Origin of the sequence: Arcicella sp. LKC2W (genome assembly GCF_034931005.1) — a bacterium.
In the GTDB taxonomy this organism is placed as follows: Bacteria; Bacteroidota; Bacteroidia; order Cytophagales; family Spirosomataceae; genus Arcicella.
In genome coordinates, this window is sequence record NZ_JAYGIN010000006.1 from 1 (window position 1) to 57,671 (window position 57,671).

The 57,671-nt window shown below is 35.0% G+C and carries 52 protein-coding genes (1 of these 52 running past the window's edge); 27 read left to right on the forward strand and 25 right to left on the reverse strand.

Annotated elements, in window-relative coordinates; genetic code table 11:
• Window positions 1-504: 504 nt before the first annotated feature.
• The 4 genes from VB796_RS06855 to VB796_RS06870 all read left to right on the forward strand — a co-directional run bounded on the left by VB796_RS06855 (window position 505) and on the right by VB796_RS06870 (window position 5,497).
• Complete coding sequence (locus VB796_RS06855) at window positions 505-2,883, forward strand: TonB-dependent receptor (RefSeq protein WP_323345777.1); 2,379 nt, start codon at window positions 505-507, stop codon at window positions 2,881-2,883.
• 102 nt (window positions 2,884-2,985) lie between these two features.
• The gene (locus VB796_RS06860) at window positions 2,986-3,951 is read left to right on the forward strand and encodes a DUF4249 domain-containing protein (RefSeq protein WP_323345778.1); all 966 of its coding nucleotides are present in this window, start codon (window positions 2,986-2,988) and stop codon (window positions 3,949-3,951) included.
• A gap of 248 nt (window positions 3,952-4,199) precedes the next feature.
• A complete protein-coding gene (locus VB796_RS06865) occupies window positions 4,200-4,736 on the forward strand; it encodes a hypothetical protein (RefSeq protein ID WP_323345779.1) in 537 nt (178 codons plus the stop codon).
• Window positions 4,737-4,900: 164 nt separating this feature from the next.
• Entirely contained in the window at window positions 4,901-5,497 is a 597-nt protein-coding gene (locus VB796_RS06870) for a Crp/Fnr family transcriptional regulator (RefSeq protein WP_323345780.1), read from the forward strand.
• 85 nt (window positions 5,498-5,582) lie between these two features.
• Here VB796_RS06870 and xerD read toward each other — a convergent pair whose 3' ends face one another.
• Window positions 5,583-6,494: a site-specific tyrosine recombinase XerD gene (xerD, locus tag VB796_RS06875; protein ID WP_323345781.1), complete on the reverse strand. Its 912-nt coding sequence runs from the start codon at window positions 6,492-6,494 to the stop codon at window positions 5,583-5,585.
• 176 nt (window positions 6,495-6,670) lie between these two features.
• On the opposite strand from xerD, the gene aroQ reads away from it, so the two are divergent.
• The 5 genes from aroQ (at window position 6,671) to VB796_RS06900 (ending at window position 10,502) form a co-directional block, all read left to right on the forward strand.
• Window positions 6,671-7,096, forward strand: coding sequence for a type II 3-dehydroquinate dehydratase (gene aroQ, locus VB796_RS06880; RefSeq protein ID WP_323345782.1), 426 nt, complete (start codon window positions 6,671-6,673; stop codon window positions 7,094-7,096).
• A gap of 227 nt (window positions 7,097-7,323) precedes the next feature.
• The gene (locus VB796_RS06885; RefSeq protein ID WP_323345783.1) at window positions 7,324-8,421 is read left to right on the forward strand and encodes an aminotransferase class V-fold PLP-dependent enzyme; all 1,098 of its coding nucleotides are present in this window, start codon (window positions 7,324-7,326) and stop codon (window positions 8,419-8,421) included.
• A gap of 61 nt (window positions 8,422-8,482) precedes the next feature.
• The gene (locus tag VB796_RS06890; protein WP_323345784.1) at window positions 8,483-9,061 is read left to right on the forward strand and encodes a MarC family protein; all 579 of its coding nucleotides are present in this window, start codon (window positions 8,483-8,485) and stop codon (window positions 9,059-9,061) included.
• A gap of 84 nt (window positions 9,062-9,145) precedes the next feature.
• On the forward strand, window positions 9,146-9,817 hold the full coding sequence (locus VB796_RS06895) for a hypothetical protein (RefSeq protein ID WP_323345785.1): 672 nt from the start codon (window positions 9,146-9,148) through the stop codon (window positions 9,815-9,817).
• A gap of 46 nt (window positions 9,818-9,863) precedes the next feature.
• Complete coding sequence (locus VB796_RS06900) at window positions 9,864-10,502, forward strand: ribonuclease H family protein (protein WP_323345786.1); 639 nt, start codon at window positions 9,864-9,866, stop codon at window positions 10,500-10,502.
• A 73-nt stretch (window positions 10,503-10,575) separates the two neighbouring features.
• On the opposite strand, the gene VB796_RS06905 is transcribed toward VB796_RS06900, so the two are convergent.
• Window positions 10,576-11,070: a GNAT family N-acetyltransferase gene (locus VB796_RS06905; RefSeq protein ID WP_323345787.1), complete on the reverse strand. Its 495-nt coding sequence runs from the start codon at window positions 11,068-11,070 to the stop codon at window positions 10,576-10,578.
• The gene (locus tag VB796_RS06910; RefSeq protein ID WP_323345788.1) at window positions 11,054-11,347 is read right to left on the reverse strand and encodes a DUF1778 domain-containing protein; all 294 of its coding nucleotides are present in this window, start codon (window positions 11,345-11,347) and stop codon (window positions 11,054-11,056) included. The genes VB796_RS06905 and VB796_RS06910 overlap by 17 nt, the downstream gene beginning before the upstream one ends.
• A 529-nt stretch (window positions 11,348-11,876) precedes the next feature.
• On the opposite strand from VB796_RS06910, the gene VB796_RS06915 reads away from it, so the two are divergent.
• From VB796_RS06915 to VB796_RS06950, 8 genes are all read left to right on the forward strand, one after another.
• The gene (locus VB796_RS06915; protein WP_416233516.1) at window positions 11,877-13,025 is read left to right on the forward strand and encodes a DNA polymerase III subunit gamma/tau; all 1,149 of its coding nucleotides are present in this window, start codon (window positions 11,877-11,879) and stop codon (window positions 13,023-13,025) included.
• A gap of 167 nt (window positions 13,026-13,192) precedes the next feature.
• Window positions 13,193-13,651: a hypothetical protein gene (locus VB796_RS06920; RefSeq protein WP_323345789.1), complete on the forward strand. Its 459-nt coding sequence runs from the start codon at window positions 13,193-13,195 to the stop codon at window positions 13,649-13,651.
• A gap of 19 nt (window positions 13,652-13,670) precedes the next feature.
• Window positions 13,671-14,591 carry a sugar phosphate isomerase/epimerase gene (locus tag VB796_RS06925; protein WP_323345790.1) on the forward strand — a complete coding sequence of 307 codons (921 nt, stop codon included), beginning with the start codon at window positions 13,671-13,673 and terminating at the stop codon, window positions 14,589-14,591.
• Between the two features lie 57 nt (window positions 14,592-14,648).
• Window positions 14,649-14,876, forward strand: coding sequence for a hypothetical protein (locus tag VB796_RS06930; RefSeq protein ID WP_323345791.1), 228 nt, complete (start codon window positions 14,649-14,651; stop codon window positions 14,874-14,876).
• The gene (locus VB796_RS06935; protein WP_323345792.1) at window positions 14,876-15,289 is read left to right on the forward strand and encodes a putative toxin-antitoxin system toxin component, PIN family; all 414 of its coding nucleotides are present in this window, start codon (window positions 14,876-14,878) and stop codon (window positions 15,287-15,289) included. The genes VB796_RS06930 and VB796_RS06935 overlap by 1 nt, the downstream gene beginning before the upstream one ends.
• Window positions 15,290-15,298: 9 nt before the next feature.
• Window positions 15,299-15,733 carry a tRNA (adenosine(37)-N6)-threonylcarbamoyltransferase complex ATPase subunit type 1 TsaE gene (tsaE, locus tag VB796_RS06940; protein WP_323345793.1) on the forward strand — a complete coding sequence of 145 codons (435 nt, stop codon included), beginning with the start codon at window positions 15,299-15,301 and terminating at the stop codon, window positions 15,731-15,733.
• Window positions 15,734-15,850: 117 nt separating this feature from the next.
• Window positions 15,851-17,071 carry an alanine dehydrogenase gene (locus VB796_RS06945; RefSeq protein ID WP_323345794.1) on the forward strand — a complete coding sequence of 407 codons (1,221 nt, stop codon included), beginning with the start codon at window positions 15,851-15,853 and terminating at the stop codon, window positions 17,069-17,071.
• A 227-nt stretch (window positions 17,072-17,298) separates the two neighbouring features.
• The gene (locus VB796_RS06950) at window positions 17,299-17,700 is read left to right on the forward strand and encodes a hypothetical protein (protein ID WP_323345795.1); all 402 of its coding nucleotides are present in this window, start codon (window positions 17,299-17,301) and stop codon (window positions 17,698-17,700) included.
• A 78-nt stretch (window positions 17,701-17,778) separates the two neighbouring features.
• Here VB796_RS06950 and VB796_RS06955 read toward each other — a convergent pair whose 3' ends face one another.
• A complete protein-coding gene (locus VB796_RS06955; RefSeq protein WP_323345796.1) occupies window positions 17,779-19,281 on the reverse strand; it encodes a hypothetical protein in 1,503 nt (500 codons plus the stop codon).
• A 35-nt stretch (window positions 19,282-19,316) separates the two neighbouring features.
• Window positions 19,317-20,513: a sensor histidine kinase gene (locus VB796_RS06960; protein WP_323345797.1), complete on the reverse strand. Its 1,197-nt coding sequence runs from the start codon at window positions 20,511-20,513 to the stop codon at window positions 19,317-19,319.
• 261 nt (window positions 20,514-20,774) lie between these two features.
• Between VB796_RS06960 and VB796_RS06965 the strand changes: the two genes are divergently transcribed.
• Complete coding sequence (locus VB796_RS06965) at window positions 20,775-21,290, forward strand: collagen-like protein (RefSeq protein ID WP_323345798.1); 516 nt, start codon at window positions 20,775-20,777, stop codon at window positions 21,288-21,290.
• A gap of 48 nt (window positions 21,291-21,338) precedes the next feature.
• Here VB796_RS06965 and VB796_RS06970 read toward each other — a convergent pair whose 3' ends face one another.
• Window positions 21,339-22,190 carry a type IX secretion system membrane protein PorP/SprF gene (locus VB796_RS06970; protein ID WP_323345799.1) on the reverse strand — a complete coding sequence of 284 codons (852 nt, stop codon included), beginning with the start codon at window positions 22,188-22,190 and terminating at the stop codon, window positions 21,339-21,341.
• A gap of 74 nt (window positions 22,191-22,264) precedes the next feature.
• Window positions 22,265-27,127 (reverse strand): C25 family cysteine peptidase, encoded by a 4,863-nt coding sequence (locus VB796_RS06975; RefSeq protein WP_323345800.1) that lies wholly within the window; start codon window positions 27,125-27,127, stop codon window positions 22,265-22,267.
• A gap of 199 nt (window positions 27,128-27,326) precedes the next feature.
• Between VB796_RS06975 and VB796_RS06980 the strand changes: the two genes are divergently transcribed.
• Both VB796_RS06980 and VB796_RS06985 read left to right on the forward strand, forming a co-directional pair.
• Entirely contained in the window at window positions 27,327-28,649 is a 1,323-nt protein-coding gene (locus VB796_RS06980; RefSeq protein ID WP_323345801.1) for an alpha-L-fucosidase, read from the forward strand.
• Window positions 28,650-28,723: 74 nt separating this feature from the next.
• Window positions 28,724-30,019 carry a DUF2851 family protein gene (locus tag VB796_RS06985; protein ID WP_323345802.1) on the forward strand — a complete coding sequence of 432 codons (1,296 nt, stop codon included), beginning with the start codon at window positions 28,724-28,726 and terminating at the stop codon, window positions 30,017-30,019.
• 75 nt (window positions 30,020-30,094) lie between these two features.
• On the opposite strand, the gene VB796_RS06990 is transcribed toward VB796_RS06985, so the two are convergent.
• The 3 genes from VB796_RS06990 to VB796_RS07000 form a co-directional block, all read right to left on the reverse strand.
• The gene (locus tag VB796_RS06990; protein WP_323345803.1) at window positions 30,095-30,844 is read right to left on the reverse strand and encodes an SGNH/GDSL hydrolase family protein; all 750 of its coding nucleotides are present in this window, start codon (window positions 30,842-30,844) and stop codon (window positions 30,095-30,097) included.
• Window positions 30,845-31,065: 221 nt separating this feature from the next.
• Window positions 31,066-32,241: an SAM-dependent methyltransferase gene (locus tag VB796_RS06995; RefSeq protein ID WP_323345804.1), complete on the reverse strand. Its 1,176-nt coding sequence runs from the start codon at window positions 32,239-32,241 to the stop codon at window positions 31,066-31,068.
• A 51-nt stretch (window positions 32,242-32,292) separates the two neighbouring features.
• Window positions 32,293-32,859 (reverse strand): hypothetical protein, encoded by a 567-nt coding sequence (locus tag VB796_RS07000; protein WP_323345805.1) that lies wholly within the window; start codon window positions 32,857-32,859, stop codon window positions 32,293-32,295.
• 146 nt (window positions 32,860-33,005) lie between these two features.
• Here VB796_RS07000 and VB796_RS07005 point away from each other — a divergent pair, with 146 nt between their 5' ends.
• Both VB796_RS07005 and VB796_RS07010 read left to right on the forward strand, forming a co-directional pair.
• On the forward strand, window positions 33,006-33,692 hold the full coding sequence (locus VB796_RS07005) for a fatty acid desaturase (protein WP_323345806.1): 687 nt from the start codon (window positions 33,006-33,008) through the stop codon (window positions 33,690-33,692).
• 351 nt (window positions 33,693-34,043) lie between these two features.
• Window positions 34,044-37,178, forward strand: coding sequence for an SdrD B-like domain-containing protein (locus tag VB796_RS07010; RefSeq protein WP_323345807.1), 3,135 nt, complete (start codon window positions 34,044-34,046; stop codon window positions 37,176-37,178).
• A gap of 134 nt (window positions 37,179-37,312) precedes the next feature.
• On the opposite strand, the gene VB796_RS07015 is transcribed toward VB796_RS07010, so the two are convergent.
• Complete coding sequence (locus VB796_RS07015; RefSeq protein WP_323345808.1) at window positions 37,313-38,287, reverse strand: polyprenyl synthetase family protein; 975 nt, start codon at window positions 38,285-38,287, stop codon at window positions 37,313-37,315.
• A gap of 291 nt (window positions 38,288-38,578) precedes the next feature.
• Between VB796_RS07015 and VB796_RS07020 the strand changes: the two genes are divergently transcribed.
• Window positions 38,579-39,520 (forward strand): patatin-like phospholipase family protein, encoded by a 942-nt coding sequence (locus VB796_RS07020; protein ID WP_323345809.1) that lies wholly within the window; start codon window positions 38,579-38,581, stop codon window positions 39,518-39,520.
• Window positions 39,521-39,635: 115 nt separating this feature from the next.
• On the opposite strand, the gene frr is transcribed toward VB796_RS07020, so the two are convergent.
• The 5 genes from frr to VB796_RS07045 all read right to left on the reverse strand — a co-directional run bounded on the left by frr (window position 39,636) and on the right by VB796_RS07045 (window position 43,441).
• A complete protein-coding gene (frr, locus tag VB796_RS07025) occupies window positions 39,636-40,196 on the reverse strand; it encodes a ribosome recycling factor (protein WP_323345810.1) in 561 nt (186 codons plus the stop codon).
• A gap of 150 nt (window positions 40,197-40,346) precedes the next feature.
• Window positions 40,347-41,057, reverse strand: coding sequence for a UMP kinase (gene pyrH / locus VB796_RS07030; RefSeq protein ID WP_323345811.1), 711 nt, complete (start codon window positions 41,055-41,057; stop codon window positions 40,347-40,349).
• Between the two features lie 280 nt (window positions 41,058-41,337).
• Window positions 41,338-41,835, reverse strand: coding sequence for a biotin/lipoyl-containing protein (locus tag VB796_RS07035; protein ID WP_323345812.1), 498 nt, complete (start codon window positions 41,833-41,835; stop codon window positions 41,338-41,340).
• 14 nt (window positions 41,836-41,849) lie between these two features.
• Window positions 41,850-42,755 (reverse strand): DMT family transporter, encoded by a 906-nt coding sequence (locus VB796_RS07040; protein WP_323345813.1) that lies wholly within the window; start codon window positions 42,753-42,755, stop codon window positions 41,850-41,852.
• A gap of 209 nt (window positions 42,756-42,964) precedes the next feature.
• Window positions 42,965-43,441, reverse strand: coding sequence for a hypothetical protein (locus tag VB796_RS07045; protein ID WP_323345814.1), 477 nt, complete (start codon window positions 43,439-43,441; stop codon window positions 42,965-42,967).
• 92 nt (window positions 43,442-43,533) lie between these two features.
• Here VB796_RS07045 and VB796_RS07050 point away from each other — a divergent pair, with 92 nt between their 5' ends.
• From VB796_RS07050 to VB796_RS07065, 4 genes are all read left to right on the forward strand, one after another.
• Entirely contained in the window at window positions 43,534-43,737 is a 204-nt protein-coding gene (locus VB796_RS07050; RefSeq protein WP_323345815.1) for a hypothetical protein, read from the forward strand.
• A gap of 48 nt (window positions 43,738-43,785) precedes the next feature.
• A complete protein-coding gene (locus VB796_RS07055; protein ID WP_323345816.1) occupies window positions 43,786-45,987 on the forward strand; it encodes a TonB-dependent receptor in 2,202 nt (733 codons plus the stop codon).
• Between the two features lie 114 nt (window positions 45,988-46,101).
• A complete protein-coding gene (locus tag VB796_RS07060; protein ID WP_323345817.1) occupies window positions 46,102-46,968 on the forward strand; it encodes an aldose 1-epimerase family protein in 867 nt (288 codons plus the stop codon).
• Window positions 46,969-47,246: 278 nt separating this feature from the next.
• Complete coding sequence (locus tag VB796_RS07065) at window positions 47,247-49,520, forward strand: NADP-dependent malic enzyme (protein WP_323345818.1); 2,274 nt, start codon at window positions 47,247-47,249, stop codon at window positions 49,518-49,520.
• 76 nt (window positions 49,521-49,596) lie between these two features.
• Here the strand turns inward: VB796_RS07065 and VB796_RS07070 are convergent, their stop codons facing one another.
• From VB796_RS07070 to VB796_RS07110, 9 genes are all read right to left on the reverse strand, one after another.
• Window positions 49,597-50,607 carry a glycosyltransferase family 2 protein gene (locus VB796_RS07070; RefSeq protein ID WP_323345819.1) on the reverse strand — a complete coding sequence of 337 codons (1,011 nt, stop codon included), beginning with the start codon at window positions 50,605-50,607 and terminating at the stop codon, window positions 49,597-49,599.
• Window positions 50,608-50,798: 191 nt separating this feature from the next.
• Entirely contained in the window at window positions 50,799-51,917 is a 1,119-nt protein-coding gene (locus VB796_RS07075) for a glycosyltransferase family 4 protein (protein ID WP_323345820.1), read from the reverse strand.
• 20 nt (window positions 51,918-51,937) lie between these two features.
• Window positions 51,938-53,275 carry an argininosuccinate lyase gene (argH, locus tag VB796_RS07080; RefSeq protein WP_323345821.1) on the reverse strand — a complete coding sequence of 446 codons (1,338 nt, stop codon included), beginning with the start codon at window positions 53,273-53,275 and terminating at the stop codon, window positions 51,938-51,940.
• Between the two features lie 75 nt (window positions 53,276-53,350).
• Window positions 53,351-54,481, reverse strand: coding sequence for an FAD-dependent monooxygenase (locus VB796_RS07085; RefSeq protein WP_323345822.1), 1,131 nt, complete (start codon window positions 54,479-54,481; stop codon window positions 53,351-53,353).
• Complete coding sequence (locus tag VB796_RS07090; protein ID WP_323345823.1) at window positions 54,478-55,557, reverse strand: M20 family metallo-hydrolase; 1,080 nt, start codon at window positions 55,555-55,557, stop codon at window positions 54,478-54,480. The genes VB796_RS07085 and VB796_RS07090 overlap by 4 nt, the downstream gene beginning before the upstream one ends.
• Before the next feature lie 84 nt (window positions 55,558-55,641).
• Complete coding sequence (locus VB796_RS07095) at window positions 55,642-56,559, reverse strand: ADP-ribosylglycohydrolase family protein (protein ID WP_323345824.1); 918 nt, start codon at window positions 56,557-56,559, stop codon at window positions 55,642-55,644.
• Window positions 56,560-56,576: 17 nt separating this feature from the next.
• Entirely contained in the window at window positions 56,577-57,032 is a 456-nt protein-coding gene (locus VB796_RS07100; RefSeq protein ID WP_323345825.1) for a PIN domain-containing protein, read from the reverse strand.
• Between the two features lies 1 nt (window position 57,033).
• Entirely contained in the window at window positions 57,034-57,204 is a 171-nt protein-coding gene (locus VB796_RS07105; RefSeq protein ID WP_323345826.1) for a hypothetical protein, read from the reverse strand.
• Window positions 57,205-57,314: 110 nt separating this feature from the next.
• Window positions 57,315-57,671, reverse strand: the 3' portion of a protein-coding gene (locus VB796_RS07110; protein ID WP_323345827.1) for a DMP19 family protein. Its footprint extends 84 nt past the window's final position; the window shows 357 of its 441 coding nt (coding positions 85-441); its start codon lies off the right edge, out of view; the stop codon is at window positions 57,315-57,317.

Sequence of the window (57,671 nt, forward strand, 5' to 3'; positions counted from 1 at the left end):
ACTTAACAGCCCTGCTCCGATGGAGAGGGGAGAAAAAAGCGGAAGAATGCTCCCCTCTCCATCGGAGAGGGGCTGGGGGTGAGGTTTTTAGGACTTGCATTAATAAGTATACAGTTCCGCAATCTTATATAAAGAGAATGTAAAATAAGTGATAACCAATAGGGGTAATAATAGAAGTGTTTGTCAGAGTTATGGTTTAATAACCGTTTATCAAATAATTGAGGTTTGGATTGAGGCTAAAAAGTAATTTTGTACTATTCAAATGTAGGTTTATTGTTCTTGAATTGTCATAATACATTGATTATAAAGTTGAAAAAAAATCGTATTTTTTTAAGTGCTTGTAAATCAGTAAGATGATTTTTTTGATTTGTCAGTAAATGAAAAAAAATAAGAAAATAATAACTAAATCTATTTGAAATACGTTTAATATTAAACTGAAATAAAAATAATAATTTTAACTATTCTAATATTCAAATGCTGAAATTTATTCAAAAACCTCTTTTAATGTTATTGTTTTTCCCTTTAGGTTTGTTTGCTCAAAATGAAAAACTTACCGTTAGTGGTTATGTAAAAGACAACAAAAATGGCGAAGGCTTAATTGGTGCTTCCGTTTTTGTGAAAGAATTGCTGACGGGTACTACCACAAATACCTACGGTTTTTATTCTCTTACTTTACCAAAAGGGAATTATACTTTGGTCATTACTTCAGTTGGCTATCGAAAAGCATACAGAGATATTAAACTGAATGACCAAAACCTTACGCTCAATTTAGAATTGCAAGAGGATGGTCAAGAATTGGAGGAAGTTGTGGTAAAGGGCAAACGTGACGATGATAATGTGAAAGAGATTGAAATGTCTGTCAATAAAGTTGAAATGAAAACCATCAAAAAGATTCCTGCTTTATTGGGTGAAGTTGACTTAGTTCGTGCCATTCAATTATTGCCAGGGGTTTCTACGGTGGGAGAGGGTGCTACGGGTTTCAATGTTCGTGGTGGTGCAGTTGACCAAAACTTGGTGCTTTTAGATGATGCTCCTGTGTATAATTCTTCTCACCTTTTTGGTTTTTTCTCCATCTTCAATCCAGATGCTGTAAAAGATGTAAAATTGATTAAAGGCGGAATTCCTGCTCAATATGGTGGACGTGCTTCTTCAATTTTAGATGTAAGAATGAAAGAAGGGAATGCTAAAAAATTAGAAGTAAATGGAGGTATTGGTTTTATTTTCAGTCGTTTATCTATTGAAGCACCAATCATAAAAGACAAAGCTTCGTTTATTGTGGCGGCTCGTCGTTCGTATGCGGATATTTTGGCAAAACCGTTCCTGACGGGTAATAATGCCAATACTCAATTTAATTTTTATGACCTTACGGCAAAAGTAAACTACAATATCAATCAGAATAATACGGTGTTTTTGTCGGGATATTTTGGACGTGATGTTTTTGGAAATCAGTTCGGTTTCAACTGGGGAAATAGCACTTTATCTGCTCGTTGGAATCACGTTTTCAGTTCTAAATTATTCCTGAACACAACGGCATTTTATAGTAATTATGATTATTTATTGGATTCTGACTTAGAAAATGTGCGTCCTAATAACCGTTTTCGTTGGACTTCAAATATTGAAAACCTGAGCTTTAAGCCTGACTTTACGTATTATATTTCTCCCAACAATACCCTTACTTTTGGCGGACAAGTCTTGACGTATAGTTTTACGCCAGGTTCAGCAACGGCGAGTTCTCAGAGTGATGTGCGTTCGTTCGGTTCACCTCCAAAAGATGGTATTGAATATTCTGCCTATATCGGAAATGAATGGAAAGTTTCGCCTAAATTATCACTTCAATATGGCGTTCGTTTTTCAAAGTACGATTATAAAAGTAGCGAAGACGTTTATTACGAAAGAAAATTTGTAGGATTTTCGGATACATACCCTTCTGGATATGACCTTGTGACGAAGGTAAATGATAAAAATAAAATCCTTCAATCATACAGTAATTTTGAACCACGCTTCAATCTGAAATTAGAAACAGGTGAAAATAGCTCATTGAAAGCCAGTTATAACAGAATGACGCAGTATATTCACTTGATGTCGAACACCGCAGCAGCAACTCCATTGGACGTTTGGACTTCAAGTACCAATAATATTAAGCCTCAATTAACAGACCAAGTGGCTTTAGGATATTTTAAGAATTTTGGAGAAAACGAGTACGAAACCTCTTTGGAAGTTTATTATAAGGATTTTCAAAATCAAATTGATTATGCCGACCGTGCCAATCTTTTCTTGAATCCTACTTTTGAAAAAGATTTGATGTTTGGGAAAGGTCGTGCGTATGGCGTTGAATTATTCATTAAGAAAAATAAAGGAAAATTGACTGGTTGGACAAGTTACACTTTAGCACGTACCGAACGCCAAGTGGAAGGTTTGAATCAAGGAAAGTGGTATCCAAATCGTTTTGACAGAACCCATACATTGAATGTTGTAGGGCAGTATGAATTGAACAAAAAATGGAGTTTTGGGGCAAATTTTGCCTTCATTTCGGGCGTTCCATACTCTTTACCTGAGCGTCAGGGCGTTGTGGAAGGCTTAACTTATGGTATTACCGAAGGTGGTGTACGTGGTAATATTCGAGTGCCTGTTTACAATCGTTTGGATATTTCAGCTACCAAGAAAAACAAAAAAGCATTATTTGGTAAAGGCGAATCAGAATGGGTATTTTCTGTTTATAATTTATATAATCGTCGTAATCCATTCTCAATTTATACTCAACCCAAAACCTCAACAACTGCAGATTCTCAGCAACAAGCAGAACAAATAGTTAAAAGTGAGGCGATTAGATTGTCAATCATTGGCTCTTTAATTCCTTCAGTTACGTATAATTTTAAGTTTTAATTGAAAAAATAGTTGAACTATGATTTATAGGATTGAAGAGTATTTTTTAAAATCTTTCAATTGCCTAATCTTAAAAATCATCATTCAGTCAAAATAATTATCATGAAAATTTCAAAGCAAAATATATATCAAGAAGTGAATACAACTTTTAATTCATTTATTCGCTATTCGTTATTCGCTGTTTCTGCTCTTTTTCTAACAAGTTGCGAAGACGTTATTACCTTAGATGTTCAGAAAACAGACCCATATTTAGTGGTGGATGGTTCAATCACTAATTTGGCAGGTGAACAAGTTATTAAATTAACTAAATCGCAAGACCTTTTGAGTGAAGCACTTCCCGAAGTTGTTAAAAATGCTACGGTAAAAGTTACTGATAACTTAGGCAAAGTGTATGAATTTAAAGATTTGAAAAACGAAGGGAAATACGTGTGGACTCCTACTAATACTGCCGAAGTGATGGGAGTAATTGGCAGAACTTATTCGTTGGAAATACAAGCAGAAGGGGAAACCTATAAAGCATCTTCTAAACTAAATAGAGTTCCTAAAATTGATTCTATTGTATATAAATTGGATGATGCCAATATTCGACAAGGAGGGGATGGAAAACCAACAAAAGGTTATGATGCACAGTTTTATGCACGAGATTTGAAAGGCGTAGGAGATTGTTACCGAGTGAAAGTTTATCAAAATGGAAAACTCAGAAGTGGAGCAGATAATATTGTTATTGCCTATGACGGAATTGCCAATAAAAGCTCTTTTGGCGATTCATTGGCATTTATTAGACCATTACGCCGTTTGTCAACCACAGAATTATATCAAGAAAATGATAAAATAAAAGTCGAATTATTATCCATTACCGAAGCCCATTTTGACTTTTGGACACAACTACGTCAGGAATTAAACAATGCAGGTTTATTTGCTCGTCCAGCGGCACGTGTTCCTTCTAATATTTTAAATATTAATGCCAGTTCAACCAAACAAGCCGCAGGTTGGTTTGGAGCATCAGCCGTAACGTCGTTGGAAGTGATTGTAGATAAAACAAAAGCCGTTAAAGAATTTGCTGATTAAATCAATAACAAAATTATAATTTAGAAAGGGACACAATCAAGTGCCCCTTTTTTATTGTCTTATTAATTTTAAAATAAAATGTTTGTTGACGCTCTAATTATGGCGGGGCTATTTGTTTGATTATTAGTGAGTTAAGTGACTATTTTTTGCCTGTTGAATCCTAATTCTATTTATTCATCATAAATGGCATATCCTTTGTAAAGACTAAAATAAGAATCCTTACTTTAATTTTAAAAATACAAATTGCCATGTCAAAAATATTAGGAATAGGCTCACGAATTCGTCATGCAGAGTATGGTGACGGTGTAATAATCAACGTAAAGTCAAGCGGGTATAATATTACTTTTATGCAATTTGGCATGAAAATAATTAAGTTAGATTTCCCCTTAGAAGTTATCGAAGAAGTTGAGCAAGATAATGACCTTGTGAGTCTTTTAGATGTAGAAATGACACTTTCTAAGGTATTACAAAAGTGGGCAGATATTACCGAAAATGTACCTTTGGGCGATAAATGGAAAGGTGGAAAGCTAATTTTAAAACCTGGCAGACAAGATTTATCAAACAAAGAAATGCCCATTGATGCTTTCTTTCATAAAATTGTGATGGTGCGTGACCGTCTGCGGGTGATGGAACAACGAATCAATTCGAGTAATTTGGAAGATGAAGAAAAGGTAAATCTTCAACAATATATTACCAAAATTTACGGAACATTGACTTCATTTAACGTTCTTTTTAAACACCAAGAACATATTTTTGTCGGTGAAAAAGCAATGGCAGAAGCGTAAATTTTTTCTAAAAATAGATTTCAGCAAGTAATACCGTTCATTAAAAGTCCCAAATTTTAGAGACTATTAGCGAACGGTAGTTTTTTTATACCTGTAAAAACCTATATTTGTCAGGAAAATCAAAAAATAACCGCCCTAAATATCCATAACCAAGAAATTAAAAAATGCCCTTATCAGCCTCAAATAAGATTCATCTTGTAAAAGAATCTATTTTTAGATTAGCCAATTTTTCATCGGAAGAGTGGAATTTTTATCAGAATATTATTGAAGAAATTTCATTTAAGAAAAAATCATTTCTGACAAAAAGAGGAGAGGTAGAAAAATACGCTTATTTTATTTTGGAAGGAGCTGTAAAATATGAGGCAATCACTGAAGACGGCAAAGAAATTTGTGTTGATTTAGGTTTTCAGGGCAATTTGGTTAGCTCATTTTCGTCTTGTTTAGCTCAAATCCCATCGTCCATTTCTATTCAAGCGGTTACAAATATCAAAGCTTACCGATTGTATTATCCTCCTGTTTTGGAATTATTAGAAACGTCCAAAAATGCAGAGCGTTTTCATCGCCTCATTGCCGAACAATTATACATTCGTGAAACTCGCCGAACTTATACTTTAATTTCAAAAACGGCAGAACATCGTTATTTGCATCTTCTTGAAAATCAACCAGATGCTTTACGTTTAATTCCCATAAAAGATTTAGCATCGTATTTAGGAATTCATCCAGATAGTTTGAGCAGAATACGGAATAGTATTAAGGGTTAAGTAGGACAGGTTTCCAACCTGTCATTTCATACATGGATAGGTTTCCAACCTGTCATTTCATACATGGACAGGTTGGAAACCCGTCCTACCTTTTCTTGCTCCTCGGATGAAAATCTACGATGGTTTGTTGTAAATATTCACGGTCGAGGTGGGTATAAATTTCGGTAGTTGTAATAGATTCATGCCCTAACATTTCTTGAACTGCTCTCAAATCCGCCCCACCTTCAATCAAATGTGTGGCAAAAGAATGTCTAAATGTATGCGGACTAATATTCTTTTGAACGCCAGCTTTGGCAGCCAAGTCTTTGATAATCAGGAAAATCATTACTCTGGTTAATTTATTTCCCCTTCTATTCAAAAACACATGGTTTTCGGCTTCGGGTTTTACGTCTTGTTGCTTTCGGATATTTTCTAAATAAATTTTGGTATAATGCAAAGCATCACGCCCGATAGGAACGAGCCGAACTTTGTCGCCTTTTCCGATAATTCTGAGAAAACCAATATCAAAAAAACACTCCGTTAATTTCATTTCTACCAATTCTGAAACCCGTAACCCCGAACTATAAAGCACCTCCAAAATTGCCCGATTACGAGTACCTTCATTGGTGGAAAGGTCAATGGCTTCTAACATTCTTTCAATTTCTGGAAAACTCAAAGTTGCGGGCAACTTTCTTCCAATTTTAGGAGAAACAATCAATGCCATTGGGTCGTTTTTGATAATATCTTCCAACAATAAATACTTGAAAAATGCCTTTAATCCTGATAACATTCTGGCTTGAGAAGTGGCTTCTAAACCCAATTCTCCGACGTAATAAAAGAAATTGAAAATGTGCTTATCTGTTACCGTTTCGGGCTGAATGTCCAACTCTCCAGCTATTTCGAGGTATTCCCAAAGCTTCTGAACGTCACGTAAATACGCTTCAATCGAATTTTCTGAAAGAGAACGTTCTAAAGTGAGGTAGCTTTTGAAATTTTTTAAATAGCTTTGCCAATTCATTGGGGATTTGGGTTTAGGAATTAGTGAATGATTGATTAGGTTAGATAAAAGCAAAGATAATTTATAATTGTTTTTTTAGACAAGAAAATTCGTTTTGCATTTAGCTATCCAATTTAAGATTACTTAATCCATCATTAACTACTACCTTTTACCTAATACCTACTACCTAAACAACAATGTCAAAGAAAAAAATAATCATCATTAATGGCCCTAATTTGAATTTATTAGGCAAACGTGAACCCGAAATTTACGGACACCAAACTTTTGAACAATATTTTGAAGTCTTGAAAGATAAATATTCGGATTTAGTAGATTTAGAATATTTCCAGTCGAACCACGAAGGATTTTTGATTGACAAAATTCATGAAATTGGTTTTTCTTACGATGGGATTTTGATGAATGCAGGAGCATTTACGCATACTTCAATTGCCATTGCAGATGCCATTTCAGGCGTGAAAACCCCCGTGATAGAGGTTCATATTTCAAATGTGTATGCTCGTGAAGAATTCCGTCATAAAAGTTACATTAGCAAAAAAGCAATGGGAATTATTATCGGTTTTGGTCTTCGTGGCTACGATTTTGCCATTCAAGCGTTTTTATAATAGGTGTTTGGGATTAGGATTTAGTATTTGAAAAACTTTCGGAAGTATATACAATTTGACGGAAGTCAAGTTTTTTCAATAAAAACCTCACCCCCGACCCCTCTCCGTTGGAGAGGGGAGCGTTCGACCTCTTTTTTCTCCCCTCTCCAACGGAGAGGGGTCGGGGGTGAGGTTTTGCGTCAAATAGTATATAATTCCGAAAACTTTATTAAATACTCCTCCAAAATATGATAACTTTCTATCCAGGGCCATCAAAAGTATATCCACAAGTAGCTCAATATATGCAAGATGCCTTTGCGGAGGGAATTCTTAGTGTCAATCACCGAAGTCCCGAATGTATGGAAATTACTCGTGGGGCAATCGAAGGTTTACATCAAAAACTCAATATTCCTGAAGCATATTTTATTTGTTTTATTTCGTCAGCAACGGAGGCTTGGGAGATTATTGCACAATCTTTGACAGTAAAAGAAAGTGTCCATATTTATAACGGAGCATTTGGTGAAAAATGGGCAGATTATGCCGAAAAGCTCATTCCAAAAGTTGAAAGAATAACTTTTGATATTGAAGAACTTCCTGATTTAAAGCAGATTAACGCTTGTGGAGATGTCGTCTGTATTACACAAAATGAAACCTCGAACGGTACACAAATTAAAGATTTAAAGCCTTTTAGAAATGCTTTCCCCGAAGCGATTATTGCCGTTGATGCGACATCATCTTTAGGCGGAATTGCTTTAGATTGGCAACAAGGCGATGTTTGGTTTGCCTCAGTTCAGAAGTGCTTGGGTTTACCTGCGGGCATGGCAATAATGCTTTGTTCACCCAAAGCAATTCAGCGAGCAGAGCAAATCAACGACCGAAAATATTATAATAGTTTATTGTTCATTCACGATAATTTTCAGAAATTTCAAACACATTACACGCCTAATGTTTTGAATATTTATCTTTTGAATAAGATAATGGCTGACGTTCCTAATATTTCAAAAATCTCGGAAAGAATTAGGAATCAAGCTGATAGTTGGTATAAAATCTTTGATGAAAATGTAACACAGACTTTAGGCTGTAATGATAAAAATGAAGCAGTACAGACTAAAGTCTGTGCTACAAAACCCTTAATTCAAAACCCAGAAGTACGGTCAGATACAGTAATTGCAATTGCAGGAAATGAAAGTCAAATTAAAGATATAAAAACCATCACCAAAGCCAATGGAATCACGGTTGGAAATGGATATGGTTCTTGGAAAAACACAACTTTTAGAATTGCTAATTTTCCTACTATTGAAGTGAATGAAATCAGAGCTTTGGAGGAAATATTAATAAAATTATAGTAAGAGAAATTTATATAAGATAAGCGTAACACAACAAACTTTAATAACGACAATAAACACGATGGAATTAAACTTCAACTTCAAAGAAATTATCTCGGTTTCGCTTATTCTTTTTTCTGTCATTGATATTTTAGGGTCAATTCCTGTTGTCATAGACCTTCGTAAAAAAACAGGAGATATTCACGCAGAACAAGCCACTTTGGTTTCGGGCGGAATTATGATTGCCTTTCTATACGTCGGAAAATCTATTTTGAGTCTTTTTGGCGTTGATATAAATTCATTTGCCATTGCGGGAGCATTAATTATTTTCTTGATTGGTCTGGAAATGACTTTGGGCAGAAATATCTTTAAGTCGGAAGATGCCGCAGCCAGTAAAGCAGCTTCAATTGTGCCATTGGCTTTTCCAGTCATTGCGGGAGCAGGTACCATGACGACTATTTTATCGTTAAAATCTCAATTTGAAGAAGTAAATATTTTAGTTGGAATTTTATTGAACTTGGTATTTATCTACATCGTTTTAAAAGCCTCACAATGGATTGAAGACCGACTTGGACAGGTAGGAGCGAACGTTTTACGCAAAGTTTTTGGCGTAATTCTATTAGCGATTTCAATCAAGATTTTGAAAACAAGATTGGGGTAATTTAATGAGAAAGTGGGTTTTAGGGTGATTTTCTCAACCGCTCACTCTATAAAAAAATAAAGGTAAAATAAAAAAAAGTTAACTATGAACGAAGAATTATTAGACCAAGAAGAACATTTTAACCCCTTTGATGGAATAAAAAATACGCTAAGAAACTTTGAATGGGGAATTTCCCTGAGTGTTGGTGGGTATCTATTCCTTATTTTCTTAGGGATAAGCTATAACTTTTTCTATTTCATGACTTTCAGAATTAACATTTTCCTCTTTTCTGAAATTAATGATTTCTTAATGGCACCGCTGGCAAACCCTTTGGTAATTATATTGGCTTTACTTAGCGTAGGTTTGCTATCGGTGTTGATGTATCTTGGTTTCCTCTGGCAACAGAAGCATTTCAATAGTTATCAAATTGTGTATAGAGTTTTGATGTTAGGTAAAAAAGCTGATAAAAAGAAAATAAATAAGATGATGAAATCTCCATTTTATATTGGATTTGCAGTCTTGGTTTATTTACTTCTTGCAGCTGAATTGTATGGATTTTATCGTGCAAATAAAACGCTACACGATAAGAATATATACCATTATAAATTATCTATTGACAAAGAGTTAATACTGAATTTGGATAGTTTAGTGTATGTAGGAGATAATTCTGCTCATTATTTTCTATTTGATACCATTCGGAAAGAGGCTACAATTATTCCTAAAGACCAAGTTAAATTTGTGAGAATCGTAAAAAATCCGAAAGGGAAATTACTTTAAAGTAATTAATGACGACTTCACTAAAATATCTAAAATCGAAATAACATTGGCAAAAAAAGCAAAATTTTATACCGTCTGGAAAGGACGAACAACGGGTGTTTTTGACACTTGGGCGGAAGCCGAAGAGCAAATAAAAGGCTTTGAGAAAGCTCAGTACAAATCATTTGATACCTTAAAAGAAGCCGAAGATGCCTTTAAAGGAAATTATTGGCAGTCGGTACAAAAAACGCAAACGGGCGGAACTGGAAAGCAAACAAAATCAGCTACTTTGGTCGGAAAGCCCAATTCCGAAAGTATTTCGGTGGATGCTGCCTGTGCTGGAAATCCTGGAAAATTAGAATATCAAGGCGTAGAAACAGGAACAAAAAGAGTGCTTTTTTCAATGGGACCTTTTCCGCAAGGAACGGTAAATATTGGCGAGTTTTTAGCCATTGTTCATGGTTTGGCTTTCTTAAAAAAACACAATTCAGACTTGCCCATTTATTCCGATTCAAAAACGGCAATTTCTTGGGTGAAAAATAAAAAAGTCAAGACCAATTTAGAGCGTAACAAAAAGAACGAAGAACTTTTTCAGCTTTTAGACCGAGGCGAACAATGGCTAAAAGACAATACTTATGCCAATAAAATATTGAAATGGGAAACCGAATTTTGGGGAGAAAATCCAGCGGATTATGGGCGGAAGTAGAAAATTGATTAAAATTAAATCTTTAGATATTAAAAAGGGATAGTCATACATCATGGCTATCCCTTTCTAATATCTAAAGTTGCTCGATAGTTTTCATTGATAAAAACATTTTATCTGAAGTTGGTAATTCTATAAAACTGTAGGATTTATAAAAGCTAATCGCTTTACTATCTATTGGGTCAACAACAACTGCTAAAATACCAAGTTGATTCGATAAATCCAAACACTTTTTAAGGGCATGTAAAAGTAAATTTTCCCCAAATCCATTTCCTTGAATACTCTTATCAATCGCAATTCTTCCTAAGAGTATTACTGGTAAATCTGAATAACTCGGAGGTAGTTTTTTTATTAATTCCTCTGGAAGGTCTTGCCTTCTTATTGAATTGGCAGACAGTGTAAAATATCCTTTTACGATATTTTGTTCATCTACTAAAACGCTACAAGATGATAATTTACGTTTTATATCTTGGTTAGCTTGTCTTTTAAGGTAGTTGTCAAGCAAGTCATAACCACAGCTAAACTCCTCTTTTACGTGTATACTCTCTAATTTTTCAATCTTTAATTTCATGCGCTTCAACAAATTTTAAATAATTTAATTGAGCTCGTTTAAGTTTTTCATTAGGTGCTGGTGGATTTAATAATGCATCTACAAATACTCTTTTATCCTCTAATGATTTAAGTATGAGATTATTTTCGGCAATAATCTCATTTGACTCTTTATTCACACAAAAAATAATGAATTCAGTCAGATTTTTAAATCCTCTGATTTCAGAAGCATACTTAACGAACTCTTTTTGTTCTTTGCTAATCCGAACATCAATCCTGTCATTAATTACTGTTGCCATTTTATTTTTCTTATTTTACGGAATTATGTACTTATTAATGCAAATACTTGAATTACTTAGCTTTAGTTATCTTGAATATAATTACCCACTCAACATTTAGGCTACTGGGTAATTATAATTTTATGCTAAATTCAACCTTCATTAATAAGTATATATTTCTGCTGTTCTATATATACTGAAATTAAGTAACTGTAAACAAGTTAAGCTAATTTGTGAGAGCTTTAAACTATTATGTTCTTAATTATTAAATTATACCAATGTCTGTATTTGAAATTACGTTGTTTTTAGTCATGTATTATTGTTTATGGTGATTAAGGTTTTTTTTCTAAAATTCTTCTCTTACGAACGTTAAATATAGACGTACGAATTAGCAATACAAATGTACGTATATAATACGTACATTTCAAAGTGTTATTTTCAGATTCTAATGATTATTTTGAAATTACTACAGAAATACACAAACTCTTCCAAACATACTATTCAACCAATTTACATCTAAAACTCATAAACTTTTGTTTTATATTTGTATATGGAAAATTTTGTAGTTTCAGCCCGTAAATATCGCCCGCAATTATTTGACTCCGTCGTGGGTCAATCGCATATAACCACAACCCTTCAGAATGCTATTCGTACCAATCACTTAGCTCAGGCTTTTTTGTTTTGTGGTCCCCGTGGAGTTGGTAAAACAACTTGTGCAAGGATTTTAGCTAAAACCATTAATTGTCAGAACCTTACGCAAGAAGCAGAAGCCTGTGGAGAATGTGAATCGTGTAAATCATTTCAAAATAATGCCTCATTTAATATTCATGAATTAGATGCGGCTTCCAATAACTCGGTTGATGATATTAGAAATCTAATCGACCAAGTGCGTTATCCTCCCCAGTCAGGAAAATATAAAATCTACATCATTGATGAGGTTCACATGCTTTCAACGAGTGCCTTTAATGCCTTTTTGAAGACTTTAGAAGAACCGCCTTCGTATGCTATTTTTATTTTGGCAACGACCGAAAAACATAAAATTCTACCAACAATTTTGTCTCGTTGTCAAATTTTTGATTTCAATAGAATTCAAATTGCTGACATGACGCATCATTTATCACAAATTGCGGCAAAAGAAGGAATCACGGCAGATTTGGAAGCCTTGGAACTTATCGCTCAAAAAGCCGATGGAGGTTTGCGTGATGCTCTTTCAATGTTTGACTTGAACGTTACTTTCTCGCAAGATAGCGTATTGAAATACGCTGAAGTCCTTGATAATCTGCATATTCTGGATTATGATTATTACTTCAAAATGACGGAAGCTTTATTGAAATCAAATGTTTCAGATACGTTTTTATTGTTTGATGAAATCTTGAAAAAAGGCTTTGACGGACATCAATTTATCGTTGGACTATTGGAGCATTTTAGAAATTTATTGGTTTGTAAAGACCCCGTTACGGTTCGTTTGATGCAAGTCTCGGAGTCGGTTCAGAAGAAATATTTGGAACAATCAGTAGCAGCTCCGTACTCATTTTTAGCGTCGGGATTAAGTATTGGTTCTTCTTGCGATTTGAATTATAAAGCAGCAAAAAATCAGAAACTACACGTTGAGATTTGTTTGTTGAAAATGGCGAATATCGCTAATATTTTAAACTTAGCGACACTACCCGCCACGGAGGGCGATGGCGTGGGAAAGTAGTTAACAGGGAACAGGTAGCAGTAAACAGTAATCAGTTAGCAGTTAGCAGTAATCAATTACCAGTAACTAATTCCCAATTACCAGTTACCAATAACCAAGTCCTAACTCCTAATTCCCAATTACCAGTAACCAATAACCAATCTCCTCCAGTTCCAAATATTGGGAAATTGAGAAGTACCTCAGCGATAGTTAAACCATTGGCTCAACAAGAGGTTGTTCAGCAAGTTTCTCAAGTGCAAGAGCCTGTTATTCAGCAGAATAAGGCTTTTACATTTGATGAATTAACGCTTGCTTGGAGCAGGTTTACGAATGATTTGCAAATGGAAAATCGGATGACTGAATATGTGATTTTCAACCGAAAATTTACCTTAGAAGGCACTATTATTCAATTGCAGGTCGATAATGAAATCCAATTGGAAAAAGTAACGGGAACATTGAGAAATGAAATGATAACGTACCTTCGGAAGTCGCTTCAAAACTCGAAAATACAGTTGGAAACCACCGTAATGGAACAAGAAAACCAAAGTTTGATTTATACTCAAGCCGATAAATTTAGATTTTTAGCAGAGAAAAATCCCGCTTTGATAGAATTGAAAAATGTGTTGGGACTTGACTATGATTATTGATAATTTGAAAAAAAATAAAATGTTACAACTCGGACTCGTAAGTGCTATTTTAGCCGACCGTACTTTTGAACAAGTTATCGACTTTGTTTCGGAGAAAAACTTTAAATGTGTTGAAATTATGTGTTGGCCTGCCAACAACGCAGACGCTCGCAGATACGCAGGTGTAAGCCATATCAACGTGGAGGCTTTAGATGATAGTCAAGTGGCGTATATCAAAAAATATACTGCCGATAAAAATATAACTATTTCAGGTTTAGGCTATTATCCAAATCCACTTGACCCAGATACGGAAAAGGCAAATGTTTATGTTGACCATATCAAGAAGATTATCAAAGGGGCAGCAAAATTGGGTGTACCCGTTGTAAATACTTTTATCGGACGTGACCCACAGAAAAATGTCGCTTACAATTTGGATAAATTTAAAGAAGTTTGGACTGATATTGTGAAGTTGGCGGAAGAAGAAAACGTGAAAATCGGTATTGAAAACTGTCCAATGTTTTTTACCAATGACGAATGGCCAGGCGGGAAAAATTTAGCAACGACCCCAGCAATTTGGGATAAAATGTTTGACATGATTCCGTCGGCAACGTTGGGTTTAAATTATGACCCATCGCATTTACTATGGCAAATGATGGACTACACTCGCCCGATTTATGATTATCGTGAGCGTTTGCATCATATCCATTTAAAAGATGCCAAAGTATATCTCGACAAACTGAATCGAGTGGGAATTATGGCAAATCCATTAGAATATCATTCTCCGAAATTGCCAGGTTTAGGGGATATTCAATGGGGGAAATTCTTTGCCGCTTTGACAGACGTTCGCTACCGAGGTCCAGTTGTCATTGAGGTAGAAGACAAAGCCTACGAAGGTTCACCAGAAGATGTAGAATCTGCGATTTTAACGGCAAGAAACTATTTGAATCAGTTTTTAGGGTAGTTATTTAACTTGATTTTTTACTTGAAAAAAGCTAAGTTTGTTTAAAATAAAGGCAACATGACAAAGATACAAGCCCCCCTTTCAGAACCTCAGTTGGAACTTCTCCAGATGTTTGCTCGTCCTGTTGATGTAGCAGATTGGCAAAATATTAAGGTGATAATAACCCAATATTTTGCAGAAAAAGCTATCGAAGAAGCCAATAAAATTTGGGATAATGAAGGTTGGGATAATGCTAAAATTCAAGAATTATTAAGCAGTCATTTGCGGACACCTTATAAAAAATAATGAGAATAGTTTTAGATACTAATATTTTATTGGTTTCGGTTTCTGACCGTTCCCCGTATCATCTCATTTTTAAATCTTTTATCGAAGAACGTTATGAAATTTGTGTAACTACTGAAATATTAGATGAATATGCAGAAATCCTTTCAAAATATTCCAGTCAATTCTTAGCGACTAATACACTTGAAGTAATTGAAAATGCTGCTAATTCAGTATTAATCACTCGTTATTTCGCTTTTGAACTTATCAAAAATGACCCCGATGATAATAAGTTTGTAGATTGTGCTATTGCAAGTAATGCAGATTTTATTGTAACAAATGATGGGCATTTCAATGTTTTGAAAGAAATTCCTTTTCCACAAGTTAATATTATTTCGATAGATGATTTTATGGAAATCCTAAAAGTATCTATTTGACAAACCACAATGAACACAAAATCAATACAATACAATTCATTATCAGAAATTAAAACCGTTGCCAAATCTATTATTGATTTTGGACAAAAAACACCCGTATGGATTTTTGAAGGACAGATGGGAGCGGGGAAAACTACGCTCGTTAAAGCAATTTGTGAGGTGTTAGTGGTAACGAGTCACGTCCAGAGTCCGACTTTTTCGTTAGTGAATGAATACGTTACCAAACGTGGCGAAAATATTTATCATTTTGATTTTTACCGAATCAAAAACGAAGATGAAGCCATGGATATTGGCGTGGAAGATTACTTATATTCGGGTGAAAGATGCTTCATTGAGTGGCCTTCAAAAATTGCCAATCTATTACCAACCAAATACTTAAAAATAGAGATTCAGGTACAAGAAGATGGTGGAAGAATTGTAAATTTGGAAAAAGTAGGGGTTTAACGTATTTTTATGCAGTAACGGAAATACATTACTACAAAATCAGAGAAGTTGGTCGGTTGTAATATTCGCTTATCGCAAATCGCTTTTCGCTTATTATCAAAACGCTAAAATCAAATTATGCCTCACCCCTCAGGTTTTAAAGAAGTGCTTGCCCAGTCGGGATTAATGCCTCAAGAAGCATTGGTTTGGACAAAACAAAATGCCAAAAGTCTTTTTATTGGTCTTCCTCGTGAGGTTTCCATGCAAGAACACCGTATCTCATTAACGCCCGATGCTGTTGGTCTTTTGGTACGTAATGGACACCAAGTTTTGATTGAAACAGGTGCAGGACAAGCCGCAAAATTTACTGATACGCAATATTCGGATGCAGGAGCTACCATTGCTTATTCTGCCGAAGAGGTTTTTCATGCCGATGTTATTTTGAAAGTTCAACCGCTTACGGATGCTGAAATAGAATATTTAAAAAATGGCTCTACGGTTATTTCTTCGTTGAATCTTCCAAGAATGACAAAGGAATACTTTGAGAAATTGAACCGAAAAAAAATCACAGGTCTTTGCTACGAATACATTGAAGACAATGTGGGCGGAATGCCAATTATCAGAGCCATGTCTGAAATTGCAGGAAGTACCGTCATGTTGATTGCTGCCGAATGTTTGAGCAGTGCCAATAATGGAATGGGCGTAATTTTAGGCGGAATTACGGGTGTGCCACCCACTAAAGTGGTGATTTTAGGAGCTGGAACGGTTTCTGAATACACTGCCCGAATTGCCATTGGTTTGGGAGCAGATTTAAAAGTTTTTGATAAAGATATTTTCAAACTTCAACGACTAAAATATTCTGTTGGACAAAATATTTATACCTGTATTATTGACTCAAATACGCTTACACAAGCGATTATAGAGGCTGATGTTGTGATTGGGGCATTAAGAGCTGAAGATGGTTTTACACCTTGTATCGTAACCGAAGAAATGGTTTCTTTGATGAAGCCTGACTCGGTGGTGATTGATGTTTGTATCGACCAAGGTGGTTGTTTTGAGTCGTCAGAAATGACTACGCATGATAATCCTATTTATCGTAAATATGATGTGATTCACTATTGTGTACCTAATATTCCATCACGAGTGGCGCATACAGCCAGCCAAGCGTTGAGTAATATTTTCACTTCTTTTCTCTTGAAAACAGGCAAAACAGGCGGAATTGAAGAAGCTATCTTTGCGAACAAATCCTTTATGAAAGGTGTTTACTCTCACAAAGGAAGCGTTACCAATGCGATTATCGCCAAAAAATTTGGCATGAATTATAAGGATTTAAGTTTATTAAGTGCAGCACGTTTTTAGGATTTTGGTATTAAATTTCGGAACTATAAATGGTTTGTCACGAGACAAACGATAGACCACAGATGAAACAGATTGTACTGATTTTCACTGATTTTTCTTTATTTTTTCTGACTGTGCTTCTCAGTGTAAATCTGTGAAATCCGTTCAATCTGTGGTCTAAATTTGTCTGCGACAAATAGTTGATAGTTCCGTTAAATTTTAATTACTAAATCCTAACCCCTAAAATTATGTTAGAAGATTATCAAGCCATATCTAATGCTCCCAATTCACCAGATTTGAATGGTAAATATTTGGGTGTTATTTCAACTGACTTTGCGTTGGTTGCTGAGTTTTTAAAGGAAGCATCTTATCAAATCAGGACGAGAGGTTTTTCTAAATATCCAGTTTTTGCCGTTTCTCAAACTCCTGTTGCCGTTGGACAGCGATTAATCGGAATTGGAGAAATGAGTGAAAATCAGTGGAATTATCATGCTTCCATGATGGAGGAATTTGTGCAGAGAGAGATTATTGCGGAGGAAAATATCGAAGTTTTTAAATCAAGCTATAAAGACCCAGACGAATTTTGTTGTCTTTTTGTACTTGATAAAGATTTTGCCAGTTTTATCTACATTCCTTTTCCAGAGGATTGATATTTTAGGTGTTAGTTTTTGGTTTTTAGGTGTTAGAAAATACCTGAAGCCCAAAAACTAACACTTAAAACCTGACTACTAATCCCTAATCTTATAAATATAAAATGTCTCATTATGATTATGCGACGGATTCAGTAAATACGCAATATTATCCCCCAAACTCGGTTCAATATCTATTTCGTGTTCCATCGTTGGAAATACCGCTTTCATTTCTGCCAATCTCTTTTCTAAGTCAGAATTCCCTACCAAAATAATATAATTTGGCTTTACTTTTTTGCCTAATTTCAACTGATTAGGCAAATCTGCCATTTTTTCGTGCGTATCTACCGTGTAATAATCGTAGCGTTTTTGTAGGTAAAATGGAGCTTCTGGTTGTGAAAACTCATAGTTTTGAAGCACAAAATTGTTCAAATCTCCTTTCTCACGGAGATAATTCATGCTCTCAACTCTTGAACGTTTTGTATAAGTTACCGACAAAACACAAAGCAGAATGGTATTCAACACTAAACCCCAAATAATGGCAAATTTTGTAAATCCTTGAAGCCATTTTTTCTCACTAAATTGTTCATATAAATCTCTAAATCCAATCGTTCCTAAAATGATAAAATAGGGCAAAAACGGCATAATAAAACGTTCTTGCTTGTTGGCATAATATGAATGAAAAGCAAAAAAGAACAACGATGCCCAAAAGAAAACTGCCCGATAACCGCCTTGTGTAGCCGTTTTGAAATATCCTGCCAATAACAAAAGAAACGGAAATGCTAAAAATAAACCTGCTACTGTACCAATATAACGGTGCCAAGGGCCATTTGGATAAGCCGAAATATTAGTTGAATCGCTATTATATTCGATATAGGCTTGGATAGATGCAAATGGATTTCCCCAATAAAAATAATCTAAAAGTCCTTGTGTAAGCATGAAAAATACGCCCATCAAAACTCCAAAAATGAGAGCTTTTTGCCAATTTTGTTTGCTCAAAAGCCAATTGAGTCCAACTACAAAAGGAATAAAAACTATTTGATAACGAAACACAAAAGCAATAGTAAACCACCAAGCCGACCATAAAATATGTTTTGTAGTTAAGTTCTTTTCAAGGGCATAATAACAGCCAATCAAAAGTGGAGGAACGCAGGCGAGTTCACGTAAATTACGTACTGATAAGAACGGTAAAACCCAGAAAATGGCTAATAAAAGCCCCACAATTTTGGCATCATTAGCACGATTAGTCAGGCGTTCTGTGATTTTGTAACCGTAATAAATGGTTAATAATGAGAACAAACCATGTACTAAACGACCCACAAACATTTTAACTTCTGGATTGTATATTCCCACGAATTCGCATAATCCAAAAATAACGTAATGAACTCCAGGATAAACCAAACTGAACAAATAAATGGTACCTTTTGGGAAGTTTGGAAATGGCGTTTCTAAGCCATCTAATAGGTTTTGAGTGATTTCTATTACTTCAAAGTGGTCGTCAGTAAAGGCGTAACCTTTGGAAAAAATGATGGCTAATAACCTGAAAAATAATCCGAGTAATAAGATTTTTTTAAGATTGAGTGTTTCTAAATATTTGGTCATTTGATTATTTGATAAGGTTCACAAAGTTACGGTTTTTATTCAGTCTCACCACTTCCCAACAAAATCCTGAACGTAGTTCCTTTGTTTACTTCTGAATGTTTGACAAATAATTTCCCTGCGTGATAATTCTCAATAATACGTTTGGCAAGTGTTAATCCTAAACCCCAACCCCGTTTTTTAGTGCTAAATCCTGGATTAAAAACTTTACTTAGATTCTTTTTGGCGATGCCTTTGCCTGTGTCGGTGATGTCAATGGCAATTTGGTCGTTTTTCAATTCTTTTAATACAACTGTTAAAGCCCCAACGCCTTCCATCGCATCAACGGCATTTTTACAAATATTCTCAATTACCCACTCAAATAAATAACGATTCAGTTTGAGTGTTTTGTTGCTTTGTAGCTGATTATCAAGGGTAAAGGAGACTTTTGTCGATATTCTTTTCTGTAAATAAGACATGAACGTTTCAATGGTTTCTACCACATTTTCATCTTTCAAGACAGGAACTGAACCGATATTTGAGAAACGAGTCGTGATTACGTCCAATCGCTGAACGTCTTTTTCGATTTCTTTGACGATTTCAGGGTCAAAACTTGGGTCTGTTTTGAAATATTCAACCCAAGCCGTTAATGAAGATAATGGCGTTCCCAATTGATGGGCGGTTTCTTTTGCCAAACCTACCCAAACACGGTTTTGTTCCGACCTTCTCGAAGCATCAAAAAATAAATAAGCCGCAAAGCCAAATATTAAAACGATAAGTAGTTGAAAAAGAGGGTAGTATCTTAAAATATTGAGCAGTTGAGAGTTCCCATAATAGATATATTCTTTATGGAAATCCATGTCCAACTCAATAGGAACATTGTCATCTCTCATAATTTCGTCTAATTTTTCTTTCAAAAACGCTTGTTTTTCTTTGGATGAAAGTTCCTTTGGGATTTCTATATTGTTGGATTCGAGATAACCCGTTCCATTTTTCAAAATCACAGGAATGGTGTTATTTTCGTTGGCTTGCTTAAATTTATCAAAGAAAAAATTTACATCTTGGTTTGGGTCACTGGTCATGGTGTATTTGAATGACTCAGCGTACAATTCAATTTGTTGTTTTTCACGTTCTTCTAATTTACTCACCAATTTGTCAGTAATGTACAAAGAGGCTGCTCCCACAAGTACACAAAAAAACAAAAATGCAGCTTTCCACCAAGTATTACGGCTATAAATATCAACGGTTAAAATCATAGAGTATTCATTGTTTTGATTACTAATTTAGGTAATCATAAAATTAGTTTTAAAAATGGAGGAAAATCCTCTTTTAAGAAATGTAGCAATTACACTAATTACTTTTCGCAAATCGTTTAACTATTACATGATTAACGTAAAATACATAAATTCTTGTAATTGAAAAAAATAAAATATTGGATTGTTTATTGTTGTATTACATTGACAACTAATTTTTCGGATTGAAGCTTAAAATTAGTTTTAACTCTTAATTGTGCAAACATGAAGAATTACATATTATCGCTAAGTTTATTAGCTACCTTTTTTTTATTTATTGTTGCTTGTAAAACAGAAAAAGGTGAAGTTGGACCTGCTGGAGCAACGGGAGCAACAGGAGCAACAGGGGCAACGGGAGCAACGGGTGCAACAGGAACAGCCAATGTTATTTACTCTCCTTGGATAACTACCTCTTTTTCTGGAAGTCCTGGACTGTATTTAGGAAATATTTCCGCTCCCAAAATTACACAAGAAGTTTTAGATAAAGCAGATATTAGGGTGTATTGGAGTGAGTCGGGGAGAGTGGTAAGTTTACCTTATGCTCAAGTAATCAGTGGAACAACCTATACAATTCACCAACGCTTTTATGTTGGCAAAATAGAACTTGTAGCGAGTTATTTGCTTACAAATCAGCAATTTCGTTATGTCATTATTCCTGGTGGCGTAGCGGGAGGACGGAGTTCAGCCATAGATTTTTCAAATTATGAAGAAGTGAAAAAATATTATAATATTCCTGATTGATATTTCTAAAACAAAAAGCTCAAATAGGTCGTATTTGAGCTTTTTGTTTTAGAAATATCTTCGTATAATGTCTCTTTTGTAAATCTTCAAATCATACTTAGCATGAATTTGAATTATTTGATAAGGCGTTTTTGGGGTAAAAGATAAGCCCAATTTTAGATTATCTTTGAAGGAATAGTCAACGGCATAAGTTGAAATTAAAGAGCCTTCTGTGATTCTATTCGCCCAAACCCCAAGCCCTAAATTCTTGAAATATAATGTTGTACCTAAATCAAGAAAGGTTGATTGTTGGTTACTTTGCCCATAATATATTTGGTACGGGCGATAAACTACTGCTGAAATCTTTAAGTGTGCATTTTTCCCTAAATTATTTGAAACAAAACTTCCATGAATATTAAAAGGGCTTGAATCTTCATGAAAATAAGGGATTGAAATGCCAAATTCTCCTCTTTTTCCGTAAAAATTAGCTCCAACTCCCATTCGTAATGTTTTATATATCTTACTATTTGGAGCGTAGTCGCCATTAGTTTTATTATAAATATCCATTCCTTGTACACCAAGTGCTAAATAGTTATCCTCTTTTATTTTTATTCGGTAAGCAATACTACCAACAAAGTATTTCTGTTCAGCCAAAGAATAAGCAACTTCGTTATTTTTATAAACATTTGCTTGTATGCCAAGAGCAAGGTTCCCATTTTTGGTCACAGGAGCATCAGCCGTAAATAAAAAATAACTTTGATAATCTTTGACGATTGTGTAATTAGTGCTAATTCTAAGATTTTCAGAATTACCTGTTGAAGCAGGATTGAGTGCCATCGGTGCATAAATGTAGTGCTGAGCTAAAGTTTTATAACCGAATAGAACAAACACAATGAGTGTAAATCGTAGATGCTTTTTCATATAAAGTGTTGAGATATAGGATGTTTTAATACGTAATTTTACTGGAAACGTTGAAAAACGCCATTTATTTTAACTTATCTCAAAATCATTACTTTACCGCTATTTTGGTTTACATCATTTACGTGTAATCGATAAATATACGTTCCTGATGTAAGATTCTTACCTGTTGAATCTGTGCCGTCCCAAATAAATTCGTTGATTCCAATGTGTAAAAGTTGAGTTGCAGTATCAAGCGTTTTTACTTTGCAACCTTGTTCGTTATAGATTGCAAGATTGTAATTTTTAGGAATTTCTGTACCTGTTATTGTAAACGAAAACTTAGTGAAAAACTCAAAAGGGTTGGGATAAACCAACCAAGATTTCAACTCGTTTTTCTGCACAATTCTGAATGAAATTTGATAGGATTGATTTCCTGCCAAATTCCCTGCCAAATCTTTTCCTTGCACTCGTAAAGTCAGCGTGTCTTCTTTTAAATTTTGAGGTAAATATTTGATAATGAAATTGTTGTCTATAAAGTTTACCTTCCAAGAAATATCGGAATTACTAAAATGTATTCGTTTGAAAGAACAAGTTTTACACGATTTTAGCGACATTTCTAAGCCTACCGTGTCAGTTCTAATTCTGAATAGATTTTCGTCTTTCAAACTGATTTGAATCAATGGTTTTGCCGAAACAATTTCATTATTTTGAATCTGCCGACCGTCGAAAGTAACACTGAGAATTGGGTTGATTTTATCTGGAATTACACTGAAATGATAGTCGATAGAATTATTATTATAAATCTGTTCGGGTTGAATTTGTGGATTAAAAACTAAACTTAACGTGTTATCACCAACGAACCCAGCGGTTTGGATTGGAATGCTAATTTTTACAGAATCCAATGTATTTAAAGCTTTGATTTTGAATAGTTTAGTTTGTGATTTCCCCAATGAACGATTTGATAAAACCTGTCTTAGTGTAATAGAATCTTTGAAGTTTTTATCCGAAATATTCTTAAACCAAACGTCTGCCGTAAAATTTTCATATTCTTGTTTATCCGTAATTTTTGAGGAGTTATTAACATCAATAATACCTTCTGGAACACCTTTATAAGTCACCGTCCAAGATTGTAATTGTGGCGTTTTCCCAAATTCTTCACTTGTTTTTAGAGTAAGTTTTAATTTTAGAAATGGAAATATTTTAGTGTCTATTCTGTTGATTTTGAGCGAATTACTATTGATATTTTTCTGTAAAATCGTTTCCTCTCCTTGTGCATTTACGCCAATAATATCGTAGAAAAAAGACTGCAAATTTTCTTGCTGAATTTTCAAAGAAATATCACCCCATTCCGAAGCAGGTCCAATAAGTGGCGAAGTAATTTTACCTTCATTAAATTGGTCTTTGATTTCGTAATTATCCAAAGTCAAAATTTCTCCCGATGGATTTTTGTCAAAATCTGGGAATAATGCTAATAATGATTTTTTCGCTCCTTTCCGACCAATCACTAAAAAAGGTGAGCCGTTGGCATGACTAAGTTTTTCAATTTTACTTAAATCAACGCCTATTTCTTGTAGTTTTTGGAGGTTTTCAAACGAAAAATTATCGTAATATAAATAGCCTGAGTTCCAAAGCATGACGTAATTTCCTGTGTCGGTAGCGTTTAAATAATCGCTTAAATCGGTTGATTTTGCATCGGTAGAAAGGTAGTTTACCGAGTAAGGCGTATAGCCACAAACCAATGAAGGAATGACCGAATATGGGCGTAAGGCACGGTTAAAAGCAATGGCGTTGAGGTTGTTCCAAGGATAACAAATGCCGTTTCCTATTAGTTGTTTGTTGTTAATAATCAGTGAGTTAGCCAAATGTGGGCGTGGAATTCCACTATTGCCACCGTAAATTTTTGCAGATATTTTCAAAGAAGATGAAGGGAATTCCCAACCCGATTCTTCCAATAAAATTTGATTATCGGTAGTGGTTTTCATCAACTGTGGAATGCTACTTTGGGCAAATCCTTCTGTGCCATTTTTGATGTAAATAAATGAACTTTCTGTCCAAGTATTTTCGTTGGCAAACTTAGTCCGAACATAATAAACTACGCTATCTTTCTCTAATAAATCGGTTTTCCAATAAAGTAAAGAAGTTGCTAATTCTGTAAAATTTTTCTTAAAATTGGAAGTGAATTTCTTAGAACTATCCAATTCAATAATCACGGATAAATTATTGTTTTGTGGAATTTGTAAAATAAAATTCACCTCTTTTTGATTGACAATTGAAAATTCACGAGGCGATAAAACGCTTATGTTGGCACTCGGGAAATTGTATTCTAAAACGGCTGAATTATTGCTTTTATTCGTTTCAATGATTTGATTATCAGGGTCTAAACTTACTTCAAAACGATTATTGCCAATGCTTAAATTTTTATCATTTTTAATATTCAAATAAACAGTATCTTGAAAATTGATAGGATTTATATTGAGCTTTTCAAAGTTATCCACTATACCATTCGCATAAATTCGAGTTAGTTTTAGGTTAAACTTTTTAGAAGAAATTCGTCCTAAATTACTAATCACAATTCCAACTTTCAACGAATCTGCATTGCTGTTGAGAGGTGAATTTATATCCACATTTTTCAAGAAAATTGATGAGCTATTGGTTTCATAATCAGGGTTTTGTGTTGGAAATAGTGCCACTGCAGGGTCACCTTGAAGAGTCAGTTGTTGAGCCGTAGCCAGTTCGTAAATGCTATTGGGGTATTTCTTTAAATAACGATTTACACTTTCACGCATGACTGTTCCGAAAGGTTTATCAGCGAAGAGTGAATCGGTAAAAAGTGTGTTGTAAATTTCGTCAGAATACGTTTTTAAGACTGATGGATAACCCAAATTGGAATGTGCCAAGAATAAAATTGCCCCTTTATCGGGCGTGTTTATCCAGTCTGTTCCGAAGGAAGAACGAGAGCCAAATAAATCGCCAGCATCGCAACCATTCACCAAAATGAAAGGATATTTGCCTTTATTTTTGTAGCCTAAAAGTTCGTTGGAACAATAACCAATGTCCATATCCGCTTGCCCAGAAGAGGCGTGTCCGAACAACGTAATCATGCCCACACCTTCATTTACTCGTTCGGTTACGTTAATAAATTCCACAGGATTATCGGTTTTTTTAGTCAATAAATCCACTTTTCCGCCCAAAAATCCCGTCTCATAAATGTGCTTAAAGTCGTTCACATAGTCTTTAAAAGTGGTGATTTCGTAAGGTGTTCTGCCTCCCGACATTTTCAACGATTTCTTCCGCCAAAGTGCGTCCATTGGGGACGATTCATGTTCTTTAACTTTCTTTAAATAATCTAAAACAGTTTGTGGATTATTTGTTGCCAAACGCCCAATTCCAAGACTCATAAAATTAGGTTCAGTACCATTTAATCCCATCACAAAAGGTACGTCAGCACTTGGAAAACCCACATTTGGAATTAAGTCATTTTGATATTCTGTTAAATTTTTTCTGGCTTTTTGTGGATAACTTGACGTGCCAATTAGAAAGACAAATTGTGGTTTTGAATTACGCATCTTATCATTCAAAAAACGCTTGATAGCTAATGGATTTTTGTCTCCGTAAGTAAATAAATCATACAGTAAATCAATCTCTATACTCAGCGTATCATATTTTCCACCCTGAACTGAAGCCCGATAAGAAGCATATTCTTTTACTGTTTTTGATAATGATTTGTGATTGATTATTAGGTAGTTGGCTTTTGAGTTATTGATGTTTTTGAAATTGACAGATTCAATTGAATTAACTTTTTGGAATTGATTGGTTGCTAAAAACTGATTGCCCAAAACTATACATTCAAGACCATTTTCTTTTTGAGTAAAACCAATTTTTTGAATATTGTTTTTATCTGAAATGTCATATAATTGCACGCCCAAAGGAGTATTTGGAATACTTATAAAGCGTTCAGGCAAAGCACTTGGATAAAGGTTGAAAACTTTTTCTGTTGTGCCTTTCATATCAAAACTTTGTGGGTAAGTCAGTTTTAGATATGATACGGAATATTGGTCATTTAATGAAGTAATTGAACGTGTTGAAAATCGGAATCTATTATTGTCAATATCTTGGAAATTTACAATTTTAGAAGTTTTGTAAGTGAAATAATTATTGAAGAAAATCGTATCAATTAATCTTTGTTTTGAACCTTCATTAAACCAAGTTTCAATAGAATGTTTGCCTGCCGAACGACCAGCAAATAGGATTTCTAATGTTGGTTTTAAGGAATCTATTTTTATAACATTTTCAAGATGGAAGTCAAAATTTACGAATGAATTGGGATTCTTGATTTCTCCTGTCCAACCTTTTCCATACAAATAATTGCTATTTAAAATTCCCGAATTTAAGGACGTTCCAATTGGCTCTGGTTGTCCTTCTGAATATGATGAAGTAAATAATTGCAGATTTTCTTCGAGGTGAAAAAACTCAGGTTTTAGATTTTTTGTATTTGTTTTTTGTAAGGTTTTTACTCTTTTACCAATTTGATTATCAGTGTGATAGGTCAAAAAGTATGAAGCTGTATCAGTGAATAAACTATAATATTGATGTGGTTGGGATTTTGCAGGAGTATAAAGTAAGGAATCTAAAGAACCATCATTTCCTTCTGCATAAAACTCAATGAAATCATCATTATTGAATTGTTTATCTTCTTCACCTTTGATGAAAATGGCTTGTTCCTTTCCATTTCTGAAAATTTGTATTTTTTGAGGATTTATAGTAGTCGGAAATCCAGAAGAATTTAGTTCATCATAACTAATTTGGTAGATTCCTTTTTGCGTTATTTTAATTTTAAAATATTGCTGATTATAATTAATCCACTCATTACCAGTGCTTTGTGCATTAGTAGAGAGGTGAATGATTGTTAAAAAGTAGAGTAAATTGATTGATGTTTTTGTGTAAAAATTGTGTAGCATACGTATAAGTTTTTTGAATTCCCAAAGTTTACATTTTATAAGAAACAAATAAAACAGTTGGAGATATTTATCTGAAAATGTTTTATCATAATCATATTTTTTCTGTAAATACTCACAATACTGGATATTTTAGTAAGTGAAATTTGAGTATATTGCTTTTGAAATTTTCTTCATTCAACAAATTACCAAATCAAAAACTATGAAAAAAATACTAATATCTCTCATTGCTTTTTCTATTGCATTTTCAACATTCGGACAAACGGGATACACGCCTTCAGCAGATAATTTGAAAGCTCGTGAGGAATTCCAAAACATGAAATACGGAATGTTTATTCACTGGGGACTGTCGAGCCTTTTGGGTGATGGCGAGTGGGTGATGCAAAACCAAAATATTCCTGTAAAGGATTATGTTAGGCTACAAAAAGTCTTTAATCCGATTGATTTTAATGCCAAAACTTGGGTTGAAATTGCCAAAAATTCGGGTATGAAATACATTACTTTGATTACTCGCCACCATGACGGATTTAGTAATTTCGATACAAAACAGTCGGATTGGAATATTATGAAAACGCCTTTCAAACGGGATATTGTGAAGGAATTAGCCGATGAATGTCATAAACAAGGAATTAAAATTTGTTTTTATTATTCGCTATTAGATTGGTACAGAGATGATTATCCTTACGAAACAGGAAAAACAGGCAAAGGCACAGGACGTACTAAAAAAAGTGATTATGCGAGTTATTTAAAATTTATGAAAGCTCAATTGACTGAACTTTTGACCAATTATGGTGAAGTTTCAACCATTTGGTTTGATGGACATTGGGATCAATTGGCGAATGACCATGACAAGACTTTGAGTTCAAAAATTGATTGGAAGTACGACGAAATTTACTCGTTAATTCACAAGTTACAACCGCAATGTTTAATCGGAAATAATCACCATTTGATGCCAATTGCAGGGGAAGATTTTCAGATGTTTGAAAAAGATTTACCAGGTGGAAATTCAACAGGTTTTGGCGGTGCTGATATTTCACCTTTGCCACTCGAAACTTGCGAAACCATTAGCGACGCTTGGGGATTCAATATCAATGACCATAAATACAAATCAACCAAACAATTGGTTGATTATTTAGTAAAAGCGGCTGGTTTTGGAGCAAACTTTTTATTAAATGTTGGACCAATGCCCAATGGTGAAATTCAACCAGAATTTGTGGAAAGATTAGCTCAAATGGGCGATTGGTTGAAGGTTTACGGAGAAACAATTTATGGCTCAAAAGGCGGTTTTGTCCGTCCGCAGGCGTGGGGAGCAGTTACCGAAAAAGGCAATAAAATGTATATTCACCTTTTGAATTATAAAGATGATAAATTCATGTTAAAAATTCCTCAAAATGTAAAATCGGCAAAGTTATTTGTGGGTAAATCACCTGTGAAATTTCAAAAATTGGATAATGAGTATTATGTTTTTGATGTTGCTTCGTTGGATAAAAATGCGATGGATAACGTCATTGAGTTGGAAAAATAATAAATACCATCATATTTAAAACGGATTTATATAAAATGGCAAGTATATAAATCCGTACTTAATTCTACTAAATCATGAATGAATCATTTCTGCATTTTTTGTGGCAATTTCAAAATTTTGATAAAACAAATCTACAAACTACTGATAGAGAAGTAGTTGAAGTAAATAAGGTTGGTCGTTTAAACTTTGACTCTGGAGCAGATTTCCAAGATGCTCGTATTATCATTGATGAAGTGGTATGGGCTGGAAGTGTTGAAATTCATATAAAATCTTCTGATTGGGATATGCACAAACATCAATTTGATGCTTCATATCAAAACGTAATTCTACACGTTGTTTGGGAAGATGATAAACCCATTTTGCGAAAAGACGGCACAAAAATTCCGACGATTACCTTGTGTGAACGAGCCGATAAAAATCTCCTCCAAAAATACCACGCCATGATGCAAAGCAAAGCTGAAATGCCTTGCCAAAATCAATTTATGGAAGTGGATGACATCAAAAAACTGTCGATGTTGGATAAGGTTTTAATGAAACGTCTGCAAGATAAATCATTGATAGTGAACCAGTTTTTACAGGAAAATAAACAAGATTGGGAAGAAACAACCTACCAAATTTTAGCCAAAAACTTCGGTTTTAAACTGAATGCTGAACCATTTTTGAGTTTGTCTAAAAACCTTCCTTTGAAAATTCTACAAAAACATCGTGATAATTTAGGACAAATTGAAGCCTTGATTTTTGGCGTTGCGGGTTTTCTACAAAATGACAATAACGAAATAGAATGGGACGATTATCGAAAAAATCTCCGAAAAGAATTTCAGTTTTTAGCTTCAAAATATCAATTGCACGATAAAGTTTTGGGGCAACACGAGTGGAAGTATTTACGGCTCCGTCCTGCCAATTTCCCCACGGTTCGTTTGGCTCAATTCGCCAAATTTATTCATCAAAATGCCAACCTTTTTTCCGTGTTAATTCATCTTGACAAGGTGAAAAGTTTAGCTAAAATCTTGAAAGTAAAACAATCGGATTATTGGATAGAGCATTATGTTTTTGGTAAAAAATCAGAAGGGAAAGTACCGACTTTAGGAAACTCTTCAGTAGAGAATGTGGTGATAAATACGGTTGTGCCTTTATTGGTTGCTTATGCCAATCAAAAAGATAATCGAGATTATTTAGAAAAAGCCATTGGTTTATTAGAAGAAATTGCTGCCGAAGAAAATAATATTACAAAGCATTGGCAATCAATGGGTTTGAAGATAAAGACAGCCTTCGATTCACAAGCGAGTATTGAGTGGTATAATCATTTTTGCCTGACAAAAAAGTGTTTGGAGTGTAATGTTGGGGTTGATATTTTGCGAAAAAATGATTAAATGTGATGCCTCACAAAGGTATTAATGCAATGATATTTCCATCGAAATTACACTCAAAACAGGCTCAGTTAAGCACTATATGTTTACTTTTTTACTCACTTCCTCAATCCAAGTTCTTGCCATTAATTCATGTCCAGCGGGCATTGGGTGAATCCCATCCCAACACCAAAAATTAGCAGGTGTTTTTTCAGTTGCTTTGTCAAAACATTGCTGAAACGGCACAAAAATCGTTTGAAATTCATTGGCTAATTTCTTTACAATTGCCTGTCTCTTTTTAATTTCAGCATACCATAAATCACTGCTTTGATTCACCATTCCGACTGGTAGAATGAAGGGTTCACAAAGTACCAAAACTACATCAGGGAGTTTTTTTTTAGTTTCCGTTAGCAAGTTTCGGTAAGTTTCTTCAAATACTTCTGCCGACTCAGGGTTTTGATTTCGGATGACAGAATGCGTATCATTTACACCTACCAAAATACTTAATAAATTGGGTTTGAGGTTAAGCGTATCCGTTTGCCAACGTTTTGCTAAGTCTGAAACTTTATTGCCACTAATCCCACGATTTATAAAATTATAGCCCGCTTCGGGTTTATCAAACCACAATCTGCTGGCTATCAAATACATATATCCATGCCCCAAAATATGATTCCAGTCATTGTTACGAGTTCGATTTCCATCTGTAATCGAATCGCCTTGAAATAACATGGTAAAATTTTTAGGGTCGATTTTGTCTTGTAATGCTAAACCATCAAGTGAAGGCTGAGCGGCAAGCATAAGTCCACCTTGACCAAGTTTTGAAATAAAAGCTCTTCTTGAATTTTTCATAGTTGTTTGAGAGAATGTTTTATTATTGCTCACCCTGATTTATAACCCCAGTGGGACTGTTTGGCGTGGTTTGGTCTTGCGTTTTTAACGCTAATAAATGCGACACTTCGCAAGACCATTAATGCTCTCGCTCACCCTGATTTGCAATCAGGCGTGGTTTGGTCTTGCGTTTTTAACGCTAATAAATGCGATGCAATCGCAAGACCAAAAATGCACTGATTTCAAATCAGTGCAAGCAATCTCTCCAAATGATGATAATCAATCCCAAAATAAGCTTTCGTAGCTTTTAATTTCTCTAAAATCTCCGCTTGCTTCTTCGGGTTTACTTTGCCTTTTATGCCTACAACCAACACATTTTTAGGCGTATGTGCGTCGGAAATAAATTGAAAAACTTTGGTTTTGTAGCCGAAATATTCCAAAATCATGGCTCTAATGCCGTCCGTCACCATTTCGGCTTGACGTTCCAAGAAAATGCCGTATTTGGTCAAAAAGTCTAATTCGTTGGAGGCTTTATTTTTCTCAATTTCCCTTCTGATTTGTTTATGACAACACGGGGCAACCACAATTAAATCAGCTTCTGCGGTGATTCCTTTGTAAATGGCATCGTCGGTTGCGGTATCGCAGGCGTGGAGGGCAATGAGAATATAGGTATCGGTGCTGTCGTAGTTTTCAATGGTTCCTTCCACAAAATTCAGACCGTCAAATCCTGTGTTTTGGGCAATTGAATTACATAATTCTACCATGTCAGGACGAAATTCTACGCCAATGACTGACGGTTTTAACGCCAAAACATTCGTCAGATAATCGTACAAAGCAAAAGTTAAATAACCTTTCCCCGAACCCATATCAACGACTTTTTTCAGATTTTCGGCAGGAATTTCTTTAATTAAAGAACTCAAAATATCAACGTAATGATTGATTTGCTTGTATTTATCCTGAGCATTTTTGTAAACATTTCCCTCCGCATCCGTAATTTTTAGTTCGTGTAAATAGGCTTTTGCATTGGTTTCAATCAGGCGTTTTTTAGAACGGTCGTGGTCGAGCGAAACTTGAGCTTTTTGGGTGGGATTGATTTTTCGTAATGTAATCTTTTGATTATTAAATTGTTCCCAAATTAAATCAAACTCATTGGTAAAAAGCGTTGCGACTTTAAAACCGTTTTCTAAAGATTGGTGAATGAGATTTACGCCTTCTTCAATCGTGAAGTTTTTGGTAATATCACGGGTTTTGTAGCGATAAGTAAAGTTGAGTTTCTCTTCTCGTTTTATCAAAATCTGTTTGACGTAAATATTTTTTAGCCCTTCTTCAGAACCTTTATAATTGCCCAAAGACAGTTTGACAAAAGTATTTTGTGAAATACTTTCAGAAAGAGAATTAATGAATTGATTCGTTTGCAATGGTTGGGTATGTTTTGAAGCAAGTATATTTTGCGGAGTCACAGTAAAAAATTATTCTGATTCTGAAATTTCAAAAACCTTCGGTAGTCCCATTTGTACGGCATAAAAGGAAGTGCCGTTGCTATAAATGTTTTCTAACAATAAATTAACGTCACTATAAAAATCAAACTGAATGTCGGGATGAAGTTTTACCAATTTCTTCAAAAGAAAATCAGTTCTTTTAACAACATAATTTGTTAGTGTATCGGTTTTTGAATTGTATTTTGAAATCCATTTCAATTGTTTTTCAAAACAGTCTTTCAACAATTTCATGGTCAATTCTACTTCACCGTATTTATCTTTGGTAACTTTTACGTGTCGAGTAATTTCGCTATTGAGATAACGCATATCCATCATTAAATAGCCCGATGACATGGCATCCAACCGATAAAGTTTGTCAATCGCAGTTTTGACTTCATCACGACGGAACTCAACGGTTATTCCTTCTTCCACCAAAGTGAATTGTAACTGCTGAACAAGAATAACATCTTTGGCAACAAGCCTCAATAATAATTTATCTTTATCTTTTTGTGGCATTGATAAAATTGCCATCTGTAAGTCTTTTTCTAATTTTGCCATCAAATGTAACACGGACAGCCCTGTCCGCCGTTTTAAAAACACAAATTGTAACAAAGTTAAGGAATTAGGGGTTAATTCAGCAGTGTTTAGTTAACAGCTTCAATATAAAGGCTTCAAAGGGTTAAGTTTTTATTGATTAAGAATTTATGGAAAATAAAGGAATATTTTATGCTATCGGTATTATTTCGCTTTGGATAGTTACGTTGATATATTTATTAAACTATCAAATAGATTTTTACAATCCATTGGTGTATGTGTTTGTGCTTTTGCAAACGCATTTATACACAGGAATTTTTATCACCGCTCACGATGCCATTCATGGCGTTGTTGCTCCCAATAATAAGAAATTGAATTATTGGATTGGTTTTGTTTGTGCAACGATTTTTGCCTATAACAATTACGAAAAACTTTCTCGCAAACATCACTTACATCATGCCCATGTGGTGTCGGACGATGACCCTGATTATTATCATGGAAATTTCTTTAGATGGTATCTGAAATTTGCTTTAGAATACGTAACCTTTTGGCAAATTCTCTTTATGGCTATTACGTATAATATTTTAAAGTTAGTTTTTCCGATGGAAAATTTGATAGTTTTTTGGGAAGTCCCTGCTATTCTTAGTACGTTACAATTATTCTATTTTGGAACGTATTTGCCTCATCGTGGAGAACACGATACTTCGGATAAATTCAAAGCTCGAAGTCAAGACCTCAATCATTTTGTGGCTTTCATTTCTTGCTATTTTTTTGGGTATCATCACGAACATCACGCCTATCCATATTTGCCTTGGTGGCAATTGCCCAAAGCGAAAGAGCAACAAAACGTTCAATAATTATAAAAAGTTGTAACTGCTTATTATTTAATAATTTAAAATATGCTCTAATAATTAATTTTCTTTTTTTATAACTATTCCAAAACAATTTATTTTTAATGACAAATGCGTTTTTTTGCGAAAAAACATATCATTCATTGAAAATATCCATTTATAGATATTTTTCTACTTTCGTCATAAATAATGTCTAATGGTATTATTTTTAGACAATAAAGAATCTCTTTTTCTTAAAAAAGAACCTCTTGTTTAGGGTACTTGTAATACCTCTTCCAACCGTCATTCGGCATAATTTTTGCTCCAAATACACCGTCAGTTTCCAACAATTAAACCGCCATTAATTGGTAAAAACAAATGAATATTTATGTACCCGTTTTTGGAAGACGGGCAGAGTTGCGTCTATTTATACACACCAAAAGACTGTTTGCCATTATTCCTCTATTTCTATTTTTTACATCCTCTATACACGCCCAAGTTTCGGGGCGAGTCTATAAGGATTTTAATGTAAATGGTGCTTGGGATAGCACCGCCACATATCTCGACCAAGTTTGGGCTGGAGTTAGAGTTGAAGCCTATGACCATGCTGGTGTTTTGAAAGGTTTTGCCCTAACCAACAATCACGGAAGATATACTATCGCTGATGTTTCTGGAAATCTGAGGATACACTTTCTATTACCCGAAAGTTATACTGATGGATTTATTACGCAAACAGGAGCAAGTAGTCAATCCAGTATTCAAATGGTTCATGCTCCTGTTTCTGGAGTTGATTTAGGAATGAATCTTGCCGATGATTACTGTGGAGACGACCCTTCGGTTGTGGTACCCTGTTATGTGGTTGGTATTGGAGATAATCTCATTCCGAATGATGGTTTAGCTCTTTTTAAATACTCCGCTTCTGGTACAGACCATAGCCAAATAGGAATGCCCAATTCATCTATTGCGATGGTCGGTTCTACTTGGGGAGGGGCGTATCAGCGAGAAACTGGTTCTTTTTTTGCAGCGGCTTTTATGAAACGCCATGCAGGATTTGGAATTGGAGGTAGTGGAGCTATCTATGTTACCAAAAATGTAACTGCTCCTGCTCAGTCTTTTACCGAGTTGTATCTCAATTTATCTGATTTCGGAATTAATACTGGAAGTGACCCACACTCAGCTCCGAATTATCAATTAGACACGATTAATGCCAACGGAAACCCCTTTGATGAAGTTGGTAAAATGTCGTTGGGAGATTTAGATATTTCCAGTGATGGAAAGTATTTATTTGTGGTAAATCTAAAAGAACGAAAATTACACCGAATCTTTATTGATGTTCCTCATAAACCTGCGGGAAGTATTACAGCTTCAGACATTACTTCTTGGGATATTCCAAGTGGTTTTGACGAACTTCATAAAGGAATTGGTCGCCCTTTTGGGCTTTGTGTAAGACAAAATAAAGTTTTTGTTGGGGTTACTTGCGATGCTTCAATTTCAAAGGATAGTACCGATTTAAAGGCTCGAATTTATGAATTTGAGCCAGAAGCTCCTACTCCTACATGGAATTTGGCAATTGAATTTCCTTTAAATTATAAAAAAGGAATTGCCACAGGGGAGCGTCCAGAGTCTGGAAAATGGTATCCTTGGATTTCAGATTGGTATGTGTCGGGAATGCCCGAATTTATGCGTGGACGACCAGACCCATCATTGGATAAGTTTTTAGCCTATCCAATGCCACTACTTTCTGATATTGAACTTGACTCTGACGGTTCTATGATTGTTGCTTTTACAGACCGTTTTAGTCATCAGATACGTTTTGCAGGGGTAGATGCACATGGTCAGCATCATGGCACATTTGGTTTTGACCCTCGTTTGGGAGGTGATATTCTCAGAATTGGACGTTGTGATGGCATCAATTGGACATTAGAAAATAATGGAACAGTTTGTGGTGTTTCTACTGCGGGACAAAATAATAATCAGGGAGTAGGAGGAGGAGAGTTTTATGTTGGAGACTCAAATGACCCATTTGGTCACTATGAATTGAGTGTTGGTTCATTGGCTTTCAGACCTGGTTCTCGTGAAATATTATTGGCTTCAACTGACCCAATAAGGGCTTATTCTGCGGGATTAACTTGGCTTAGTAATGAAAATGGAAGTAAAAAAAGAGCATTGGAAGTAATTGAAGAATTAAATAATATCATCAATAATGCTCCCGTAAACTATGGTAAAGCAAGTTCATTAGGAGATATTAATATGGTCTGTGACCCTGCTCCGCTTGAAATCGGGAATTTACTTTGGAAAGATAATAACGGTAATGGAATTCAAGATGCTGGAGAAAAAGGGATTTCATCGGTAATATTACACTTGGTAAATTCAAGTAATCAAGTAGTTGGGAGAGATACTACTGATATGAATGGTGTTTATGCTTTCAATCACTTTAATGTAGTGGATACACTCGGAGTTTCAAAACCTAATCGTTTAGGGCCACAACCAAGAACAAATTATAAGATATTGGTGAAAGGTAAAGCCGTTTCAGCGTTTGCTCCTGCATCGGTTAGTAAAAAGAAAACAAAAATAGAAGAGTCTAATAATTTATATACAGGTTCGGTTATTTCTGGAGGTAATAAAGTGGTGATGGACACGACCACAAATGATGGAGGTTGGAAAGTTGACGATAGTATTTTAGGTAATTCTAATGCTGGTGCTGGCCCCAATCAAGATTTGTTAGATTCTGATGGGATACTCACAGGGAATGACGGAGCTATCTCGGTAACAACTGGGGATGTTGGGCAATCAAACCACTCTTATGACTTTGCTTATTGCCCATTACCAAAACTGGATTTAGTGGCTCAAAAAGCTACCTGTGACCCAATTACAGACCAATTGAAAGACAATGCTAAAATTATTTTATCAAATTTACAATTCTCTCATAAAGTTGGATATTCGATTGGTACTACCTACACAGGGCCATTATTTGCCAATGCTTCGGAGATAAATAGCAGTAGTTATTTTGAAATTGATAGCTTAGTTGGAAACTCAACAGCGACTGTTTATACGGTGAGAATTTTTAATGCCAGTGATGAATGTTCAAGAGATATTCAAGTGACTATCGACGGAACAGTTTGTACGGTTTGTAAAATAACGGCAAATGTAGAAGCTCCTTCTATTAAGGTCTATAATAATGGAACACCTTATGATATATCTGATGATTATTTTACTACTTTAATCCAAACTAATGTCATTAGTGCAGGAGCAGCAGGGTTATATGAAGTGGTGGTAAACGCCAATCCAGATGGTACAGGAGGAACAGTCTTGAATGTTGGAGGAACAGCTTATGGTTCAACTATTCGGGTAGGTTTAGGGAAAGAACTGAAAGCAAATAGTCAGCCCATAAAATTGACAGTAAGAGATATGAATAAACCTGCTTGTATTGAGAGTATTACTGTTCAAGCAGACCCTTTTACGATAGTGTGTAAAGAAAATATTTGTTTACCAATGACTGTAATTAAAAATTAGTAATTGGTGTTAATATTTAATTTTTTATTCTTAACTAAAAAGTGGAACTTAGTAAGCTAAGTTCCACTTTTTTAATACCCAATACCCAATACCCAATACCCAATACCCAATACCCAATACCCAATACCCAATACCTACTTACTTCTCTCAATCGTAAATTGAACCAAACCCGCTAAGGATTGTCTAAAAATAGTATCAGGGAAAGTATTTAAAATATTATGTGCTTCTGTAACAATGCTTTGCATAACCTGTGTAGCATATTCAATGCCTCCAGATTTTTTCACAAAATCAATTACTTCAGCTACTTTTTTAGGATTTTCCGATTCGTTTTTTATCGTATTAATTACTCGACGCTTTGTTAACCAATCAGCCTGATTTAGAGCATAAATCAGCGGTAAAGTCATTTTCTTTTCTTTAATGTCAATTCCTAAAGGCTTCCCGATTTCAGCGTCACCATAGTCAAATAAATCATCTTTGATTTGGAAAGCTACACCCACTTTTTCGCCAAATAATCTTGCTTTTTCAACAGTTTCATCGTCTGCTCCAACCGAACTCACGCCCATAGCACAACAAGCAGCAATCAAAGTAGCGGTTTTTCTACGGATAATCTCAAAATAAACATCTTCGGTGATGTCTAATTTACGAGCTTTTTCCATCTGCATTAGTTCGCCTTCAGCCATTTCTTGAATTGCATTTGAACCAATCTTCAATAACTCAAAATCGTTATTATTTACCGATAACAAAAGTGACTTTGATAATAAATAATCACCAACTAAAACGGCTATTTTGTTTTTCCAAAGAGCATTTACCGAAAAGAATCCACGCCGATAATTGGAGTCATCCACCACGTCGTCGTGTACAAGCGTTGCGGTATGTAAAAGTTCGATGAGAGCAGCACCACGATACGTTTTTTCGGTAATTTCACCACAAAGTCCTGCCGTCAAGAATACAAACATCGGTCTTATTTGTTTCCCTTTTCGTTGGACGATATAGTTCATAATCGTATCCAACAACATTACTTTGGTTTTCATCGACTGCCGAAACTTCCCTTCAAAGGCTTTCATTTCTTCGGCAATAGGAGCTTGTATTTCTTTAATTGATAAACTCATTATTTCTTAATTAGGAGCGGTTCACCGCTGCAGCATAAATTATCAAGTATTGAGGTGAATTATTATTCTGACTTAAAATAATACTCGTCAACAACCAATAATTAATAACCAATAACTGATAACAATTCGCAAATTACACTTTTCTACAAAAACTTGTATCTACTATATGTTTATTAACTTATTTTTATTTTTTTAGTTCGATATTTAATGGAAAAGTCTGTAAGTTTATACATCATAAAACTGTAAACCATAACTGTTGAAAATCACAATAGGTAAATAAGATATAATCAAATGAGTAAAATTTTAGTATTGGCAGGAGGTTCTGTCAAGGGAGCATATCAAGCGGGTGTGGTTAGAGCAGTTTTTGAATCAGGTTTTCGTCCTGATGCTATCTATGGAATATCAGCAGGAAGTATGAATGCTTCTTATTTGGTGAATGATTTTGGCTTGCAGTTTATGAATAATAATGGAAGTGTTGACTATGCCCAAAGTTCCGTTGACCTTTGCGATTTTTGGATTAATAATATCAATACGCCCGATAGCCTTGCTCTTAGAAGAGGTACGTATGATTTGGGAATGAGTGCCATACGTAGAAATTTTGAGGGATTATTGGACACTACGCCACTTCGAGAAATTCTTCATAATAATATTCATCTTCGAAATCTTAATGCCAGCCCTATTCAATTAAAAGTGGGTGCGGTAGATATTATCAATGGTAGTATTGTATATGCAGACCCAACTTATGACCATTTTCTGGATTATATAATGGCATCTTCTGCCATTCCGATTTTAATGCCTGTGGTAAATATTGGAGGATTACGTAAAATGGCTTTTTTGGATGGTGGTATGCGTGATGTTGCTCCAATTAAAAAGGCTATTTCTGACGGAGCTACCGAAATTATTTGTATCGCTTGTCATACAAGAAATATTGATGGGGGATATTTTCCGTATGGAAATCTTTTGGCATTAGTTGACCGAGTAATGGATATTGCCGTGAATGAATGTCTTAATGCAGATTTGGATTGGGCTGAATTCAGAAATGAATGTTTACCAATAGATGGCTCAGAGGGTGAATTTGGTATTTTGAAAGGACAAAAACGAATCAACTTAAAAATCATTCGCCCACATAAAACCTTAAATATTGATATTCAAGACTTTGACCAAGAAGATATTCAAAGACTTATTTTCTTGGGTTATCAGCAAGGGAGAGAGGAAATGAAAAGCATAACGTAGATACAAGGCATTACCTTGTCTCACTCTTGAGAGGTATTACCTTGCCTTGTCTAATTCCAATCTTTGGATTCTTACATAAAATAAAAGAGACAAGGCATTGCCTTGTCTCTACTGATTAAACCGACATAATATCTTTTTCTTTATCCGCAAAAGTAGATTCCACTTTTGCAATATAACTATTGGTCAATTGTTGGATGCGTTCTTCGCCTTCTTTGATGGCATCTTCCGATGCTCCATCATTTTTCAATTTCTTGATGTTATTATTAGCATCTTGACGGACGTTACGAACATTAATTTTTGCCGTTTCTATTTCTCCTTTTACTCGCTTTACTAATTCTCTACGACGTTCTTCTGTCAGTGGAGGAATATTCAGACGAATATTTTCACCATCATTCATTGGTGAAAGTCCAATATTTGAATTACGAATTGCCTTTTCACATTCTTGAATCATTTTCTTTTCAAAAGGCTTTACCAAAATTGTTCGTGCATCGGGTGTACTGATGGATGCTGCCCCTGTGAGTGGAGTCATCATTCCATAATAATCAACCTGAATACCATCAAGCATTGAAGGTGTTGCTTTTCCTGCACGAATTTTTGATAATTCAATGGCTAAGTGTTTCAACGCTCCGTCCATTGTTTCTTTGGCAGCGTCAATATAAAATTCTATTTCCTCCATTTTTCAATGAGTGATTTGTGAATGAGTGATTAATTAAAATAATTAAGTAGGGTTAGGATTTATATGTTGGATTTAGTGTTGAAACTTGCTATTAATCAAGTAATTACAACATAATCAAACACGATATAAATTCTAAAACCTATTTAATTATTAACTGATAAGCGTTCCTACTGAATCGCCTTTGGCTAAATTAACAAGGTTGCTTGGCTTATTCATATCAAATACGATGATAGGAACTTCGTTTTCTTGACATAAAGTAAATGCCGTAGTATCCATGATTTTTAGACCTTTCGAGATGGCTTCAGCAAAGGAAAGACTTTCGTATTTTGTAGCAGTTGGGTCTTTTTCTGGGTCGGCAGTATAAACGCCGTCAACTCTTGTGCCTTTCAAAACAACTTCTGCTTCAATTTCAACTGCACGAAGGGCAGCGGTTGAATCGGTTGTGAAATAAGGGTTTCCTGTTCCTGCTCCGAAGATTACGATACGCCCTTTCTCTAAATGTCTCATTGCTCTACGACGAATGAATGGTTCGCAAACGGCATCCATCTTGATAGCAGTCAATAGACGAGTGAACATTCCGTGCTTTTCAAGAGAGGCTTGAATTGCCATGCCATTAATAACAGTAGCAAGCATTCCCATATAGTCACCTTGCACACGGTCGATACCAACTTTAGCAGCGGCAGCACCACGAAAAATATTGCCTCCACCAATCACAATTGCGATTTCTACGCCTAAATCTTTTACTTTTCTAATTTCCTGAGCGTATTGCTCTAAGATAGAAGGGTCAATAACTTCGCCGCCAGCACTAAGGGCTTCGCCTGATAATTTAAGAAGAATACGTCTGTATTTGGGTTTGTCCATGATGTAAGGTTTTTTGCGGAGGCAAAGATAGGAAAAAGGATTGAAAGGAGAAAAAGAGGATTTAGATAATAGAGGTTAGATTTTTTTAGAGGATAGAGATTAGAGGTCAGAGTTTAGATGATAGAGGTTAGACAGAGTATAGAGTTTAGATTATAGAGGTTAGAGTTTAGATGAGAGAGATTACAGGATTGATATTTGATGAAACTATTCTCTAATATCTGTTCTCTATTCTCTATTCTCTAAAATCTATTCTCTGAAATCTAAACTCTACCCTCTAATTTCATTCAAATTCAATAAGAATTTGATTTTTTTCTACGTTTTGTTTTGGTAAAATTTTAATGGCTTTAACCGTTCCATCGCCAACGGCTTTTAGGATATTTTCCATTTTCATAGCCTCCAAAATTAGGATGGTATCGCCTTTTTTTACCACATCACCCACTTTTACTTTGATGTCCACAATTAAACCTGGCATGGGTGCTTTGAGGTCGTTTACTTTTGTCGCATTGGCGTTGCTCATTCCCAATTGGTCAAGCAAAATGTCAAAACGGTCTTTTACCGAAACAGAATATTTATTTTTATTTATCTTAATTAAAAATGATTTTGATTGATAATCAGTCTCTAAAACCTCTGCATTAAATGAGCGATTGTTGTAAAGAATATGAAAATTTCTATCTTTAACTTCAACCATATCCCAATTGAATGGCTGACTATTTACCATGATTCCAGATTTATCTGACTGAATATCAAAGGTTTGGTTGTTGACTGTTGCTTTGAGCATTGTTGGTTTTTGAATTAAGATTTATTCACCAAATATACACCAACTAAAATTATTCCCATACCTAAAAAGTGCTGAATTTGTATAGTTTCTCCGTCGAGAATTCCCCAAATAATTGCTACAATCGGAATAAGATAAGTTACCGAACTTGCCAAAACCGCACTGGTCATTTGTATAAGTCTATTGAACAAAACCATCGCAATAGCTGACCCCATTACACCTAAAAGAATACCGTATAAAAGTGGTTGTATTGCTTCTGGATTTTGAACTTTTTGGACGAAATTCCCACTGAATAGGACAATGAGAGCTATTGGTCCAATGGTCGTAAATATGAAAGAGGTAATCTGGAATGGAGTGAGGTCTAAGCCTGTCAAATATTTTTTAGTAATGTTGAGATTTAATCCATAAAAAACCGTTGCAGCTACTACGTACAGAGCATAAACGTTAAAATTGAGCCCTTTTGCTCCTGCCAAAATCAATAACAAAGCTCCGATAAAACCCAAAACAATACCAATTGTCTGTTTAGACGTGATTTTATTACCAAAGAAAAGACCACCAACAATAAGCGTAAAAAGGGGAGTAGTCGAGTTTAAAGCACCTGAAACACCACTGTCTAATTTTGACCCTGCTAAAGAAAATAAATAAGCAGGAAATAAATTGCCCAAACAGCCAACTAATAAAAAAATGTGAGCCTTTTGAAAAGGAATTTTTTTGAGGTTAATTAAAACGAATGGCAAAAAGAAAAGAAATGCCGCCGCTATCCGTAATGAACCTACTTGTGAGGCATCAAAAATAACAAGACTTTTCTTAACAAGAATAAATGAACTGCCCCAGATAACGGCTAATAAAGCTAATAAACTCCAAGCTAAAGTGGGATTTTGAAGTTTTGAAGTGGTTTGTTGAGTAGTATTTTTTGTTTCCATAAAAATATAACCCACTCAATTTCAGTAAAGTTTCATATTGGTTGATTGGTTATTAGTAGATTGGTTATTGGTTACTGGTAGATTGGTTACTGGATAATATTAATTTGAAAAAAAACGATATTTAGGGAATCTATAATTACAAAAAGCACTTTTTTATAACCAATAACCAATAACCAATAACCAATAACCAATAACCAATAACCAATAACTCACTTCGGACAACGATTTCCCCATTTTTTTAATTTCGGAAATTCACTTTTCATAAAACAAGTTGTTAGTCCAAATTGCAGAAGAGAAGTGCTATTAAATCCAGAAGAAGTTGAGATGAATTCAAAGTGAAAACCTGCTGTTTGAGTAACCATCGTTCGTAAACCAATAAAAATACCAACGGCTGGATTAAAACTTCCTTGAAATACTTCTCCACCCACAAAAGCACCAATGTATGGGTCAAAATTCCCTCCAGAAGCATCAACCGCATAGCCAAAATGTTGGTATCCTCTCAGTGACAAATGGTTATAATTATCGAAAACCTTTATAAACCGATAAGCGTGTAAGCCCAAGCCATAGAAATCACTATTGGGCAATCGTTTCTCAAAAGTTACACTTAACAAAGTTGGAGTTGTGGAAAGAATTTTATCTGATTTTTCGAGATTTTGGTCTGCTCCGTATGAAAAACTTAGGTACATAGGTTTTTCGCTCTGAGCTTTTAACACCAGAGAATACATTGAAAATAATAGAGAAAGTAAAAAGCCTCTTTTCACGATAGAGTTTATAAATATTGCTTCAATGTGATGAAGTAAGGAAGAAAAGCGAAAAATCAAAAACTGTATTATTTGACAATAATGGCGTAACAGATTTGAATAATGGTTTGGCAGACTCTTTACAAAATAACATCAAAATCACGGATAAAAGAAAATTTCCCTCACGAAAAACCTTAATTCACTCCTCAAATCATGGAGTTCATCTGAAAACCATTCCATAAAACTTGTTTCTGCCCTTATTTTGAATCAGAAATTAAACAAATACGCTGATGAAAACGCTTACAAATTTACTCGCCCTATTTTTTATATTAACTACCGCATACTCTTTCGGACAAACAACTCTTAAAGGTAAAGTTGTCGATGAAAAAGGACTGAGTTTACCAGGGGCAAATGTCTCTTTAAAAGGCTCTTATGATGGAGCAACTGCCGATGGAGCAGGTAATTTTCAGTTTAAAACTACCGAAAAAGGAGAACAAATTATCCAATCTTCTTTTATAGGTTATGAGGCTTATAGTCAGACTATTATCTTGAAAAATGGGTTGATGGAATTGACCGTAAAAATGAGAGAAACCGCCAATGAATTGAATACAGTTACGGTAACAGCAGGAACTTTTGAGGCTTCAGACGAAAAGAAAACAACCTTAATAAAACCTATCGACATTGTAACAACTGCGGGCGGAGGAGCAGATATTACGCAAACCATGACGCTTTTAACACCTGGTTCTCAACGAAATGGAGAATCAACAGGGATGTTTGTGCGTGGCGGTTCTGCTCAAGAATCTAAAATTTTGATTGATGGAATTACCGTTCAAAATGCCTACAATACGGCTTCGCCAGATGTGGCTTCTCGCTCACGTTTTGCACCCTTTCAGTTTAAAGGTTCAGCGTTTTCAACGGGTGGATATTCGGCTCAATATGGTCAGGCTTTATCGGCAGTTTTACAAATGAATACTACCGATTTAGCTACTGAATCGGGTTATGTCATCAATGCAAATTTGGCTCAATTGTCAGCAGGATATACCCAATTGACTGATAATCATTCTATAAATGGAACAGTTGCATACAGTAATCTTACGCCATTATTTTCAATTTATCCGCAAAATATTGAATGGAAAAAAATCCCTGAGCAATTGAATATTTCTACGTCTTACCGCTTAAAACCATCATCGGGAGAAAACTTTAAATTCGATGCTATTTATGGAAAAAGTGTTTCTGGAATGATGTTTAAAAATGCTGAAAATAACAATGTTTTAACCGAATTTGGCATAAAAAATGATAACCTTTTTCTAACCAGTAGCTACCAAAAAGCATTAGATAAAGATGCCAATTGGGTTTTGAAATCTGGAGCTTCCTATTCGTATAATTTTGATGATTTAAAGGCTGGCACATCTACTTTTGGTAAGACAGAACAACGCTCACAATTACGGGCAACTTTAACCCATTCTTTTGCAGAAAATAACAATATCTTGTTCGGAACAGAAGGGCATTCAGCCAAATACGATTTGTTAGTACAGCAAAATGGTGAAAAAAATAATAATACTTTAGTTGATAATTATGGTGCTTTATTCTCAGAATCAGAGTTTTACATTACTCGTAAATTAGCTGGTAGAATTGGTGTTAGAGGGGAATATTCTTCTTTAGAATCGGGTTTCAACTTAGCTCCAAGATTTTCGTTGGCTTATAAAACTGGGCAATATTCGCAGGTATCAATGGCAGGCGGAAAGTTCTATCAAACTCCAGATTATAGATATTATTTCTACAACAAAAACTTACAATATGAACAAGCTACTCATGCCGTTTTGAACTACCAAATCATCAAAAATAAACGTACTTTCAGAGTGGAGGGTTACTATAAAAAATACGAAAATTTAGTAAGAGAATACCCAAGTACAACAGGTTATTTTGATGCAAATCCACAACGCTTTCCGAACGGGAAAACGGATAATTCGGGGCATGGTTTTGCTCAAGGGGTGGATGTATTTTTTAGAGATAGCAAAACTGTTAAAAACGGAGATTTATGGGTAAATTATAGCTATTGTGACTCGAAGCGATTATTTGGTAATTACATAGCAGAAGCACAGCCAACGTTTGTTTCCAATCATAATTTGAATGTGGTTTACAAGCATTTTATCGCCAAACCAATGATGACTATTTCGGGAACATACTCGTACACAAGTGGTCGTCCGTATTACAATCCCAATAATGCCAATTTCTTGTCAGAACGCACTCCAGACGTACATAATACCAGTGTTTGGCTCAATTATTTAACCAATGTCAAAGGGAATTTTATGGTCATTTATTTATCGGTAGATAACATACTCGGCACTAAAAACGTCTATAATTATCGCTATTCAACTGACGGAAAAACTCGCACCGAAATAACGCCAGCCGCCTACCGCACCATCATGATTGGCACATACATTACCATTTCTAAAAAGAAAGTTTTGCCAGAGGATATGAGAAAGAATTAGGTGGTTTCACGATATGATTTGACAAAATATAAACCCTTCCAAATGTTAAAAACTTGGAAGGGTTTAATATTTAAAATGTTGTACTTTTGAGGAAATGTAAATTGGTAAACTCCCATGCAAACAATCACAAGTCAAAACCTCACTGTAAAAATCAACCCGAAAGGTGCTGAATTAGTTAGCCTTTTCAACCACGAAAATCAAACAGAATATATGTGGAGTGCTGACCCCAATTTTTGGGGTAAATCCTCGCCCGTTTTGTTTCCAATTGTGGGTTCGTTAAAAAATAATGTTTATCGCTTTGAAGGGAAAGAATATACTTTGCCCCGTCATGGATTTGCTCGTGATAGAGAATTTGCCGTTGAAAAATCTTCTGAAAATAGCGTAACTTTTTTACTCACTCACGACGATAATTCCCTGAAAGTTTATCCCTTCAAATTTGAGTTTCGGTTGATTTATACTTTAATCAATAATACACTTTCTGTTACTTATGCTGTAAAAAATATTGGCGAAGGAGAAATGTTTTTCTCTGTGGGTGGACATCCTGCTTTTGCCGTTCCTTTGGCTGAGAATACCAATTATGATGACTATTATTTGAAGTTTAATAAAACGGAAACATTTAAGCGTTGGGGATTGACTAATGAAGGTTTAATTGAAACACAACCTTTTGATTTTTTGATAAAAACCAATATTTTACCTTTGACCAAAGAACTATTTTATGACGATGCCATTGTCTTTAAAAATCTTGAATCTACATCAATTACGCTTAAATCTGACAACGTAAATCAGCAATTGCAGTTTGACTTTGAAGGATTCCCATTTTTAGGAATTTGGGCAGCAAAAAATGCAGACTTCGTATGTATTGAGCCTTGGTGTGGCATTGCAGATGCGGCTAATCATAACCAAGAATTGACAGAAAAAGAAGGGATAATGTGTTTAATTGCTAATGAAATTTTTGAAAAAACATGGTGTGTGACTGTTTGATGGAAGTTCGTTATTGGATTTTTGAGACAGTAAAATAAGCCGTACTTATCAAACCTCCATCACTTGATAATATAAACTAATTCAGTACATTCTTAGCTATTTTTTCTGGTAAAAGTGACAATATGGGCAAATATGCTATAAAGGGGCTTTTGACCCTTAAAAGTTAAATAATTATGGAGAATTAAGATAAAACAGATATAAAATATAATTTTAATCGGTATCGTGTTGTACATTTGCAGGGTACAACTTTAATAAACTTCTCGCAAAATAATTACCCCATGAGCCAAAAACCAATCCGAAAACAGGATGCTTTAGATTATCATTCTAAAGGTCGTCCTGGAAAAATCGCCGTTATTTCCACTAAAGAAACTGAAACTCAACGTGACCTTTCCTTAGCTTATTCTCCAGGTGTTGCCGAGCCATGTTTGGAAATTGCCGCTAATAAAGAGAATGTCTATAAATACACTGCCAAAGGTAATTTAGTAGCCGTTATTTCTAATGGAACAGCCGTTTTAGGTTTGGGAAATATTGGTCCAGAAGCCTCAAAACCTGTAATGGAAGGCAAGGGCGTTTTATTCAAAATCTTTGCAGATATTGACGTTTTTGATATTGAATTAAATACGGAAGACCCAGAAGAAGTAATCAGAACAGTTAAGATTTTAGAGCCAACTTTTGGAGGTGTAAACTTAGAAGATATTAAGTCGCCTGAGTGTTTTGAGATTGAGGAAAGACTACGTAAAGACCTCAATATTCCAATCATGCACGATGACCAACACGGTACTGCCATTATTTCGGGAGCTGCTTTGTTGAATGCATTGGAAATTGTTGAAAAGAAAATTGAAGACTGCAAATTTGTGGTATCGGGTGCTGGTGCGGCGGCATTGTCTTGTATGAAATTGTATTTAGGACTTGGAGCTAAAGTTGAAAATCTTTTGATGTTTGACAAAGATGGTTTAGTCTCAAAAAGCCGTACCGATTTGAATAAATATGTTCAACCTTTTGCTTCAGAACGTACCGATATTCATTCACTTTCTGATGCAATGGTGGGTGCAGACGTATTTTTGGGTTTATCAGTTGGAAATATTGTTTCGCAAGATATGATTAAATCTATGGCAAAAGATGCCGTAGTTTTTGCAATGGCAAACCCAACGCCAGAGATTTCTTATGAAGATGCCGTAGCCGCTCGTGAAGATATTATCATGGCAACTGGGCGTTCTGATTATCCAAATCAAGTGAATAACGTTTTAGGTTTTCCATATATTTTTAGAGGTGCGTTAGATGTCCGTGCCACTGAAATTGACGAAAATATGAAAATGGCTGCAGCAAAAGCATTAGCTGCCTTAGCCAAAAAGCCCGTTCCAGATATTGTAAATTTGGCTTATAATGAAAAAAATCTCACTTTTGGAAGAACCTATATTATTCCAAAACCTGTTGACCCACGCCTTATTACAACGGTTGCTCCTGCGGTAGCTCGTGCAGCGATGGAGTCAGGTTTGGCTCAAAATCCAATTACTGATTGGGATGCTTACGAATTGGAATTAAGCAAACGTTTAGGACTCGACAATCAGTTGATGAAATATATCGTCAATCGTGCGAAGCGTTCTCCAAAACGTGTTGTCTTTGCTGATGCAGAAAATTTGAAGGTATTGAAAGCCGTTCAGCAGTCGAAAGACGAAGGTATTTGTATTCCGATTTTATTAGGGGATGTCCAAAAAATCAAAGGAATTATCGAAACCAATAGCCTCGATTTAGCTGATGTTGAGATTATTGACACTCGTTCTCCAGAAACTGCGGAACGTCTAAAACATTACGGTGATTTATTCTTTGAGAAAAGAAAACGTAAAGGATATAACCATTACGAAGCTCATAAGCAAATGCAGGTTCGTAGCTATTTCGCTTCAATGATGGTGGAAACTGGTGATGCTGATTGTGTGATTTCTGGCTTGACTCGTAATTATCCAGATGCTATTCGTCCTGCTTTACAAATCATTGGTCGTGAAGATGGCGTGAAAAAAGTATCGGGTATGTATATTTTGCTCACGAAAAAAGGACCAATATTTTTCTCAGATACAACTATCAATTTCAATCCAACGGTTGATGATATTGTAGAAATTACAGAATTGACGGCAAAAGCTGTTGAACAGTTTAATTTAAAGCCAAGAATTGCCTTATTGACGTATTCTAACTTTGGTACTGCCAATGGTGACGATGCCGTGAAGATGCGTGAAGCAACGGCTATTTTGCAGAAAAAACACCCTGAAATGATTGTGGAAGGTGAAATGCAAGCTCACTTAGCCTTTGATAATGAGTTGATTAAGGAAAATTATCCATTCTCTAAATTGGCGGAAGAAGGTGCAAATACGCTTATCTTCCCGAATCTATCTGCTGCCAATATTGCTTATAACTTATTGAAAGAGACTTCGGATATTGAATATATTGGACCCATTTTATTAGGACTTCGTAAACCTGTACACGTACTACAATTAGGTTCATCAGTTCGTGAAATTGTCAATATGGTGGCAATTGCCGTTGTAGAAGCACAAGGAAAATAAGAGGTCGTAGGTATGAGGTCGTAGATATGGGGAGTATAATTTTATACCTCATACCTACGACCTCATACCTATTTAACTATTCAAACAAATCTCCCAACAAAGCCAAATACACTCCGTACCAATCTGAACCTAAATGCTGATAACGGTGATAATTTCCTCTGTAAAAATTCCTTAAAATAGGAAATAATCGCTTCCATCTATTTTCTTCCAAATTTCCTCTTACTTGATAATGTTCGGCAATAGTTTGTAACGCTTTTGTCCGATTTTTCAGTTCTGGATAATTTTGATGAACATGGTTGAGGAGGTTGGTATATAATAATTCTTTTTCGAGAAAAGGCTTTAGTTTTTCCTGTCGTGGTCGTGAAATACGTGATGAAACATGAACTTTTTCCCGTTCCTTTTCCACAATTCCTACCTGTTGATTATCATGTTGTCTGTACAAAACCAAAGGTTCATTGATAAAACCAATTTGGTTGGTCAAAGAAGCTAATAGGGCAATCCAGCCATCATGAATAAAATCGGGATGAATGTGAGTTGGAAAAGGAATTGCTTTTTTGGCGAATGATTTTCGGATGGCAACGGTACAACCTGTAACTCTATTACTAATTAATAGAAGTTCTAACGCCTTTCCTTTTTCCCAAAGTGATATTTCTTCATCTTCAAAACGAATTTTCTCCCACATGGTTAAGTTCAGGGATTGTAAATTTTCATCTACAATTGCTGCATTAGAGAAGACAACATCTTGTGTAGGATGTGTTTCTAAATAATTGACTAACTTTTCAATTTTATTGGGTAGCCAGTAATCGTCTTGGTCGCAAAGAAAAATGAAATCACCTTTACAAATACTGATGGCGTATTCAAAATTTTTAACAGTGCCAAGAGCAGGAATATTCTGATAAAACTTAATAGGTAATACCTCTGAAAATTGTTTAATTATTTCAACGGTTTCATCTGATGAATTATCATCACAAACAATTATTTCATTTGGTTTGAGTGATTGTTCTTGAATGCTTCTTAATTGTTCGCCAATAAATTTACCACCATTGTGAGTACACAGGGCAATCGAAATTGTTGAAATGTGTGTCATGGTGTTATCATTTTTAGTGGTTTTTAATTTTTAGTGGTTGCAAGTAATAATAAACTATCTATAATTTGTCAGTTGATTAAGTACACTGTTTAATAAGTTTTCTGAATAATTTTCATCCTAAAATGTTTGATTGGAGAACTTATTAAACAGTGTATTAAGTATGTATATTTTAACCAAAATATTACTCATTTTTATGATAATGTATCCATAAGATTTTCCCATTTAAGGTACATTTTTGATGAGTCAAAGTCTAATGCTCTTTTTCTCATTGTATCCTTGTTAATCTCAATGCGACCTTCCATCAAATCAATCATCGAATTTACTAAATCCTCCACATTCCAACTTTCAACAATCTTACCCATTCCTTCCAACATAATATCAACTACACCACCTGAATTGAAAGTAATAATAGGTTTTCCCAGATAAGCAGCTTCAACATTAACCATGCCAAAGGTTTCTTCGTGTGAAGGTAACAAAAAAGCATCTGCTAAATCAAAGTAATCGTAATATTCGGTACTCAATGCTCCAGTTAAAAGAACATTATTGCATTGATAATACGTTAATTCCTTCCTAAAGTAATATTCTGCGGCACTTCCCGTTTTTCCTCCCATCCAAATAAAGTAACAATTTTTGCCTTTTTCTCGCATCAAACGAACAATCTTTGGAAGATAATCAATGCCTTTTCTATAAATTAAACTACCAGATATTGCCCAGATATAAGCATCTGTTGGAATATTTAGTTTAGATAGAAGGACTTTTTTATTAGACTCTGAAGGACGGATACTTTGTAAGTCAACGAGTGGGTATAGAATTTTGACGTTGTTTGCTTCTAATATTTCAAGAGAATGCCTTCCTGCTTCCGACGAACACAAAGTCATCTCAGCGTTAAGCATCGGTTTTAAATCTTTTTCTGCTAAAGATTCATAAAGCAAATAGGGCATTTCTGAAATATGAGAAATGATTTTTACGCCTAATTTTTCAGCAAGTTCAACAAAATGTCCTGAAAGATTGGTGTTTAAATACCAATAATCGGGTTTAAACTGCTGATGAATTTTTATGAGATTTTTTTCATAGACTGAATAGCCAAATTTAGTCAATAATTTCTTAACTAAAAGAGAAACCCCTGAACAATTGAATGGCGAAGTATAGTATGGAATATGAGCAGGTAAATCATCTTTGAGGCTTCCAACTTTATCGCTATAAACGGCTACTTGAAATTTGTCAGTATTTAGATGCTTGAAAATATTCCATATCAACATTTCAGAGCCTGTTCTACCACCAAAAGGTGTGAAAAATAATATTTTCTTCATTAATTTTTAGAACAGTTGTATTATTTTAATAAATCAGCAATGGCTATTTCTACTTTTTCAAAACCAAATCTGCCTAAAACTTCTTGCATCATATTAGTAATTTGAGGATTGCACAAATTGCCAATACTGCCTTCGTGGGTGTGATTTAGATTTCTATTTGGCGAATATGTTCCTCCATTAATTTCATTTCCAATGATTTTGTATGCTTCACGGAAGGGAACTCCCTGTAAAACCAATTCATTGACTCTTTCTACTGAAAATAATAAATCGTACTTTGGGTCATCTAAAATTCCGTCTTTCACTTCAATATTCGAAAGCATGAAATAAGTCATGTCTAAGCAATTCAAAATTTCGTCAAAAGCAGGCATTAAAACTTCTTTCAAAATTTGCATTTCACGGTGATAACCCGACGGAAGATTTCCCATAACCAATTGGATTTCATTGGGTAAACCTTTCATTCTGTTGGTTTTTCCTCGCAATAATTCCGCCACATCTGGATTCTTTTTATGGGGCATTATTGAACTTCCCGTAGTCATTTCATCGGGTAATTTAATGAAACCAAAGTTTTGGGAATTGTACAAACAAATGTCCATCGCCAAACGTGAAAGCGTTGAGGCAACCTGTGCAATGGCAGTAGTGGCGAATAACTCTGTTTTTCCCCGAGACATTTGTGCATACACAACATTGTAGTGAAGTTCTTGAAAACCAAGTAGTTCAGTCGTCATCGTGCGGTTCAAAGGAAAAGAAGAACCATAACCAGCACCCGAACCCAATGGATTTTTATTGGCAATTCGATATGCCGTTTGAAGCATTTCGGTATCATCAACCAAAGCCTCAGCATACGCCCCAAACCATAAACCAAAACTTGATGGCATCGCAATTTGAAGGTGCGTATAACCTGGCAGAAGCACATCTTTGAATTTATCGCTTAAAGAAATCAATAACTCAAATAAGCGATTGGTGGCTTCTGTAACTTCCTGCAAACGTGAGCGAGTGAAGAGTTTTAAATCTACCAAAACTTGGTCATTACGTGAACGCCCTGAGTGGATTTTTTTGCCTGCTTCGCCTAATTTGCGAGTTAAAAGAAGTTCTACTTGCGAGTGTACGTCTTCAATTCCTTCTTCAATCTCAAAACTTCCCGATTGAATTTCAGCATAAATATTTTTTAACTCTTGTTGAATTTCTGTTAAGTCAGCTTCTTCTAAAAGTCCAATACTCGCCAACATTTGAGTATGTGCCAATGACCCCAATACATCAAAAGGAGCGAGAAGTACATCAAATTCGGGGTCACGCCCAACGGTGAATTTTTCTATTTTTTCGTTTACCGAAACGTTATCTTTTTGCCAGAGTTTGCTCAATTTTTTCTTGTTTTAAATTTCATTCAAAGATAAATATTTTAAGATTGACAATTTTAAAAAGTAGTCAATTTTGACTTAGCTCAACATAAATATCTTTTCGGTTTGTTTTTTATTGATAGAAGAAGGGATAACGCTCATTATTGTATTGCGTAACCAAATTCCAAAATTATTGTTAATATGAGCTAATTTGCCCAATTGCCAACTGGTATTGACTATTTCATGTGCTTTTTTCTTACGAATATCCTGATATTTTTCAAAGGCAATATTAATATCATTTTCTTGAGATAAACAATTGCCTAAAACATAGGCATCTTCAATTGCCTGACAAGCTCCTTGTCCTAAGTTGGGAGTGGTTGCGTGTGCGGCATCACCGACTAAACATACATTTTTTTCTTGCCAATGTTGCATTGGTTTTAAGTCTAAAATATCTGCAATGATGATTTTTTCTTTTGGAGTAGCTTTTAAAATTGATACAATATCGGAGTGGAATTCTTTGAAAAAATCACTCAAATTAATATCGTGAGCGTTTTTTATGTCTTTTTGGTTAGCCAAAGCGTACCAATATACTTTTTGGGAAGAAATTTTTACAAAACCAACTCGTTTTCCTTTACCCCAAGCTTCATTTAATTCATTGGTATATTGTTGTGGTAAGGTAAAATGACAGATACCACGCCAACAAATTTGTTCTGCATTTCTGATGGTATTTTCTTGAAATAATTTATTTCTCACCACCGATTTTATACCGTCTGCTCCAATCAAAATATTAGACTGAACACTTGAATTATCATCAAAATTGAGTGTAAAATCAGTGTTTTTTTGAATATCAACTAATTTTTTTGACAAGGAAATATTTTCAAAACCGACTGCATCAGCCAATATTTTTTGTAACTCGCCTCTATGAATGGCTACATTATGAACGCCATATTTTTGTTCAAAAACTGATAAATCTATGACAGAAAGCGGTTTTAAGTTTTCGTCAGTAATTTTCATATACGAAATCTTATTGCCTGCTGCTTGAATTTTATCTTGAAGCCCTAATTTTTGAAAGACCTGCATAGCATTATTGGCAATAATAATTCCAGCTCCCACAGGCTTTATTTCTGCTGTTCCTTCATAAAGAGCAACATCAAAACCTTTTTGTTTGAGGGTCAGAGCAGTAGTTAGCCCACCGATACCCGCACCAATAATGCTAATAGGATTTTTCATTTAGCAACGATTACGTTTGATAACATCTTGATATACAAATCAATACCTTCTTCAATTTCATTCAAATAAATAAATTCGTCGGCAGTATGAGAACGTTCTGAATGTCCAGGTCCCATTTTTAACGATTGACAATCCAAAACCGCTTGGTCGGATGTAGTGGGTGAACCATACGTTTTTCTGCCCATTTCAATTCCTGCTTTTACAATTGGATGCTCCATCGGAATTGACGATGGTTTTAAACGAATAGAACGTGCATCTGCTTGGGAATCAATGTTTTGTCGAATAGTTTCCAGTGTTTCTTCTAATGTATATTGCTCCGTTACTCGGCAATCAATCGTAAAATTACAAGTATCTGGCACAACGTTGTGTTGTTTTCCTGCATTGATAATGGTTACGGACATTTTCATTTTTCCTAATACGGGCGAAATTTTAGGAAACTCATAATTTTGAATCCAATTAATGTCTTTGATAGCTTTGTAAATAGCATTTTCGCCTTCTTCACGGGCGGCGTGTCCAGCTACTCCGTGAGCGGTACAATCAACTACCATTAACCCTTTTTCTGCAATTGCCAAGTGCATTTCAGTAGGCTCTCCGACGATGGCGAAGGAGATTTCGGGCAAATCATTTTCTTTCAAAAGTAATTCCAAACCGTTTTTTCCAGAAATTTCTTCCTCTGCCGAAGCTACAAATAATACGTTGAATTTTAGGTCACTACGATTATAAAAGTAATAAAAAGTAGCCAATAAACTTACTAAACAACCGCCCGCATCGTTGCTTCCCAAACCGAACAGTTTTCCATCTTTTACCAATGGCTCAAAAGGATTTAATGTCCATGAAGGATTGGGTTTTACGGTGTCGTGATGGGAGTTTAATAAAACCGTTGGAAGTTCGGGATTGAAGTGTTTGTTTCTTGCCCAAAGGTTATTGATTTTTCTGCGGAAAGGAATATTTCGTTCTCTAAAAAACTCTTCGAGAATATCGCCTGTAAGATTTTCTTCACGACTAAAAGACTGTGTAGCAATGAGTTGCTTTAAAAGAACAATTGCATCTTGCGTGATTTGTTGTTGTAAGGTCATAAAATGTACAACGATTTTCCTAAATCGTTTCTTTTTAGTTCATCCCGTTTACGATTCTGGAGAATCTTGATATATTTTTACGATTTAGGAAAATCGTTGTACAAGGTTCTCTATATCTTCTTTTTTTACCAAAGTATTCACCCATTCTTCTGGTATTTGCTCAAAACCATAAAAAAGTCCTGCCAAACCACCCGTTACCGACCCAATAGTATCGGCATCATCCCCTAAATTTACGGCTTTCAATACGGCATCTTTAAAATTATCTGTCGTCAGAAATGCCCATAAACTGGCTTCAAGCGTATGGACAATGTAGCCAGATGAATAAATATCTTCTTGTGGAATTCTTGAAATATCGTCGAACAAAATTCGGTTATAAAGTTCTATTTCAGAAGTTTTAATATTAATTAAATGTAAATAATCTCTGACGATGTTTTGTGTCTCGGCGTAAGCATCACATTTATCTTTTTCTTTCAGGAGATTAATGACAAATTCAACGGCAAAGAAACACCCAATAATCGAGCGAATATGTGCATGAGTAATGGAAGAAACTTCTTTGACAATTCTAAAACGTTCGTCGATTGGTTTATTTTGGAGATGAATGGCTAAAGGTAAAATTCGCATCAAAGAGCCATTTCCGTTGGAGTAGTCATCGCACTCTCCTGATAATGAGGCAGGTACGCCTTTGGCGAGTTTGTCCATAGCATTACGAGTGGCAACGCCCATATCAAAAATCTCACCGTGTGGAGTCCATTGATTATATTGATACCAATGACAAAAACGATTGGCTAATTTTTGAACTTCGTAACCTTCAATTAATTGTTCTACCAAAAGCATTGACATCGCCGTATCGTCTGACCACGTACCTGCGGGCTGATGATGCGTACCATACGCACGCATACACGTTACGGGATTAGCCTGTAAGTGTTTACGACTCATAAACTCAACGGGTACGCCCAATGCGTCGCCGATTGCTATGCCAAAAAGGAGTCCTTTGGTGTGCATTTGTGGGAGAAGATGTCTTATAGTTTTAGTTCTTCGGGAAGGTATTTTACAAGGTCAATCATTATGTTGTCTAAATGGTCAAAATCTCCATCCGTTGTAATCAATTTAAACTTGAAAACTTTGGAAATAGCAGCAATCCATAAGTCATTCTTTCCCATGTTTCTGGCAGAATCACCTAATTTAAGAAATGAGTATTTGTTTTGACTAAAAGCGTCTATAATTGCGTATGCTTCTACAATTTTATCATCAGAAATATCAATAATTGCTATTTCGTTTAGTAAATCAGTTAGTTTTTGAACTTTGGATTTACCCCAACCATTTTGTAATGCTATTGATATAGCTTCCCCTTTATTTACAATCGTAGTAAATTCAAGTAGTTGCTTGTTGGGATTTACAAAATTTCTAACTTTTTCGTCTATACTATTATCTCGAACAATATGTAAAAGAATATTGGTATCGTAAAGTATAGCCATACTAATTGTCTAATGATTTCAAGGCTTTTTCAAACTCTTCATCAGTCAATTTAATAATTCCTGACATTTTGATATTTTTACTTTCGTACTTGGTCTTTTTCGCCCATTTATCTATTCCTCCTGCCTGTAAAATCTCACTTGCAGAGATGATATTTGATTTTCTTCCTACCATTAGAATTGAGGTTTTAAGTTGAGGTTTTAAGTTTAGGTACAAATATACAAATTGTTTTAGGTTTAGAGAAGGTTGTTAGCATTTTACATATAACAGAAAAATGGCAAATTTTAATCCAGAAAAAAATCAATATTTTCCCTAATAAACTTCTGCCTGTATGGTGCTAAATCGTCAAGTTCGTAAAACTCATCATCTAATTCATCAAGATTAATATTTCGTTTATCTATGAATTCATCCTTTTGATTTATGTATATTTCATAAGCCCGTTTAAGAAGATTATGATGTTTCGGAGCATTAATTTTTTGTAATCCATTTAGTGCAGGAAAAATCAAATCTTCAAAATTTAGAAAAAATTGATCAAATCCACCATTACATATATCTCCTTCCATAACACCAACCGAATAAATTTCACATAGAACTTCATCTTTTTCATTATTTTCAAAATACTCACCAAATGTTCCACAATG

What these genes read in the sequence shown, in the direction of transcription:
- VB796_RS06855 (WP_323345777.1), top strand. Translation starts at nt 505, where the DNA reads ATGTTATTGTTTTTCCCTTTAGGTTTGTTTGCTCAAAATGAAAAACTT.
- VB796_RS06860 (WP_323345778.1), top strand. Translation starts at nt 2,986, where the DNA reads ATGAAAATTTCAAAGCAAAATATATATCAAGAAGTGAATACAACTTTT.
- VB796_RS06865 (WP_323345779.1), top strand. Translation starts at nt 4,200, where the DNA reads ATGTCAAAAATATTAGGAATAGGCTCACGAATTCGTCATGCAGAGTAT.
- VB796_RS06870 (WP_323345780.1), top strand. Translation starts at nt 4,901, where the DNA reads ATGCCCTTATCAGCCTCAAATAAGATTCATCTTGTAAAAGAATCTATT.
- xerD (WP_323345781.1), bottom strand. Translation starts at nt 6,494, where the DNA reads ATGAATTGGCAAAGCTATTTAAAAAATTTCAAAAGCTACCTCACTTTA.
- aroQ (WP_323345782.1), top strand. Translation starts at nt 6,671, where the DNA reads ATGTCAAAGAAAAAAATAATCATCATTAATGGCCCTAATTTGAATTTA.
- VB796_RS06885 (WP_323345783.1), top strand. Translation starts at nt 7,324, where the DNA reads ATGATAACTTTCTATCCAGGGCCATCAAAAGTATATCCACAAGTAGCT.
- VB796_RS06890 (WP_323345784.1), top strand. Translation starts at nt 8,483, where the DNA reads ATGGAATTAAACTTCAACTTCAAAGAAATTATCTCGGTTTCGCTTATT.
- VB796_RS06895 (WP_323345785.1), top strand. Translation starts at nt 9,146, where the DNA reads ATGAACGAAGAATTATTAGACCAAGAAGAACATTTTAACCCCTTTGAT.
- VB796_RS06905 (WP_323345787.1), bottom strand. Translation starts at nt 11,070, where the DNA reads ATGAAATTAAAGATTGAAAAATTAGAGAGTATACACGTAAAAGAGGAG.
- VB796_RS06910 (WP_323345788.1), bottom strand. Translation starts at nt 11,347, where the DNA reads ATGGCAACAGTAATTAATGACAGGATTGATGTTCGGATTAGCAAAGAA.
- VB796_RS06915 (WP_416233516.1), top strand. Translation starts at nt 11,877, where the DNA reads ATGGAAAATTTTGTAGTTTCAGCCCGTAAATATCGCCCGCAATTATTT.
- VB796_RS06925 (WP_323345790.1), top strand. Translation starts at nt 13,671, where the DNA reads ATGTTACAACTCGGACTCGTAAGTGCTATTTTAGCCGACCGTACTTTT.
- VB796_RS06930 (WP_323345791.1), top strand. Translation starts at nt 14,649, where the DNA reads ATGACAAAGATACAAGCCCCCCTTTCAGAACCTCAGTTGGAACTTCTC.
- VB796_RS06935 (WP_323345792.1), top strand. Translation starts at nt 14,876, where the DNA reads ATGAGAATAGTTTTAGATACTAATATTTTATTGGTTTCGGTTTCTGAC.
- tsaE (WP_323345793.1), top strand. Translation starts at nt 15,299, where the DNA reads ATGAACACAAAATCAATACAATACAATTCATTATCAGAAATTAAAACC.
- VB796_RS06945 (WP_323345794.1), top strand. Translation starts at nt 15,851, where the DNA reads ATGCCTCACCCCTCAGGTTTTAAAGAAGTGCTTGCCCAGTCGGGATTA.
- VB796_RS06950 (WP_323345795.1), top strand. Translation starts at nt 17,299, where the DNA reads ATGTTAGAAGATTATCAAGCCATATCTAATGCTCCCAATTCACCAGAT.
- VB796_RS06955 (WP_323345796.1), bottom strand. Translation starts at nt 19,281, where the DNA reads ATGACCAAATATTTAGAAACACTCAATCTTAAAAAAATCTTATTACTC.
- VB796_RS06960 (WP_323345797.1), bottom strand. Translation starts at nt 20,513, where the DNA reads ATGATTTTAACCGTTGATATTTATAGCCGTAATACTTGGTGGAAAGCT.
- VB796_RS06965 (WP_323345798.1), top strand. Translation starts at nt 20,775, where the DNA reads ATGAAGAATTACATATTATCGCTAAGTTTATTAGCTACCTTTTTTTTA.
- VB796_RS06970 (WP_323345799.1), bottom strand. Translation starts at nt 22,190, where the DNA reads ATGAAAAAGCATCTACGATTTACACTCATTGTGTTTGTTCTATTCGGT.
- VB796_RS06975 (WP_323345800.1), bottom strand. Translation starts at nt 27,127, where the DNA reads ATGCTACACAATTTTTACACAAAAACATCAATCAATTTACTCTACTTT.
- VB796_RS06980 (WP_323345801.1), top strand. Translation starts at nt 27,327, where the DNA reads ATGAAAAAAATACTAATATCTCTCATTGCTTTTTCTATTGCATTTTCA.
- VB796_RS06985 (WP_323345802.1), top strand. Translation starts at nt 28,724, where the DNA reads ATGAATGAATCATTTCTGCATTTTTTGTGGCAATTTCAAAATTTTGAT.
- VB796_RS06990 (WP_323345803.1), bottom strand. Translation starts at nt 30,844, where the DNA reads ATGAAAAATTCAAGAAGAGCTTTTATTTCAAAACTTGGTCAAGGTGGA.
- VB796_RS07000 (WP_323345805.1), bottom strand. Translation starts at nt 32,859, where the DNA reads ATGGCAAAATTAGAAAAAGACTTACAGATGGCAATTTTATCAATGCCA.
- VB796_RS07005 (WP_323345806.1), top strand. Translation starts at nt 33,006, where the DNA reads ATGGAAAATAAAGGAATATTTTATGCTATCGGTATTATTTCGCTTTGG.
- VB796_RS07010 (WP_323345807.1), top strand. Translation starts at nt 34,044, where the DNA reads ATGAATATTTATGTACCCGTTTTTGGAAGACGGGCAGAGTTGCGTCTA.
- VB796_RS07015 (WP_323345808.1), bottom strand. Translation starts at nt 38,287, where the DNA reads ATGAGTTTATCAATTAAAGAAATACAAGCTCCTATTGCCGAAGAAATG.
- VB796_RS07020 (WP_323345809.1), top strand. Translation starts at nt 38,579, where the DNA reads ATGAGTAAAATTTTAGTATTGGCAGGAGGTTCTGTCAAGGGAGCATAT.
- frr (WP_323345810.1), bottom strand. Translation starts at nt 40,196, where the DNA reads ATGGAGGAAATAGAATTTTATATTGACGCTGCCAAAGAAACAATGGAC.
- pyrH (WP_323345811.1), bottom strand. Translation starts at nt 41,057, where the DNA reads ATGGACAAACCCAAATACAGACGTATTCTTCTTAAATTATCAGGCGAA.
- VB796_RS07035 (WP_323345812.1), bottom strand. Translation starts at nt 41,835, where the DNA reads ATGCTCAAAGCAACAGTCAACAACCAAACCTTTGATATTCAGTCAGAT.
- VB796_RS07040 (WP_323345813.1), bottom strand. Translation starts at nt 42,755, where the DNA reads ATGGAAACAAAAAATACTACTCAACAAACCACTTCAAAACTTCAAAAT.
- VB796_RS07045 (WP_323345814.1), bottom strand. Translation starts at nt 43,441, where the DNA reads ATGTACCTAAGTTTTTCATACGGAGCAGACCAAAATCTCGAAAAATCA.
- VB796_RS07055 (WP_323345816.1), top strand. Translation starts at nt 43,786, where the DNA reads ATGAAAACGCTTACAAATTTACTCGCCCTATTTTTTATATTAACTACC.
- VB796_RS07060 (WP_323345817.1), top strand. Translation starts at nt 46,102, where the DNA reads ATGCAAACAATCACAAGTCAAAACCTCACTGTAAAAATCAACCCGAAA.
- VB796_RS07065 (WP_323345818.1), top strand. Translation starts at nt 47,247, where the DNA reads ATGAGCCAAAAACCAATCCGAAAACAGGATGCTTTAGATTATCATTCT.
- VB796_RS07070 (WP_323345819.1), bottom strand. Translation starts at nt 50,607, where the DNA reads ATGACACACATTTCAACAATTTCGATTGCCCTGTGTACTCACAATGGT.
- VB796_RS07075 (WP_323345820.1), bottom strand. Translation starts at nt 51,917, where the DNA reads ATGAAGAAAATATTATTTTTCACACCTTTTGGTGGTAGAACAGGCTCT.
- VB796_RS07085 (WP_323345822.1), bottom strand. Translation starts at nt 54,481, where the DNA reads ATGAAAAATCCTATTAGCATTATTGGTGCGGGTATCGGTGGGCTAACT.
- VB796_RS07090 (WP_323345823.1), bottom strand. Translation starts at nt 55,557, where the DNA reads ATGACCTTACAACAACAAATCACGCAAGATGCAATTGTTCTTTTAAAG.
- VB796_RS07095 (WP_323345824.1), bottom strand. Translation starts at nt 56,559, where the DNA reads ATGCACACCAAAGGACTCCTTTTTGGCATAGCAATCGGCGACGCATTG.
- VB796_RS07100 (WP_323345825.1), bottom strand. Translation starts at nt 57,032, where the DNA reads ATGGCTATACTTTACGATACCAATATTCTTTTACATATTGTTCGAGAT.
- VB796_RS07105 (WP_323345826.1), bottom strand. Translation starts at nt 57,204, where the DNA reads ATGGTAGGAAGAAAATCAAATATCATCTCTGCAAGTGAGATTTTACAG.